The organism is Ottowia sp. (assembly GCF_035325765.1).
Lineage (GTDB): Bacteria > Pseudomonadota > Gammaproteobacteria > Burkholderiales > Burkholderiaceae_C > Ottowia.
This window is the reverse complement of sequence record NZ_DAOKZG010000020.1, coordinates 1-43,003: the sequence shown is the minus strand read 5'-3', so window position 1 is coordinate 43,003 and position 43,003 is coordinate 1. Positions and strand designations below refer to the sequence as shown.

Annotated in this window: 37 protein-coding genes; 24 read left to right on the top strand and 13 right to left on the bottom strand. The window is 69.9% G+C overall.

Translation table 11 applies throughout. The features are described from left to right. Positions 1-84 precede the first annotated feature (84 nt). Complete coding sequence (locus PKA16_RS08655) at positions 85-609, top strand: phosphoribosyltransferase (protein WP_324402329.1); 525 nt, start codon at positions 85-87, stop codon at positions 607-609. 52 nt (positions 610-661) lie between these two features. Here PKA16_RS08655 and PKA16_RS08650 read toward each other — a convergent pair whose 3' ends face one another. Beyond that, positions 662-1,423, bottom strand: a complete 762-nt coding sequence (locus PKA16_RS08650) for an IclR family transcriptional regulator (RefSeq protein ID WP_324402327.1) — start codon at positions 1,421-1,423, stop codon at positions 662-664. 131 nt (positions 1,424-1,554) lie between these two features. On the opposite strand from PKA16_RS08650, the gene PKA16_RS08645 reads away from it, so the two are divergent. From PKA16_RS08645 to PKA16_RS08630, 4 genes are read left to right on the top strand one after another with little or no spacing between them, the layout of a single operon-like run. After that, a complete protein-coding gene (locus PKA16_RS08645; RefSeq protein ID WP_324402325.1) occupies positions 1,555-3,306 on the top strand; it encodes a thiamine pyrophosphate-binding protein in 1,752 nt (583 codons plus the stop codon). Between the two features lie 49 nt (positions 3,307-3,355). Beyond that, a complete protein-coding gene (locus PKA16_RS08640; protein WP_324402322.1) occupies positions 3,356-4,273 on the top strand; it encodes a bile acid:sodium symporter family protein in 918 nt (305 codons plus the stop codon). Then, positions 4,270-5,232, top strand: a complete 963-nt coding sequence (locus PKA16_RS08635; protein ID WP_324402320.1) for an SDR family oxidoreductase — start codon at positions 4,270-4,272, stop codon at positions 5,230-5,232. The genes PKA16_RS08640 and PKA16_RS08635 overlap by 4 nt, the downstream gene beginning before the upstream one ends. Continuing rightward, entirely contained in the window at positions 5,219-6,034 is an 816-nt protein-coding gene (locus PKA16_RS08630) for an SDR family oxidoreductase (RefSeq protein WP_324402318.1), read from the top strand. Before PKA16_RS08635 ends, PKA16_RS08630 begins: the two co-directional genes overlap by 14 nt. Positions 6,035-6,689: 655 nt before the next feature. Here PKA16_RS08630 and PKA16_RS08625 read toward each other — a convergent pair. Beyond that, a complete protein-coding gene (locus PKA16_RS08625; protein ID WP_324402316.1) occupies positions 6,690-8,327 on the bottom strand; it encodes a thiamine pyrophosphate-binding protein in 1,638 nt (545 codons plus the stop codon). A gap of 129 nt (positions 8,328-8,456) precedes the next feature. Between PKA16_RS08625 and PKA16_RS08620 the strand changes: the two genes are divergently transcribed. The 3 genes from PKA16_RS08620 (at position 8,457) to PKA16_RS08610 (ending at position 11,174) form a co-directional block, all read left to right on the top strand. Next, positions 8,457-9,674 (top strand): PLP-dependent transferase, encoded by a 1,218-nt coding sequence (locus PKA16_RS08620; protein ID WP_324402314.1) that lies wholly within the window; start codon positions 8,457-8,459, stop codon positions 9,672-9,674. Positions 9,675-10,197: 523 nt separating this feature from the next. Then, positions 10,198-10,971 (top strand): DUF2189 domain-containing protein, encoded by a 774-nt coding sequence (locus PKA16_RS08615; protein WP_324402359.1) that lies wholly within the window; start codon positions 10,198-10,200, stop codon positions 10,969-10,971. 2 nt (positions 10,972-10,973) lie between these two features. Beyond that, positions 10,974-11,174 carry a hypothetical protein gene (locus PKA16_RS08610; RefSeq protein ID WP_324402312.1) on the top strand — a complete coding sequence of 67 codons (201 nt, stop codon included), beginning with the start codon at positions 10,974-10,976 and terminating at the stop codon, positions 11,172-11,174. On the opposite strand, the gene mnmH is transcribed toward PKA16_RS08610, so the two are convergent. Next, positions 11,175-12,230, bottom strand: coding sequence for a tRNA 2-selenouridine(34) synthase MnmH (gene mnmH / locus PKA16_RS08605; RefSeq protein ID WP_324402310.1), 1,056 nt, complete (start codon positions 12,228-12,230; stop codon positions 11,175-11,177). After that, on the bottom strand, positions 12,227-12,826 hold the full coding sequence (locus tag PKA16_RS08600; RefSeq protein WP_324402357.1) for an arylesterase: 600 nt from the start codon (positions 12,824-12,826) through the stop codon (positions 12,227-12,229). Before PKA16_RS08600 ends, mnmH begins: the two co-directional genes overlap by 4 nt. A 45-nt stretch (positions 12,827-12,871) precedes the next feature. Between PKA16_RS08600 and PKA16_RS08595 the strand changes: the two genes are divergently transcribed. Beyond that, the gene (locus tag PKA16_RS08595; protein WP_324402308.1) at positions 12,872-13,594 is read left to right on the top strand and encodes an ABC transporter ATP-binding protein; all 723 of its coding nucleotides are present in this window, start codon (positions 12,872-12,874) and stop codon (positions 13,592-13,594) included. Between the two features lie 106 nt (positions 13,595-13,700). On the opposite strand, the gene PKA16_RS08590 is transcribed toward PKA16_RS08595, so the two are convergent. Beyond that, positions 13,701-15,227: a phospholipase D-like domain-containing protein gene (locus tag PKA16_RS08590; RefSeq protein WP_324402306.1), complete on the bottom strand. Its 1,527-nt coding sequence runs from the start codon at positions 15,225-15,227 to the stop codon at positions 13,701-13,703. Positions 15,228-15,315: 88 nt separating this feature from the next. Between PKA16_RS08590 and rlmB the strand changes: the two genes are divergently transcribed. Both rlmB and PKA16_RS08580 read left to right on the top strand, forming a co-directional pair. Continuing rightward, on the top strand, positions 15,316-16,065 hold the full coding sequence (rlmB, locus tag PKA16_RS08585) for a 23S rRNA (guanosine(2251)-2'-O)-methyltransferase RlmB (protein ID WP_324402304.1): 750 nt from the start codon (positions 15,316-15,318) through the stop codon (positions 16,063-16,065). 17 nt (positions 16,066-16,082) lie between these two features. After that, positions 16,083-16,841: an NAD-dependent protein deacylase gene (locus PKA16_RS08580; protein WP_324402302.1), complete on the top strand. Its 759-nt coding sequence runs from the start codon at positions 16,083-16,085 to the stop codon at positions 16,839-16,841. A 372-nt stretch (positions 16,842-17,213) separates the two neighbouring features. On the opposite strand, the gene PKA16_RS08575 is transcribed toward PKA16_RS08580, so the two are convergent. The 5 genes from PKA16_RS08575 to PKA16_RS08555 all read right to left on the bottom strand — a co-directional run bounded on the left by PKA16_RS08575 (position 17,214) and on the right by PKA16_RS08555 (position 20,910). Next, on the bottom strand, positions 17,214-17,807 hold the full coding sequence (locus PKA16_RS08575; protein WP_324402301.1) for a chromate transporter: 594 nt from the start codon (positions 17,805-17,807) through the stop codon (positions 17,214-17,216). Beyond that, positions 17,804-18,484, bottom strand: a complete 681-nt coding sequence (locus PKA16_RS08570; RefSeq protein ID WP_324402299.1) for a chromate transporter — start codon at positions 18,482-18,484, stop codon at positions 17,804-17,806. The genes PKA16_RS08575 and PKA16_RS08570 overlap by 4 nt, the downstream gene beginning before the upstream one ends. 193 nt (positions 18,485-18,677) lie before the next feature. Then, positions 18,678-19,031: an arsenate reductase (glutaredoxin) gene (gene arsC / locus PKA16_RS08565; RefSeq protein ID WP_324402297.1), complete on the bottom strand. Its 354-nt coding sequence runs from the start codon at positions 19,029-19,031 to the stop codon at positions 18,678-18,680. A gap of 50 nt (positions 19,032-19,081) precedes the next feature. After that, positions 19,082-20,284 carry a DUF1343 domain-containing protein gene (locus PKA16_RS08560; RefSeq protein ID WP_324402295.1) on the bottom strand — a complete coding sequence of 401 codons (1,203 nt, stop codon included), beginning with the start codon at positions 20,282-20,284 and terminating at the stop codon, positions 19,082-19,084. Beyond that, positions 20,281-20,910 carry a DOMON-like domain-containing protein gene (locus tag PKA16_RS08555; RefSeq protein ID WP_324402293.1) on the bottom strand — a complete coding sequence of 210 codons (630 nt, stop codon included), beginning with the start codon at positions 20,908-20,910 and terminating at the stop codon, positions 20,281-20,283. Before PKA16_RS08555 ends, PKA16_RS08560 begins: the two co-directional genes overlap by 4 nt. A gap of 215 nt (positions 20,911-21,125) precedes the next feature. Between PKA16_RS08555 and PKA16_RS08550 the strand changes: the two genes are divergently transcribed. The 7 genes from PKA16_RS08550 (at position 21,126) to PKA16_RS08520 (ending at position 27,402) form a co-directional block, all read left to right on the top strand. Beyond that, positions 21,126-21,740, top strand: a complete 615-nt coding sequence (locus tag PKA16_RS08550) for a CHRD domain-containing protein (protein ID WP_324402292.1) — start codon at positions 21,126-21,128, stop codon at positions 21,738-21,740. Then, complete coding sequence (locus PKA16_RS08545) at positions 21,737-22,222, top strand: CHRD domain-containing protein (RefSeq protein WP_324402290.1); 486 nt, start codon at positions 21,737-21,739, stop codon at positions 22,220-22,222. The genes PKA16_RS08550 and PKA16_RS08545 overlap by 4 nt, the downstream gene beginning before the upstream one ends. 268 nt (positions 22,223-22,490) lie before the next feature. Continuing rightward, entirely contained in the window at positions 22,491-24,044 is a 1,554-nt protein-coding gene (locus tag PKA16_RS08540; protein ID WP_324402288.1) for a sodium-dependent transporter, read from the top strand. 89 nt (positions 24,045-24,133) lie between these two features. Continuing rightward, complete coding sequence (locus PKA16_RS08535; protein WP_324402286.1) at positions 24,134-24,244, top strand: methionine/alanine import family NSS transporter small subunit; 111 nt, start codon at positions 24,134-24,136, stop codon at positions 24,242-24,244. Between the two features lie 106 nt (positions 24,245-24,350). Continuing rightward, positions 24,351-25,028: a hypothetical protein gene (locus tag PKA16_RS08530; RefSeq protein WP_324402284.1), complete on the top strand. Its 678-nt coding sequence runs from the start codon at positions 24,351-24,353 to the stop codon at positions 25,026-25,028. A 79-nt stretch (positions 25,029-25,107) separates the two neighbouring features. Further along, entirely contained in the window at positions 25,108-26,790 is a 1,683-nt protein-coding gene (locus PKA16_RS08525; protein ID WP_324402282.1) for a formate--tetrahydrofolate ligase, read from the top strand. A gap of 222 nt (positions 26,791-27,012) precedes the next feature. Continuing rightward, positions 27,013-27,402 (top strand): hypothetical protein, encoded by a 390-nt coding sequence (locus PKA16_RS08520; RefSeq protein ID WP_324402280.1) that lies wholly within the window; start codon positions 27,013-27,015, stop codon positions 27,400-27,402. A 553-nt stretch (positions 27,403-27,955) separates the two neighbouring features. Here PKA16_RS08520 and rocF read toward each other — a convergent pair. From rocF to PKA16_RS08505, 3 genes are all read right to left on the bottom strand, one after another. Beyond that, positions 27,956-28,891, bottom strand: coding sequence for an arginase (gene rocF / locus PKA16_RS08515; protein ID WP_324402277.1), 936 nt, complete (start codon positions 28,889-28,891; stop codon positions 27,956-27,958). Between the two features lie 559 nt (positions 28,892-29,450). Continuing rightward, positions 29,451-30,488, bottom strand: a complete 1,038-nt coding sequence (locus PKA16_RS08510; protein WP_324402355.1) for an ornithine cyclodeaminase — start codon at positions 30,486-30,488, stop codon at positions 29,451-29,453. A 268-nt stretch (positions 30,489-30,756) separates the two neighbouring features. Next, the gene (locus PKA16_RS08505) at positions 30,757-31,671 is read right to left on the bottom strand and encodes a lysoplasmalogenase (protein WP_324402276.1); all 915 of its coding nucleotides are present in this window, start codon (positions 31,669-31,671) and stop codon (positions 30,757-30,759) included. A gap of 338 nt (positions 31,672-32,009) precedes the next feature. Between PKA16_RS08505 and PKA16_RS08500 the strand changes: the two genes are divergently transcribed. The 6 genes from PKA16_RS08500 to PKA16_RS08475 all read left to right on the top strand — a co-directional run bounded on the left by PKA16_RS08500 (position 32,010) and on the right by PKA16_RS08475 (position 42,874). After that, entirely contained in the window at positions 32,010-32,414 is a 405-nt protein-coding gene (locus PKA16_RS08500) for an Hsp20/alpha crystallin family protein (RefSeq protein ID WP_324402274.1), read from the top strand. Continuing rightward, complete coding sequence (lon, locus tag PKA16_RS08495; protein ID WP_324402272.1) at positions 32,411-34,843, top strand: endopeptidase La; 2,433 nt, start codon at positions 32,411-32,413, stop codon at positions 34,841-34,843. Before PKA16_RS08500 ends, lon begins: the two co-directional genes overlap by 4 nt. A 120-nt stretch (positions 34,844-34,963) precedes the next feature. After that, a complete protein-coding gene (locus PKA16_RS08490; protein ID WP_324402270.1) occupies positions 34,964-38,281 on the top strand; it encodes a site-specific DNA-methyltransferase in 3,318 nt (1,105 codons plus the stop codon). 140 nt (positions 38,282-38,421) lie between these two features. Beyond that, a complete protein-coding gene (locus tag PKA16_RS08485; protein ID WP_324402353.1) occupies positions 38,422-39,501 on the top strand; it encodes an AAA family ATPase in 1,080 nt (359 codons plus the stop codon). Next, entirely contained in the window at positions 39,498-40,025 is a 528-nt protein-coding gene (locus tag PKA16_RS08480; protein ID WP_324402268.1) for a hypothetical protein, read from the top strand. Before PKA16_RS08485 ends, PKA16_RS08480 begins: the two co-directional genes overlap by 4 nt. Further along, a complete protein-coding gene (locus PKA16_RS08475; RefSeq protein ID WP_324402266.1) occupies positions 40,022-42,874 on the top strand; it encodes a DEAD/DEAH box helicase family protein in 2,853 nt (950 codons plus the stop codon). The genes PKA16_RS08480 and PKA16_RS08475 overlap by 4 nt, the downstream gene beginning before the upstream one ends. Positions 42,875-43,003 lie beyond the last annotated feature (129 nt).

Sequence of the window (43,003 nt, the reverse complement as noted above, 5' to 3'; positions counted from 1 at the left end):
GGGGGGGGGGGGGGGGGGGGGGGGGGGGGGGGGGGGGGGCTTGTTCGGCGTTGCCTTCGGCTATTGGGTCAGGAGTGACGACGCATGTTGACGGAAGACGGCAAGCATCTGTACGTAAGCTACGACGAATACCACAACCTGATCGAGAAGCTCGCGATCAAGGTGCATCAGTCGGGCTGGAAATTCGACACCATCCTGTGCCTTGCGCGCGGCGGCATGCGCCCGGGCGACGTGCTGAGCCGCATCTTCAACGTGCCGCTGGCGATCATGTCGACCAGCTCATACCGCGCCGAGGAGGGCAAGGTGCAGGGGCACCTGGATATCGCGCACTACATCACCACGCCGCAGGGCCAGATCGCCGGCAAGGTGCTGCTGGTCGACGATCTGGCCGATACCGGCGTCACCCTGCACGCCGTGGTCGAGCGCCTGCGCAGCAACTACGAGCCGATCACCGAACTGCGGACCGCCGTCATCTGGACCAAGGGCAGCTCGAGCTTCGTGGCCGATTATTCGGTTGAGCATCTGCCGACCAACCCCTGGATCCACCAGCCGTTCGAGGGCTACGACGCGATGCCGCCGGAGAAGCTGCTGGCCAAGTGGAAGGTCTAGCCGGTCTGGCGGACCCGGGCGCAGTGCGCCCGGCAACCGGTGGCACCCGACGTCACGCCCACGCGAAGGTCCGCGCCAGTTGCGTGGCGGCGTCGCGCAGTGCTGGCACCTGATCCAGCGCCTGCTCCAGGCTCATGCGCGACTGCGGCGCATGGACGGCCAGGGCTGCCGGCACCCGGTGCGTCTCGTCTTCCACGGGGACAGCCACGCACACGGTGCCGGACAGGTACTCCTGATTGTCGGTGCTCAGCCGGGCGCGACGGATCCGGCCCAGCTCCTCGGCCAGCGCCTGTGGATCGGTCAGCGTCGTGCCCGTGAAGCGCTCCAGCGGCAGCGCCGCGAGGATGCGCCTGCGCTCGCGCGCCGGCATCAGCGCCAGCAGCAGCTTGCCGCTGGCGCAGGCGTGCGCCGGCACGTGCGAGCCGCTGCTGAAGTTCAGGCGCAACGGCCACTGGGCCTCCACCCGGTCCAGGTAGACCACCTCGGCCCCGTCCAGCGTGGTCAGGTTGCAGGTTTCCCCCACCTGCCGCACCAGGCTTTTCAGGATGGCGTGGCGCGCGCCGTTCCAGGTGCTGCCGGCCAGCACGCGCAGGCTCAACGACGACAGGCGCGGCCCCGGCGTGTAGTGCTTGCCCGCGGGCTCGCGCGCGAGCAGTCCGGCCTCGACCAGCAGCGCCAGAATCCGGTGTGCCGTCGGCTTGGCCAGGGCCGTGGCCGCCATGATCTCGATCAGCGTCAATGGGGCGTTGGCCGCGGCCACGGTTTCCAGCACCGCGATGGCACGCAGGGTGGCTGAAGTGCGTTCGCTCGACACCAGGCAGATCTGCCGAAAAATGGAACCAGAAGTTCCATCATTGCGCAAAAGTGCTTCGCATGCAATGATGTTTTCGCGAAATGTGCGATGGGGGCCACCCGTGCGCACGCAACCGGAACAAGGAAGAATGCATGGCGGAAATCAGCGGCGGCGAGGTGCTCGCACGCATGTTGCAGTGCGAGGGTGTGGAAAAGGTCTTCGGCATCATCGACGGCACTTACTTCGGCTTCTACGAGGCGCTGCACCGCCTGGGCATCGAGATCGTCACGCCGCGCCATGAAACCAGCGCCGCGCACATGGCCGGCACCTACGCGCGCCTGACGGGCCGACTGGGCGTGTGCATGGCCAGCAACGGCCCGGGCGTGGCCAACCTGCTGCCCGGCCTGGTCGTCGAGCAGGCCGAGGGCAACCGCGTGCTGGCCATCACCAGCGCGCGCCGCCCTTCCATCATGTATCCCGACCGCGGCGGCGCCTACCAGTGCTTCGACCAGTGCGGCGTCATCGGCAGGATCGCCAAGTGGAGCGCGGCGGCCTCCAGCTTCGAGCGCGTGCCCGAGCTGATGCGCAAGGCGCTGCGCAAGAGCTGGGCCGGCCGCCCCGGCGTGGTGCATCTGGACGTGCCGGAAACCATCATGAACGGCAAGGTGAAGGCCCAGGTCGCGTACTGGGATCCACCGCAGTACCGTGCCAGCGCGCCGCTGGAGCCCGCGGCGCGCGAGGTGCAGGAGGCGGCCGACTGGCTGGCGGCGGCGCAGGCGCCAATGATCCACGCCGGCAGCGGCGTGGTGCATGCCGGGGCCTTCGAGGCGCTGGCGCGCGTGGCCGAGTTGCTGCAGGCGCCGGTCACCACCAGCTGGGCGGCGCGCGGCGCGCTGTCCGAGGATTCGCCGCTGGCGATCCCGATGCCGCACGTCAAGCTCAACCACCAGGTGCGCTGCGAGGCCGACGTGGCGCTGATCCTGGGCTCGCGCGTGGGCGAGACCGACTGGTGGGGCAAGCCGCCGTACTGGCGCGACCCAAGGCAGCAGAAGACCATCCAGGTCGACCTGGACGCCGACACCATCGGCCTGAACAAGCCGGCCGACCTGGGCATCCAGGCGGATGTGGGGCGCTTCCTGCAGCTGCTGGCCGAGGCGCTTTCCGAACGCCAGTCGCGCATGCCGCTGGGCCAGCGGCGCACGCGCAATGCCGGCTATGCCCAGGCCGTCGAGCGCGAGCGCGCCGACTGGGCCAGGGCCTACGCCGACACCGGCAGCCCGGTGCATCCGGCGCACATCGGCGCCGCCTGCGACGCGCTGTTCCCGCGCGGCAGCGTGCTGGTGGCCGACGGCGGCAACGCCACCATCTGGGCCATGTTCCACCACCGCGCCGTGGTGCCGGGCCGCATCATCTCCACTTTCAAGTTCGGCATGCTCGGCGCCGGCATGGCGCAGGCCGTGGGTGCGGCCATGGCGCTGCCCGGCCAGCCGGTGTGCTGCATCATCGGCGACGGCGCCTTCGGCTTTCACCCGCAGGAGGTCGAGACCGCCGTGCGCAACCACGCCCAGGTGATCTACATCGTGCTGGTCGACCGCCAGTGGGGCATGGTCAAGATGAACCAGCAGTTCATGCTGCGCCCGCTCAAGACCCTGCTGTTCAAGCAGCTCGGGCCCGAGGAGACCATCAAGGCCGATCTGGGCGAGATCGAATTCGACCGCCTCGGCATGGCCATGGGCGCCCACGGCGAGCGCGTCTCTCATCCCGACGAGCTGCGCCCGGCGCTCGAGCGCGCGCTGGCCAGCGGGCGTTGCGCCGTGGTGCATGTGGACGTGGACCCGGTCAAGCACATGTGGGCGCCGGGGCTGATCCACTTCAAGAAGATGCACGAGGAGCCCAGGGGCTGAGCGCCGTGCCGCGTGCACGCACCCCGCGAACCCGGACGGGAGTCACGCCATGAGCGAAATGGACCTGGTCCGCCTGAACTTCAACCCGCAGTCGCTGTGGGCGCTCAACGTCATCATCGGGCTGGTGATGTTCGGCGTGGCGCTGGATCTCAGGCCCGCCGACTTCCGGATGCTTGTGCGCGCGCCCAAGGCGGTGCTGATCGGCATGCTGGGCCAGTTCGTGCTGCTGCCCGCCTTCAGCTTCCTGCTCGTGCTGGCGATCCGGCCGGCGCCCAGCATTGCGCTCGGCATGCTGCTGGTGGCGGCCTGCCCGGGCGGCAACATCTCCAACTTCCTGACCCACTACGCGCGCGGCAACACCGCGCTGTCGGTCACCATGACGGCGTTTTCCACCGCCGCCGCGGTGGTCATGACGCCGCTGAACCTGGCGCTGTGGGGGCACCTGAATCCTGCCACGGCACCGATCCTCAAGGCCGTCGCGCTCGATCCGCTCGACCTGCTGCTGGCCGTGCTGCTGCTGCTGGGCCTGCCGATGGCCGCCGGCATGTGGGTCGGTCAGCGCTGGCCGGCGTTCGTGGCGCGCGCGCACCGGCCGGTCAAGCGCGCCTCGCTCGTCATCTTCGGCCTGTTCGTCCTGGGGGCGCTGGCGGCCAACTGGCAGTATTTCCTGCGCTACGTCGGCTACGTGGTGTTCGTGGTCTTCCTGCACAACGGGCTGGCGCTGCTGACCGGCTACTGGGCGGCGCGCATCGCCGGCCTGCCCGAGGTCGACCGGCGCGCGGTCTCGATCGAGGTCGGCATCCAGAACTCGGCCCTGGGCCTGATCCTGGTGTTCAACTTCTTCGACGGCCTGGGCGGCATGGCCATCGTCACGGCGTGGTGGGGCGTCTGGCACATCGTCTCGGGCCTGACGGTCGCCACCTGGTGGTCGCGCCGGCCGCCAGCGCCCGTGGCCGCCGCGACATGAACGCGCCGCGCGTGCTGGTCACCGGCGCCGGCGGCTACCTGGGCCGCCAGCTGGTGGCGGCGCTGGCGGCCGGGCGCATTCCGGTGGGCGCGGTGGTCGCCACCGACGTGCGCGCGCTGCCGGCGGCCGAGCAGCTTGCGGGCGTGCAGCATGCGGTGGCCGACGTGCGCGACGCCGATCTGGCCGCGCTGCTGCAGCGCGAGCGCATCGACGTGGTGGTGCACCTGGCGGCCATCGTCACCCCGGGCCCGGACAGCCGGCGCGAGCTGGAATACGCCGTCGACGTGCTGGGCACGCAGAACGTGCTCGAGGCCTGTCGCGCCGCCGGCGTGCGTCGCATCGTCGTCAGCTCCAGCGGCGCCGCCTATGGCTACCACGCCGACAACCCGGCCTGGATCAGCGAGGAGCAGCCGCTGCGCGGCAACGAGGCCTTCGCCTATGCCTGGCACAAGCGCCTGGTGGAGGAGATGCTGACGCGCTGGCGCGTCGAGCAGCCGCAACTCGAGCAGGTGATCCTGCGCATCGGCACCATCCTGGGCGAGCGCGTGGACAACCAGATCACGGCGCTGTTCGAGAAGCGGCGACTGCTCGCCATCCGCGGCAGCGACAGCCCCTTTGTCTTCATCTGGGACCAGGATGTGGTGGCCTGCCTGCTGCGCGCCATCGACGCCGGACCGCCCGGCATCTACAACCTCGCCGGCGATGGGGCGCTGACGCTGCGCGAGATCGCCGCGCGCCTGGGCAAGCGTCGCCTGGTGCTGCCCGCCGGGCTGCTGCGCACGGCGCTGGCCCTGCTCAAGCCCCTGGGCCTGACGCGTTACGGCCCCGAGCAGCTCGACTTCCTGCGCCATCGCCCGGTGCTGGCGAACGCGCGCCTGAAGCAGGTGTTCGGCTACACGCCCAGGCTCAGTTCGGCCGAGGTGTTCGAGCTCTGGATGCGCGCCCATGGCCACGCCTGACTTCGCCGGGCGCAGCGTACTGGTCACCGGCGCCGGTGGCGGCCTCGGTCGCGCGCTGGCGCTGGCCTTTGCCGGCGCGGGCGCGCGCGTGGCGGCGCTCGATCTCGACGCGCCGGCACTGGCCGGCACGTCAGCCCTGCTGGCGGCGCGCGGTGGCGCCCATTGGACGCAGGCCTGCGATGTCACCGACGAAGCCGCGGTGACGCGCGCCGTGGCCGCGGCGCGTGCCACCCTCGGGCCGCTCGACGTGCTGGTCAACAACGCCGGCATCACGCACCGCAGCGCTTTTGCCGCCACCCGCACCGAGGTGCTGCGCCGCGTCATGGCCGTCAACTACTTTGGCGCGCTGCACTGCACGCACGCCGCGCTGCCCGACCTGCTGGCGCGCCGCGGCGTGGTGGTCACCATCTCCAGCGTGGCGGGCTTCGCGCCGCTGGTGGCGCGCACTGGCTACGCCGCCAGCAAGCACGCGCTGCACGGCTTCATGGACAGTCTGCGCGGCGAACTGGCGCCCGCCGGCGTGCGCGTGCTGCTGGTGTGCCCCTCCTTCATCGCCACCGGCATCGGGGCGCATGCCCTGGGCGCCGATGGCGCGCCGGCGCGCCACCCGCAGGCCATCGTCGGCACGCGCTCCAGCCCCGACGCAATCGCCGCCCGCATCCTGCGCGCCGCCGCGCGCGGCCAGCGCCTGCTGCTGCCCGACCGCGTCTCGCGCCTGGCGTGGTGGACCGTGCGCCTGGCGCCGCGCTTCTACGAGCGCCAGATGTTGCGGCGCCTGGGCGATGAGCTGAGGGATGACTGATTCCAATTCGCGTCGGAAACAGCAGCAATGATCCACTGCCATGTGGTGATGCTGCGGATGCGCGATGGCTCGAGCTTGAAGTCGTGCAGGCTGGCGGCGAGGTGATCTTCGACAGCATCCAGCGAGTCGAAGACGCGGTTGTGAAAGTGCTTCTGGCGCAATTCGTCCCGCAGGTGCTCGACCGAGTCGAGCCCGGGCGAGCACGGCGGCAGGCACACAGTCGCATGTAGACGGGTGCGTCGGCCAGCGCCGGATGCAGCACCTGCGCGATCTGCGACTGCGTCTGCCGGTCGGCGCCTGCCGCGAGGCGAGGGTGAGTGCCGCGGCTCCACAGGCGTCTGTGCGCGTCTGGGCAGCGCGAGCGGGTGTGCGGCCTCTGGCCGCCCGCGCCCTGCAAGGGCGAGGAGGCCGCGCGCCGGGGGGTGTGCGCCACGATGCGCAACACCGGATGGCGCGGCGAGGGCGGGGCTGGCGGGTGCATGGCGCGCTCACCCGGCCGGTGAGCGTGACCGAAGCGGCCACGCCGAATGTCCATGCGGCTTTCGAGAAGCCCATGAGCCGCCAGCCACTGGATACAGGTTCAGCGACAGGGCTGCCCCGCGCCGTGCCGGCATGAACCGGTGTCGTTCGCCATGTCCTTGGAGGCGAAGCGACATCAATAGGAGCGCGGCACCGTGTCGGGGTCGAGCTTGACGTCGACCAGGATCGGCCGGTCGCGCGAGCGCGCGGCGATGGCCTGGCAGGCATGCTCGAGGTCGTCCGGGCTGCGCACCGTCAGACCCTGGCCGCCGAGCGCTTCGGCCATCGGCGCGAAGTCCGGCCAGCCGATGAGCGACAGCGAGGGGTCCAGGTCGCGACCGGTGAACTGGATGTGCTCGGCGCCGTAGCCGCCGTCGTTGCACACCACCAGCACCAGGTCCAGTCGCTCGCGCACGGCCGTGTTGAACTCGGTCAGGTCGCCCAGCATGAAGCTGCCATCGCCCGTCACGACGACGGTCGGCAGCGTGGGTTCGGCGCGCGCGGCGCCGATGCCGTGCGCCAGCGCCATGCCGATGGCGCCGTACATGTGGCCCTGCACGAACAGGCGCGGTTCGCTGACATGGAAGGCGTGCCAGGCGTGGCCCATGTGGCGACCGACGCCGGTGACCAGCACCAGCGGCTCGCCGAGGGTGGCAGCGATGGCGCGCAGGGCGCCGTGGATCTCGACCGCGCCCGGGTCGCGCGCCGGCGCTGCGGGTGGCGGCGCGGCCAGCGTGGCGAGCGCTGCCTGCACCGCGTCTTCGGCGGCGAAGCCCGAGGCGGCGATCTCGGCTTCGTCCAGCCAGTGCAGCATGCGCCGCGCCGCCGAGCCACAGTCGCCGAGCACCGCCGCGTCGGTGCTCATGTGCTTGCCGAGCTCGTCGGGGTCGTCATTCACCAGCACCGTGCGCTTGCCCTGCAGCAGCGCGCCGTTGCCGGTGGTGATGAAGTTCAGGCTGGCACCGAAGGCGACGATGCAGTCGCTGGCCGCCACCACCTGCATGGCGGGCTCGAGGGTGGAGATGCCGAACACGTCGAGGTTGAGCGGGTCGCCGCGGAACAGATCCTTGGCGCGCAACGTGGTCATCACCGGTGCGTCGATGCGGCGCGCCAGGCGCAGCACGTCGCCCTGCGCGCCGCTCATGGCCACGCCATGGCCAGCCAGCACGATCGGCCGCTTGGCGGTGGCGACGATGCCGATCGCGGCTTCGAGGTCGGCGCTGTCGGTCACTTCGCTGGCGCGTCGGTGCAGGACCAGGCGCGCCGGTCGATAGTCGCCCACGTCCTGCCACTGCAGGTCATAGGGCGGCAGGTTGAAGACGATGGGACGCCGCTCGGCGTCGGCGCGCCGGAACGCATAGACCAGGTCGGCACACACGCTGTCCAGGCTGCTGGCCTGCTCGAAGCCGGCACCTGCGGCGATGGCGAACTCGCGCTGCGGCACCTTCTGCAGGTAGAACTTGGGCTTGGAGGTCGCGTCGCCCGTGACCAGCACCATCGGCAGGCGCGACTTGGCGCCTTCGACGAGCGCGGTCAGGGTGTTGGTGAAGCCGGGCCCGCAGGTCACGGTGGCCACGCCGATCCCGCCCGACACCGAGGCATGGCCCAGTGCCATCAGCACGGCACCGGCCTCGTGCGCCGCGCCGACGTAGCGGCCGCCGCACTTGCGGATGAAGTCGTCGACCAGGAACAGGTTGGCGTCGCCGATCAGGCCGAACAGCGTCTCGACGCCCACGTCTTTCAGGGTGCGGGCAACCGCTTCATTGATTTTCATGGGGGGGTGCAGTCTGGGTGGATGGAGAGCTCGGGGCTGGCATTCGCCTGTTCCCTCACGCGATTCTCATCGTATTCCATCGGCCAAGCCGATGCGGCGCGCCGGCCGGCTCTGCTCTACCATCGCCGCATGACCGATTGCACCACACAGCTGATCCATCATCCCTACCAGCCGCCAGCGGGCTTCGAGGCGCCACAGCCGGGCATCCACAAGGCTTCCACGGTGTTCTTTCCCAACGTCGCGGCGCTGCGCGCGCGCGACTGGAAGCACAGGAGCGGCTATACCTACGGCCTGCACGGCACGCCGACCACCTTCCTGCTGGAGGAGCGCATTGCGGCGCTGGAAGGGGGTCTGCAGTGCGTGCTGCTGCCCAGCGGCCTGGCGGCGCTGGCCAACGTGTCGCTGGCCCTGCTCCGAAGCGGCGACGAGGTGCTGCTGCCGGACAACAGCTATGGCCCGAACAAGGCGCTGGCCGAGGGCGAACTGGCGGGCTGGGGCATCACGCACCAGTACTACGACCCGATGGACGTGGCCGACCTGGCGGCGCGCATCAGCGAACGCACGCGGCTGGTGTGGCTGGAGGCGGCCGGGTCGCTGACGCTGGAGTTTCCGGACCTGGTGGCCCAGGTGCGTGCCTGTCGGGCACGCGGCGTCGTCTGCGCGCTCGACAACACCTGGGGCGCCGGCCTGGCCTTCAATCCGTTCGACCTGGACGGCCAGGGCCTGGCCGTCGACATCTCGGCCCATGCGCTCACCAAGTACCCGAGCGGCGGCGGCGACGTGCTGATGGGCAGCGTCACCACGCGCGACGAGGCCCTGCATCTCAAGCTCAAGCTCTCGCACATGCGCATCGGCTTTGGCGTCGGCGCCAACGACGTCGAGACCCTGCTGCGCGCGCTGCCCAGCCTGGCGCTGCGCTACGCGGCGCAGGACCGCGCGGCGCGCGCGCTGGCGCGCTGGCTGGCGACGCAGCCACAGATCGCGCAGGTGCTGCATCCGGCGCTGGCGGGCGCGCCCGGCCACGAATACTGGCGTCAGGTGTGTGCCGCCGCCGAGGCGCGTGGCGCTGGCGCCGCGGCCGGACTGTTCAGCGTCATCGTGCACGAGCGCCACGCGCAGGCGCAGGTCGATGCCTTCTGCGATGCGCTGCGCCTGTTTCGCATCGGCTACAGCTGGGGCGGGCCGATCAGCCTGGTCGTGCCCTACGAACTGGCCAGCGCGCGCAGCCGCGGCTGGCCGCCCCACGTCGCGCGCGGCACCCTGGTGCGCTTCTCGACCGGGCTGGAGGCGGTGGCCGATCTGCAGGCGGATCTGGCGCAGGCGCTCGCCGCGGCCTTGCCGGCCTGAGCCGAGATACCCCCTGTCTCGCCTCGCCGGGCCTACGGCCAGGGGGGACACCCCGGCCACGGGTGCCGCGGATGGCCTGCTGCGCGACCGTTGCAGGTGTGTCGTTCCACGCGTCGGGGATGGTGCGCGCGGCGGTGCGCAATGGAAGGGGGATCCGACTGGCCCGAGCTCATATTCGAAGTGGTCGAAATGGCGTCGCTCCGCTTCCATGACCGTGAAAATCATTGCGTCATGTCGGCATCGGCTGGCTGCAGCTTTCCTCTTTCCGAACGCACAGTGGCATGAGATGTCGGCGTGCGGGCTGGCGTCGGGGTTGCGTTGGTGCGGGGCGGCGGACGGATGCACTTCGGGCAATACCCATTGCGCATTCATGGTTTTGCCGCTACCGTCACGGCGACAAGCCAGCCGGCCGGCCGGCGGCCTCTCGCCTCGCAGCATGACCGAACACGACCCTGTCTCTTCCACCACGACGGCTGGCTACCAGCCCTATGTGCCGCCGCCGCCCACCGGACCGCAGGCGCTGATGCAGCCGCTCGGCCTGCTCGACCCGCTGCGCTGGCTGCGGGCGGGTTGGCGCGACTTTCGCGCGGCGCCCGGCATCGGCCTGTTTTATGGCACCTGCTTCTGGTTCATGGCCCTGGTGCTGGCGTGGGTGTTTCGCAGCCGGCCCGAGTACGTGATGTCGATCGCGTCCGGTTGCCTGCTGGTGGGGCCGTTCCTGGCGATGGGGCTGTACGAGGTCAGCCTGCGACGTGAACGCGACGAGGTGCCGGCCCTGGGCGATTCGCTCACCTGCTGGGAGCCGCATCTGCGCAGCATGGCGCTGCTGGTGCTGGTGCTGATCGTGCTGGAGCTGCTGTGGGGGCGCGCTTCGCTGGTGGTGTTCGCGGTGTTCTTCAATACCGGCATGCCATCGACCACGGGGGTGCTGCAGGCCATCTTCAACCCGGACAACCTGGAGTTCGTTGCGGTCTACCTGTTGGTGGGCGGTGGGTTTGCACTGCTGGTGTTCGCGACTGCCGTGGTGTCGATCCCGATGATCCTCGATCGCGACACCGATGCCATCTCGGCCGCCATCACGAGCTTGCGCGTCGTGGCCACCCAGCCGCTGGTGGTGTTATGGTGGGGGGCGTTGATCGTGCTGCTGACCGGCCTGGCCTTGCTGCCCTGGGGCGCGGGACTGCTGGTCGTCGGCCCGGTGCTCGGCCATGCCAGCTGGCACGCGTATCGCGGCGCGGTGCGCTGGCATGATCCGCCAGCCGCAGCGGCGGCAGCAACCCCCCTTGAGGAGCAGTGAATTTGGCAACCCCCAACTACGGTTATGAAAAGCGCCAGCGTGAGCTGGCCAAGAAGCGCAAGAAGGAAGACAAGGCGCGCGCCAAGGCGGCGCGCAAGACGGGTCTGCCGGTCGAAGGCGAGGATGAGGGCACGCCCGGCATCGAGGACGGAAGCGGCGCTCCGGCGGACGGCGCAGCCCAGGGCAGCGACGGCCAGGACTGATCAGGCGCCCAGGATTTCCATCGCCGCGTGCGCCAGCGACGCGGCCGAGCGGTCGGCCAGCGCCACCGGCCGGGCCTGTGCGAAGCGCGCGAAGTTGCGTCGCGTCGAACTGGCGTAGCCGGGGTCGTAGTGCTGCTCGAGCAGGGCGCGCACCACGGGCTCGATGCGGCCGGCGCGCACGCTGGCCTTCCAGTCCTCGACCAGTGCGCGGCCGCGCAGCGCGGCCAGGGTGTCCAGGCGCTGGCAGAAGAACTCCGGATCGCGGACGAAGAACGGATAGTCCTCCAGCAGCAGCGCCACGCGCTCGTCGTCCGACAACTCGACGCGCAGGCAGTCGCTCGCGCGCATGGCGGTGATCAGCGGCTCCGGCACGGTCAGGTTGCCGACCTTTTTGCTCTCGGCCTCGACGTACACGGGGCGAGCCGCGTCGAACCGGCGCAGCGCGTCCCACACGCACGTCTCGAAGTGCTTCTGCGTCGGCTGCGGCTGGCCCGGGATGAGGCCCAGCACCGAGGCGCGGTGGCTGGCCAGGGCCTCCAGATCGAGTACCTGGGCACCCACCTGCTCCAGCGCGTGCAGCAGGCGCGTCTTGCCCGAGCCGGTGGGGCCGCAGACGACGCGAAACTGCAGGCGCGCGGCGTGCACGGGCAGGTCGGCCAGGATGGCGGCGCGAAAGGCCTTGTAGCCGCCCTCGATCAGGGTCACGCGAAAGCCGATCTGCCCCAGCACGAGCGCCAGCGCGCCGCTGCGCTGGCCGCCGCGCCAGCAGTAGATCAGCGGGCGCCAGCCGCGCGTGGCCTCCTGCAGTTCGCGTTCGATATGTGCCGCGATGTTGCGCGCGACCAGTGCGGCGCCAAGCTTGCGGGCCTCGAACGGACTGGCCCGATGGTAGAGCGTGCCGACCCGCGCGCGCTGCTCGTCGTCCAGGCTCGGCCAGTTGACGGCGCCCGGCAGGTGGTCAAGCGCGAACTCGCTTTCGCTGCGCGCGTCGATGATGGCGTCGAAGTCGGCGAGCCGCTGCAGCGCCTGGCTGGCGGCGATGCGCTCCACGCTCATGGCAGCAGGACACGCAGGGCCGGCCAGACGTTGTCCAGGATGATCGGCTGTGCTGCCGCCGTCGGGTGGATGCGGTCGGTCTGGAACAGCTCGGCGGCATCGGGCACGTCGGCCACGCCCTTGAGCAGGAAGGGCACGAGGGCGGCGTTTTCGTCCCGCGCGACCGTGCCGAACAGCGCCTCGAAGCGCCGCCCGTAGTCGGCGCCGTAGTTGGGCGGCACCTGCATGCCGGCCAGCAGCACCTTGGCGCCGGCCTGGCGCGCCGCGCCCGCCATCGCCGTCAGGTTGGCGGCCGTCATCTCCAGCGACAGGCCGCGCAGCGCGTCGTTGCCGCCCAGTTCGATCACCACCACGGCCGGCTGGTGCGCGCGCAGCAGGGCTGGCAGGCGCGCGCGCCCGCCCGCCGTGGTGTCGCCCGAGACGCTGGCGTTGACCACCGTGGCCGCGACCTTGTCGGCCGCCAGCTTCTGCTGCAGCAGCGCGACCCAGCCCGTGCCGCGGGGAATGCCGTATTCGGCGCTCATCGAATCGCCCACCACCAGCACCAGCGGCGGCTCGGCCGCCCGCGCCGCTGCCGCCAGCGGCAGGCCGGCCAGCGCGAAGCGGATACAGTCTCGTCGGTTCAAAACGGAAGTCCTTGCATGAAAGATCGTTCGCCTGGCGCGTCGCCGCCAGACGCCCAGCCCACGTCCATCGTGGCCGTGGAGCACGTGTTCAAGTCAGTCACCGACTCCAGCGGCACGCTGGATATTCTGCGTGATATCGACTTCGCACTCGCCGAGCGGGAGACGGTGGCCATCGTCGGCGCCTCGGGCTCGGGCAAGAGCACGCTGCTGGCCATCATCGCCGGCCTGGACACGCCCACGCGCGGCACGGTGCGGCTGGCCGGTACCGACCTGTTCGCGGTCGACGAGGACGCACGCGCCGCCCTGCGCGCGCGCAGCATCGGCTTCGTGTTCCAGAGCTTCCAGTTGCTCGGCAATCTGACGGCACTGGAAAACGTGATGCTGCCGCTGGAACTGGCGGGGCGACGCGATGCGCGCCAGACGGCGAGCGCCATGCTGGCGCGCGTCGGCCTGCAGGAGCGCCTGCGCCATTACCCGCGCGTGCTCTCGGGTGGCGAGCAGCAGCGCGTGGCACTGGCGCGCGCCTTCGTCATGCAGCCGGCGCTGCTGCTGGCGGACGAGCCCACCGGCAGCCTGGACCACGCCACCGGCGCCCAGGTGATGGACCTGATGTTCGACCTCAACCGCGAGCAGGGCACGACCCTGGTGCTGGTGACGCACGATCCCGCGATCGCCGCGCGGTGCGGCCGGCGCCTGACGCTGGAAGGCGGACGCATCGTGCACGACAGTGGCGCTTGAGGAGTCCGGTGTGCGGGCTTGCGCGCCCGGCGTGAACGCCGAGCATCTTGCGCGCTGGCGTGCAGCACCCGGTACTCAACGCGGGATGCCCGGTGCCCGAAGCGGATCAAAGCTGGAACGCCACGGTCGCGATCAGCCCCTCCAGGATGTCGCGCGCCAGGCCGGGGGGCGCCGCGCTGGCGGGCTGGCCGCGGGCCGCCTGCTGGCCGATCCAGCGCGTCAGCCACTCGATCTCGGCGTGGCCGTAGAAGGCGGCCATGGCCTCGTAGTTGATGAACAGGCTGCGTCCGTCGAGGTTGGCCGAGCCGCACAGGGCGAGCACGTCGTCCATCACCACGGCCTTGGCGTGCAGCATGCCGGGCACGAGGCGCACGTCCACGCCGTTGCTGGCCAGCAGGCGCACCGAACGCCCGCGCGCCCAGTCCGCGAGCCGATGGTTGGAGCGCGCGGGCAGCACCAGGGTGACGCGCACGCCGCGCTTGGCCGCCAGCAGCAGCGCTTCGGTCAATCCCTCGTCGGGCACGAAGTACGGCGTCACCAGCATCAGGCACTGCTCGGCATGGAAGGCCGCCGACACCAGCAGCGCGTGCAGGATGTCCTCGTGGAAGTCGGGTCCGCTGGGTACCCACTGTGCGAGCGATATCGCGCGCGCGATCGAGAAATCCTCGTCCGGGGCCAGCGGGGACGCGGGCTGCGCTGCGGCCACGTCCTGCTCGGTCTGGGCGGCGGTACTGCGCAGGGCCTGGCGGTCTCCCTCGCCCAGGGCGCGGTTGCGCAGCAGCAGATCGTAGCGGCGCGCGCGTTCGGCGTAGCTGGTGCGCGGATGGCGGACGCGGCCGGCGGCCAGGCGCCAGTCGCCCTCGAACAGGGCCATGGCCTGGGTCGCCAGCGCGCCGTGGGCGGTGAAGCTCAGGTCCACCCAGGCCGGCTGGCCTCCCTGGCCGATGAAGTATTCGTCCGCCAGGTTGCGTCCGCCGGCCCACAGCCGCAGGCCGTCGGCCACCACCAGCTTGCGATGGTTGCGCAGGTTGGCGCGCCCGCGCCCCGGGCGCTGCAGGGCCGGCATGAAGCGTTGCACCTCCACGCCGGCGGCCTGCAGCACGGCATCGTGGCTGCGGCCGCCGCGCACGCTGCCGACCCCGTCCACCAGGAGGCGCACGCGCACGCCGGCGCGGGCGCGTTCGGCCAGGCGCCCGGCCAGTTCGGTGCCGGTCTGGTCGTTGGACAGCACGTACGTGCAGATGTCCAGGGTGTGGTGTGCCGAGGCGAGCAGGTCGCGCAGTTCCTGCAGCGCATGCGGGCCGTCGGCGTGCAGGCGGACCGCGGCCTGGGGTCGCGCCTCGGCGGTGCCGAGCGCGGCCAGCAGCCGGGTCGACCAGGCCGGTGCCAGCGCCGACCAGGGACCAGCCGGCACGGGCTGGCTGCGCGTGGCCGGGCGCACGATCTTGCGTGTCCCGAACACCAGGTAGATGGGCAGGCCCAGATAGGGAAAGGCTGCGATGCCGAGCACCCAGGCGATGGCCGCGTAAGGATGGCGGCGCTGCTGGCGCGCCCGCGTGGCCAGCACGTAGATCAGCAGCCCCGCCGCCACCAGCGTGGTGTGCAGCGGAATGGCCGTGGTCAGCTTGAACATCGGGTGGGGCAGAGGGCGTGCTGGCGCGTGGATAGGCATTCGATTATGCGGGTCCGGGCCGCTGCGGCAGCGCGCCGATAATGCCCGCATGTCTGCTGTCAAGGTCCTGTACGGCTTCCACGCCGTGGGCGTGCGCCTGAAGATCGCGCCGGCTTCGGTGCTCGAGGCCTATGTCGACCCGACCCGGCGCGATGCGCGCATGAAGCAGTTCCTGGCGCGCGCTCAGGAGGCCGGCGTGCGCCTGATCGAGGCCGACGGCGCGCGCCTGGCCCGCCTGTGCGGCAGCACCGGCCATCAGGGCGTGGTGGCGCGCGTGCAGGAGCTGCCGCAAGCGCGCTCGCTGGACGACCTGCTGGACGCACTGGCCGAGCCGCCGCTGCTGCTGGTGCTCGACGGCGTGACGGACCCACACAACCTGGGCGCCTGCCTGCGCGTGGCCGACGGCGCGGGCGCGCACGCCGTGCTCGCGCCCAAGGACCACGCAGCCGGCATCAGCGCCACCGTCGCCAAGGTCGCCAGCGGCGCCGCCGAGACTGTGCCGTACTTCATGGTCACGAACCTGGCGCGCACGCTGAACGAGCTGAAGGAGCGCGGCATCTGGATCGTCGGCACCGCCGGCGAGGCCGAGCAGAGCATCTACCAGATCGACCTCAAAGGCCCGACGGCCCTGGTGCTGGGCGCCGAGGGCCCGGGCTTGCGGCAGCTGACGCGCAAGACCTGCGACCTGCTGGCGCGCATCCCCATGCAGGGTGCGGTGGACAGCCTGAACGTGAGCGTGGCCAGTGGCGTCTGCCTCTACGAGGCGCAACGCCAGCGCCCGGCGGTGACGGGTGGCTGAGGGTGGCGCGGGACCCGGTGCTTCCCGAGGATGCCCTGGGCCAGGTGCGCGGCTGGATCGCGGCCGCGGCACGCATCGTCGTGCTGACCGGCGCCGGCATCAGCGCCGAATCGGGCGTGCCCACCTTTCGTGACGCGCAGACCGGGCTGTGGGCGCACTTCCGGCCCGAGGACCTGGCGACCGAGGATGCCTTCCGGCGCGATCCGCAGCGTGTCTGGGACTGGTATGCCGAGCGCCGCGAAGCCCTGCGCACGGTACGCCCGAACGCTGGGCACGCGGCGCTCGCGCGCTTTGCCGCGCGCCACCCGGGGCGGCTCACGGTGGTGACGCAGAACGTCGATGGCCTGCACCAGGCGGCCGGCAGTCCGGACGTGCTGGCGCTGCACGGCAATCTGTCTGAAGACCGCTGGCTCGACCCGTGCCCGCTGGCCGGCCGCGGTGCGCCCGGCTGTGGCGCCGCGCTGGCCGAACCCGGCCGTCCGCCGCGCTGCGTGCAGTGCGGCAACCCGCTGCGGCCGGCCGTGGTGTGGTTTGGCGAAATGCTGCCCGAGCGTGCGCTGGCGCGCGCCGAGCAGGCCGCAGCGGCGTGCGAGCTGATGCTGGTCGTCGGCACCTCGGGCCAGGTCTGGCCGGCCGCCGGGCTGGTGCACGCGGCGCGCGCGGCGGGGGCTCGGGTGGTGGTCGTCAACCCCGCGCCGACCGAGCTGGACGACGTGGCGCACGTGGTGCTTTCCGGCACATCGGTTCAGCTCTTGCCGCGCTTGCTGGAGACCTGAGCGGCGCTGTCCGCTCCCGGGCCTGTCGTTCCCGATGGACGCGGGTGAATGACGAGCCGTGGGTTCGGTTTTCGTGTCCCGCAGGCGCGGCATCAGGGCGCCGCACGGTGATCCTGTGGTTCGTCGTCGCCGTTCAGCCTGGAAACGGCAGTTGGACGCGTCCGCCAGCGCCGCACTCGGCGTGGCAGGCTAGGCGCGAGGACGCGGCAGGCTCGTGCCTGCAAGGACGATCAACGACGCATGGCGCGGCGAGCGTGGTGCTGGCGGGCGTGTAGCGCGCTTACTCACGGGGTGAACGGGAGAGAAGCCACCAACGTCCATGGCCATGCGGGTTTGGAGAAGGTTGCAAGCGGTCAACTGCCGTTTCTCGGTTCAGACCAACCCCAGCGCTCCCAGGCCGGCCCCGGCTCCGATCAGCCACAGCAGATGGATGCGCGTGCGCCAGACCAGCACGGTGACGAGGGCGATCAGGCCCCAAAGGCGCCAGTCGCGTGCCGGTTCATCGTAGAGCGCCGCCAGCAGCCAGCCGGTAGCGAGCACCAGGCCGACCACCAGCGGCGCCATGCCGACCTTGAAGGCGCGCACGGCCAGCCACTGGCGGCGACGGTGCGCCCAGCGCGTGGCGAAGTAGGTGAGCACGCCCGAGGGCAGCAGGAAGGCGAGCTGCGCCAGCGTGAACGCAGCCAGCGCCAGCAGCTGGGCCGACCAGCCCGCCGCCGCGCCGCCGCCCGCGTTCAGGCCGACATGCCAGCCGATCAGGCCGACGAAGAGGGCATTCGGTCCGGGGGTGGCCTGGGCGATCGCGATCGAGGTGTTGAACTGCGCGTCGCTCAACCAGCGGTTGGAGTCGACCAGCACGCGGTGCAGGTCGGGCGCGACCGTGATGGCGCCGCCGACCGCCAGCAGCGACACCGCGGCGAAATGCCCGACCAGGGCGAGCCAGTCGGCCAGGCTGAGCGGATTCATGGCGTGCCCGGCCCGCTGCGCGGCGTCGACGCGCCGGGCTGGGGCTGCTCCAGGCGCGCGCCATCAAGCGCGGCCTGCGCCGCCGCGCGCACGGCCGCGCGGCGCAGGCAGACGGCGGCCCACAGGCAGGCGCTCGTGCCCAGCACTGCCAGCACCAGCACCAGGGGCAGGTGCAGCACGGCCGTGGCCACCAGCGTCGCGCCCACCAGCAGCGCGCAGGCCAGCGTGCCCATGGCGTTGAAGCGCAGCGCGGCCAGCAGCTTCAGGCCAGTGCCCAGGATCATGCCGGCCGCCACGGCACCGATGCCACGCAGTCCCTGCTGGATCACCGGCGCGTCGACCTGGGTGCTGTAGCCGATCACGATCACCAGGGTCAGCAGTGCCGGCACCAGCAGCATGCCGGCGAGCGCCGCCAGCACGCCGCCGACGCCGAAGTGGCGCGCGCCCAGCATGATCGCCAGGTTGACGGTGTTCGGTCCGGGCAGGATCTGCGCCACCGCCCAGTCTTCGACGAACTGGCGGTCGGTGAGCCAGCGCTTCTTCTCGACCAGTTCGCGCTGCACCACGGCCAGCACGCCGCCAAAGCCCTGCAACGCGAGCCACGCGAACGACCAGAACAGGTCGGCGCGCGAACGCGGCGCGTTGTCGGCGCGTTCGGCTTCAGCGGAGGTGGGCATGGGGGCGCGGGTCATGCCGCTTCACGTTCACCGCGATGACCGATAACAGATGACGAACGACGGCGGCTTCGGCGGTCCATGACCAATGGTCGGCATGGACGCGGGGCATTGGTGGCACTCATTCATCATCGGCTGCCGCGCAGCAACGGCGTCATCCGTCATGCGTCATCGAGTGGATTGAACCCGGAGCCGATCAGTCCAGTACTTCCAGCACCTTCTCGACCGGCCGGCCGATGCGCGCGCCCCTGCCCGTGACGACGATGGGCCGCTCGATCAGCACCGGGGTGGCATGCATGGCACGCGCCAGGGCGTCATCGCCGAGCTTCGGATCGTCCAGGCCTTGCTCCAGATATTCGGGCTGCTTGGTGCGCAACAGGGCGCGCACGGGCTGCCCCGTGGCGCGCGCGATCGACTTGATCTCGGCCACGCTGGGCGGAGTCTTCAGGTATTCGACCACGATCGGCTCGAGGCCGCGCTCGCGCAGGAGCTCCAGCGCCTTGCGCGAGGTGCTGCAGCGCGGGTTGTGGTAGATCGTGACGGTGCCCATCGGGATGCCTCCGGATCGGTTGCTGGGTGCGACGCGCGCGGCGCGCGAGTTTATTGGTATATCAGGAACGGCGCGCGCGCGTCGGCCCACGCCTGTTCGTCCGCGCGCGCCAGGGCCTCCAGTTCGGCCGGCGTGGCGGCTGGATCGTCCACCCACTCGCGCAGCAGCGGGCCGCCGTTGATGACGTCGATCGCCAGCCGCGCTTCGTATTCGTAGGGGAAGTCGCGCCAGAGCGGGTAGTCCGGTGCCTGCAGACGCAGCGCCTTGAAGGCCAGCGCCAGCAGGCGCCAGGGGCGGAAGGCGACGTGGTCGTAGTGCGTCGCGTCCTCGGTGTGGATCTGCACGCCGCCGCACAGTTGCCCGACGTGCTTGTGGAAGGTGGGTTCGAACCAGCACGCGCGCAGTGCGCAGCCGGCCAGCCAGTCGGGCGCGAGGCGCCGCATGTCGGCCAGCAGGCGGGCCGTGTCCAGGCCCGGCGCGCCAAGCAGCTCCAGCGGGCGCGTCGTGCCGCGGCCTTCGGACAGGGTCGTGCCCTCCAGCATCACGGTGCCGGCGTAGGCGCGCGCCATCCACAGGTTGGGCGCATTCGGGCTGGGGTTGATCCAGGTGCGCTCCAGCGGCCAGCCGTGGCCGGGGGCGGCGTCCGGCTGCCAGCCTTCCAGGGCGATGACGCGGTATTCCAGGTCCAGCCCGAAGTGGGCGATGAACCAATGGCCCAGCTCGCCCAGCGTCAGCCCGTGGCGCATCGGCAGCGGGCCGGCGCCGACGAAGCTCTCCCAGCCGGGGCGCAGCGCCAGGCCTTCCACCGGCCGACCGACCGGATTCGGGCGGTCCAGCACCCACACCGCCTTGCCGTGCGCGGCGGCGGCCTCGAGCACGTAACGCAGCGTGGTGATGAAGGTGTAGATGCGGCAGCCCAGGTCCTGCAGGTCGACCAGCAGCACGTCGAAGCTGGCGAGCATGGCCTCGGTCGGGCGGCGCACCGTGCCGTAGAGGCTGAATACCGGGATGCCCAGCCGCGCGTCGGTGTCGTCGCTCGTCTCGACCATGTTGTCCTGCTTGTCGCCGCGCAGGCCATGCTGCGGTCCGAACGCGGCCGTGAGCCGCAGGTCGGGCAGGCCGGCGAGAGCGTCCAGCGCGTGCGTCAAGTCGCGCGTGACCGAGGCCGGGTGGGCCAGCAGGGCGACGCGCCGGCCCTTCAGCGGCGCGCGCAGCGTCGGGTCGTCGAGGAAGCGTTCGAGGCCGAGTCTCATGGGGTCGTGGCGAGCGCCGGCAGGCCAGCGGTCCAGCCTGCGCGTTGGTGGAAATCGGGCCGGGCGGCGGGGTGCGCCAGGGCCCAGTAGCTTAGCTGGCCGCCGACCTGCTCGATCACCGCGCTCAGGCCGAGCCGATCCGGCGTGCGCGGCAGGCAGGACAGCAGCGCGCGCGGCAGCCAGGCCTCCAGCGCGAGCACGTGCGGGCCACGCGTCCAGCGCAGGCGGGGGGGAGGCACGTGCTGCGTGCCGGCGCGCTCGCGTGGCGCCCGGAACGCGTAGGCCGCCCAGTCGCCCGAGGGGCTGAAGTTGAACTCCAGGTAGGCCGTGTCGCCGGTGCTGCCGACGAAGGCCTCCAGGCAGGTGTGGCGCCAGAGCCCGTCGGCGGCACCGGGCGCGGGGCTGGTCGGCGGCAGGCGCAGCCCGGCCAGTTCGGCCTGCAGCACGTAGCACAGCATCCAGCCGCCACCCGCCGGCGCGGCAGCGACCTGGGCTTGCAGGCGGTGCACTGCCGCGCAGGGCGTGTCCGGATGGGCGACGAGCCGGTGCATGCGCGCGTCGGGTGTGTCCGCCGCATCGGCTGGCGCGGCGCGGCCGGAAGGCGGCAGGGCGGACGGGGGAAACACGGAAGACTTGTGCTGCGGCGCGGGCACGGGAAAAATTCCAGCATAGCAGCCGCGCGCCGTCGCGACGCGGCCGTCGCGATGCGGCAGAGTTGGCGCTTGCGGCCGCGCGCCGCGCACCGCCCGCGGATGCCGCCCCGGCTGCTGCCTACAATCACCCGGCGAAGGCCGGCCCGCGCCGCAGGGGCCGCGCCGCATGATTTGGAAGGAGGCTTTGCATGTCGTCGCTGGTCTGGTTGCGCAAGCATCCCGCATGGTTCGTGCTGGCCGTGGCCTGCCTGGTCACGGCCTGTTCGTCGGTTGATCTCGGTCCCCAGTACAGTCCACCGCCGATTCGCGTGCCCGAACCCTTGCCCGCCGAGCCGGTTCCGGCGCCGGTCAGCACGCCGGTGGTGCAGCCGCAACCCGTGCCGCCGCTGCAACCGGTGCCCCAGGTGCTCCCGCCGGTTGACGCCTCACAGCCCGACAGCAATCTGGTGACCCTGTCCACGCGGCTGGACGGCGCCAGCGCCATACCCCCCGCGCGCAGCGGCGCCACCGGCCAGATCGATGCGCTGTACGACAGCGCGACGCGGAGCCTGCGCTGGAAGGCGAGCTGGTCTGGCTTGTCCGGCGCCATTGTCGGCGTGCAATTCCATGGGCCAGCCTCGGCTGGACAGGTGGCGGCGCCGGTCATGATCTGGCCGGGCCCGTTCGGACCGCGCTACGAGGGCCGCGCCACCTTGACGCTGCAACAAGCCGCTGACCTGCTGGCCGGGCGCTGGTACGTCAATGTCGAGACGCCGGTATATCCGCAGGGTGAGCTGCGCGGCCAGATGCAGGTGGTGCGATGAGTGCGACGCGCAGCCGGGTTGCCGCGGTCCTGCTGGGCACCCTGCTGCTGGCGGGTTGCGCCGCACCGCCGGGGTTTTCGCCTTCGTCCGCGCCGCAGCCGCCCGCCCGCATGCCGGAACTGGCGGCCTTCAGCGCCGATCTGAGGGGGCGCGACGCGGTGCCCGCGAGTCCCAGCGCTGGTCAGGGCCAGCTGGTGGCGGTGCTCAACCGCAACACCGGGCTGCTGCGCTGGAAACTCAGCTTCAGTGGCTTGAGCGGCCCGGTGCAGGGCGCCGCCTTCCACAGCCCGGGCATGAGCGGCGAACTGGCTCCGGTGGTGCTGCGCATGGGGCGCACCGTGCTCAGTCCGTCGGAAGGGCGGGCCGTGCTGACGCCGCGCCAGCGTGCCGACCTGCTGGCTGGCCAGTGGTACGTCAACCTGCCCACGGCGCGCTACCCCGACGGCGAACTGCGCGGGCAACTGGTCGAGCAGCGGCGCTGAGGCAGCGCGACCGAATCCTCGAGCCCGCCTTGCCCACCGGAATCCACCCGCTCGGCGTTGCAGGTACTTGCCGCGGCCTGGGCGGCGGCTGTGCCTTGCGCCTTCACCGGACAGGTTCCGACGGCCGTCTCGGCCACGCCGGGTACACGCGCGGCTGCTGAGCGCGGCGCCAGACCCTGGTGCGGCTTGCGCGCGCAAGGGTTATGTTTGACGGACCTTGCGCGGTACCCCCACAATGGGCTGTCGGGGCCAGTCAGGAGCAGCGGTCATGAGTGCCAACGCGGCGCAGGCGCCTTCCGGCGCACGCGAGACCTTTTCCAGCCGATCGGCGTTCCTTTTCGCTGCCATCGGCTCGGCCGTCGGCCTGGGCAACATCTGGCGCTTCCCCTATGTCGCCTACACCAACGGTGGCGGGGCCTTCATCATTCCCTACCTGGTGGCGCTGCTGACGGCCGGCATTCCGCTGCTGTTCCTGTTCTACGCGATCGGCCACCGCTACCGCTGCGCGCCGCCGCTGGCGTTTCGCCGCCTGCACGGCGGCTCGGAGCTGATCGGCTGGTGGCAGGTGCTGATCTGCTTCGTCATCTGCACCTACTACGCGGCGGTGATCGCCTGGGCCATGGCCTATGTCGGGTTCTCGCTCACCCAGGCCTGGGGCAGCGATCCGGGGGCGTTCTTCATCGGCAGCTTCACCCGCACCAGCAAGGACGTCACCGTCGGCTTCGATTTCGTGCCGGGCGTGCTGGGGCCGATGGCGGTGGCCTGGGTCATCACCATCGCGGTGCTGGCGCTGGGCGTGCAAAAGGGCATCGCGCGCCTGTCCATGGTGTTCATGCCGCTGCTGGTGGTCGCCTTTGCGCTGCTGGTGGTGCAGGCGCTGATGCTGCCGGGTGCCGGCAAGGGGCTGGATGCGCTGTTCACGCCGCACTGGGCCAAGCTGGCCGACGGCTCGATCTGGATGGCCGCCTACGGGCAAATCTTCTTCTCGCTGTCGATCGGCTTCGGCATCATGATCACCTATTCCTCCTACCTGAAGCACAAGTCCGACCTGACCAGCACCGCGCTGGTGGTCGGCTTCAGCAACAGCGCCTTCGAGGTGCTGGCCGGCATCGGCGTGTTCGCCGCGCTCGGCTTCATGGCCACGCAGGCCGGCAAGCCGGTGAGCGAGGTGGCGACGTCGGGCGTGGGGCTGGCCTTCATCGGCTTTCCCGCCATCATCTCCGAGGCGCCATTCGGCACCGTGCTGGGCGTGCTGTTCTTCGCGTCGCTGGTGTTTGCCGGCTTCACCTCGATGGTCAGCATCGTCGAGGTCGTGATCGCCGCCATCACCGACAAGCTCGGCCTGAATCGCGTGTCGGCCACCCTGCTCACGGGCATTCCGTGCGCCGTGATCTCGCTCGCCCTGTTCGCCACCACCACCGGGCTGAACCTGCTGGACGTGGTGGATGCCTTCGTCAACAGCTTCGGCATCGTCGCCGTGTCGCTGGTCATCGTGATCTGGCTCGGCGTGGGGATTGGCTCGCTCCCCATGCTGCGCGACCACCTGAATTCGGTGTCGTCGTTCAAGGTCGGGCGCAAGTGGCAATTGCTGGTCGGTGGCGTGACGCCCGTGATCCTGGGCCATACCCTGATCGAATCGGTCAGCGATCGGCTGCTCAACGGCTACGGCGGCATGCCCGACTGGTTCGTCGGCGTGTTCGGCTGGGGCATGGCGATCGGGCTGGTGGTGCTGGCCTGGCTGCTGGCCCGGATCCCGTGGCGGCCCGGTTCCGTGGGCGACCGCGCGGCGGCGGACGCGGCGCAGCGGCGGGCTGCACCATGATCAGCAGGGCACCCGGCACCACGACGCGCCGCCTCTCCCCGGCGGGCACGCCGCCGGCGCCGGGCCACGGGCACAAGGAGTAGCAGACCATGGAAACCTCAGCGATCGTCATGATGATCGTGGCCATGATCACGATCTGGGGCGGCCTGGTCGCGGCAATCGTGCACCTGGTGCGGCACCCCGAGGAGCCCGACGAATAGGCGGCGCCGGCAGCGAGGCGGCGCGGCCGGCGGTGGTCGGTCCCGCACTGCGGAGATGCGGCGTGGTGGCTATCATGCAGCCCGGCATGACCGGGAGGAGGACTTCATGCAGCAGTCTGTTCTGGATCCGGCGCGGACGGGCGCGCGCCGCACCGTGGCGTGTGCGGCAGGGTTGTTCGGCCTGGCGCTGCTGCCGGCGATGGCCGCGGCGCAGGGCCCGCTGGGGATCTACGCCGGGACGATCGACGTCACCTACAGTGAAAGCAATCGCCTGCGTCGGACGACGCTGAGCGGCGTGGTTCGGATCAAGCTGCCGCTCACCGGTTCGGACGCCAGCTTCGACCGCGCCGACACCGAGGACGCACCCGCCCAGGCCAGCATCAAGCTCATGCAGATGGAGATTTTCGAGACCGCCGGATCGCCCGATTCGGCGGGGCGCATCTACACCGACACCTGCACGCTGAAGGCGCCGATCGAGGTGCCGCTGGAGATGCTGGGCGGCCTGGGCGTGGACAAGAAAAAGAAGACCTACATCATGCACATCCTGCTTGGCAGCAAGGACGATGTCACGCTCGATTGCGTGGAGTCGGTCACCGGCCCGCACAAGCGCAAGGAGGCCGTGCAACTGCTCGTCGGCACCCACGAGGTCGGCACCTTGTTCGCCGGGCTGCCGTTCACCGACGCGGCGCACCTCGCCGCCACGCATTCCATGGTGCCGGGGCCGGGCATGACCTCGAATAACGTCAAGAGCGAGCAGAAGTGGGATCTGCGACTCGAGCGCTGAGTCTGCCCGTCGCGAAGCCGGCCCGCCGACGGGGGCGGGGGTCGAAAGCCGTCCGCGGCCAGCGCCGCACCGCCTGCCCATGACCCAGCACGACCTCGACATCGCGCGCGGCGTCATGCCGCGCCGCATCAGCGAACTGGCGCGCGCGCAGCTCGGCCTCGACCCGGACGCGCTGGTGCCCCACGGCCACGACAAGGCCAAGCTGCCGCTGCCCCTGCTCGAATCGCTCGCGGATCGCCCGGATGGCCGGCTGGTCCTGATGTCGGCCACCAGCCCGACGCCGGCGGGCGAGGGCAAGACCACGGTCGCCATCGGCCTGGCCGATGGGCTGCGCCGGCTTGGGCATCGGCCGGTGCTGGCGCTGCGCGAGCCGTCCATGGGCCCGGTGTTCGGCATGAAGGGCGGCGCCACTGGCGGCGGCCAGGCCCAGCTGCTGCCGATGGAAGACATCAACCTGCACTTCACCGGCGACTTCCATGCGGTGGCGCAGGCGCACAACCTGCTCGCGGCGCTGCTCGACAATCACGTCCAGCACGGCAATGCGCTGGACATCGACGTGCGCCGCATCCACTGGCGCCGCGTGCTCGACATGAACGACCGCGCGCTGCGTCAGCTTGTCACCGGCCTGGGTGGGCCGGCCAATGGCCAGCCGCGCGAGAGCGGCTTCGACATCACGGCGGCCTCGGAGGTCATGGCGATCCTGGGCCTGGCCGACTCGCTGGCTGACCTGAAGGCGCGCCTGGGTCGCATCGTCGTCGCCGAGACGCGCGACCGGCGTCCCGTCACCGCCGCCGACCTGAAGGCCCACGGCGCCATGGCGGTGCTGCTCAGGGACGCCCTGGGACCCAACCTGGTGCAGACGCTGGAGCACACGCCGGCGCTGCTGCACGGCGGACCGTTCGGCAACATCGCGCACGGCTGCAGTTCGGTCCTCGCCACGCGCGCCGCGCTCAAGCTGGGTGACTGGGCCATCACGGAAGCCGGCTTTGGCGCCGACCTGGGCGCCGAGAAATTCGTCGACATCAAGTGCCGCACGGCTGGCTTGCAGCCCAGCGTCGCCGTGCTCGTGACCACCGTGCGCGCGCTCAAGATGCATGGGGGCGTCCCGAAGGAAGAGCTGGCGCGCGAGGACCTGGACGCGCTGCGGCGTGGCCTGGTGAACCTCGAGCGCCACCTGCACATCCTTCGGGAGGTGCTGGGCCTGCCCTGCGTGGTCGCGGCCAACCACTTTGCCGCCGACACCGATGCCGAGCACTGGCTGTTGCGCGAGCGCGTGCAGGCGCTCGGTACCCCGTTGGCCGTCTCGCGCCACTGGGCCGAGGGCGGTGCCGGCGCGCTCGGGCTGGCGCGCGCCGTGATCGCGGCGTGCGAGGGCCGGACGCCCAGCGCGCCGCGCTTCGTCTACGACGCGAGTGATGGCCTGTGGGACAAGTTGCAGCGCATCGCCACCACGGTCTATGGCGCCGCCGGGGTCAGCGCCAGCGCGGCCGCGCGCGCGCGCATCGACCAGCTGCAGGCGGCGGGCTGGGGTCACCTGGCGGTGTGCGTGGCCAAGACGCCCTACAGCTTCTCCGTCGATCCCACGCTGCTGGGTGCGCCCAGCGGCCACGTCCTGCACGTGCGCGAGGCACGCCTGGCGGCCGGCGCCGGCTTCGTCGTGATGGTGTGCGGCGACGTCAATGCGATGCCCGGCCTGCCGGCGCATCCGGCGGCCGAGGGAATCGACCTGGACGCGCTCGGCCAGATCGTCGGCCTGTCCTGAAGGGCCGTCCCGCGGCCCGCCGCCCGGGCAGCAAGGCACCATGCGTGCCGCCCGCGGCGCGGCCGATCGCTCGACCCGGTGCAGGCCACGCACCGTCCGCGATCGCGCCCACGCCGAGACATGTCGGCGCGCCCGTGGACGCCGTTGCCGCCGGCGCAGGCGAAGAGTAAAATTTTTTCGGGTATCTGGCGTTCTTGCTGTGCGTATTGAACGGGGGTCGAGATGAAATCGGCAATACCCTTCCTGTTGTGCAGTGCGGTCCTGCTGGCGGCGTTTCCGGCGCATGCCCAGAAGTGGAACTACCAGACCTATCGCCAGTCAGATGGCCGCCCGAGCACACCCGGCTACATCACGCTGGAAGAGAAGGATGGCGAAGCGATGTTCCAGCTGATTGCGTCCCCAATGCTGGATCCCTGCCTGAATCACGCACTCAAGGCGGACGTCACGCGCACGGACGCGTTGATGACGATCGTGCAGAGGTTCGATCTGCAGGGCTGCATCCCCATGCGCGTCAACGTCAAGCTGGATGGCAGCGGGGGCTACGTCGAGTTCAAGCAGGGCGACAGCTGGCGCAAGAGCCGGTACGATCGCGGCCTGACACTCGTCAAATAAGCGCGCGGGCAAGCCGGCACGGCGCCGCGCGGCTGCCCTGCGCCAGCGGGCGATCCAGTCTACGCGCGACAGGTGCCGCCGAAGCCCGGTGCCAGGGTTCTGCATCGCCTGCTTCGGCCGCTGCAGCGGAACAGGGCCCGCCGCCGGTGCGGCCCTGCCAGGGCACAGCATGTCACGCCGGCATCCGGCGTGGCCAGGGTGCCGGCCATCGGCTCCATCGAGGGATATCGCCAGAGCAGCCTGGATCACGATCGGCATGTTCCGGCTCCGAATTGCCGGCGGATCCGCCATGGCGCGCGTTCGGGTCCGGCCCGGAGGGCTGCACCGCCCGTGTCCGGCACCGGTCTGCCGTCTTTCCAGGTTCGGCCATCGAACCGCGCGCGCAGGGTTCCCAATCGCATGCCTGGGGCGCTGACCGCCGATCGTCGCCGGCGCGTTTGCGATGCGCAAGATGGCGCGCTGACCCGAAGCCAGGCGCGGTCGCCTGACGCAAGCCCGGGTTGACAGCACGGCCCGGTCTTCCTGCTGGCGCAGCTTGCGGCGCCCGGTGCGCTCAGGCAGGGGCCGGCGTGCGCACCAGCGTGCTCTTGCCGAACGCGCTTTCGAGCAGGTCGACCACCAGCTCGGCGGTCTGGTTGCGCATGTCGCGCGCCGGGTTGAGCTCGACCAGATCCAGCGAGCCGAGGCGCCCGGTGTCGGCGATCATCTCCATGCACAGCTGTGCCTCGCGGTAGCTCGGGCCACCACGCACGGGCGTGCCGGTGCCGGGCGCGATGTCAGGATCGAGGAAGTCGACGTCGAAACTCAGGTGCAGATGCGCCTGGCTGCCCGCGAGGCCGCGCAGCGCGCGCTGCATGACCTCGCGCATGCCCAGCTCATCGATGGCGCGCATGTCGTAGACCTCGACGCCGAGCGCGTGCAGGAGCCGCTTCTCGCGCGCATCGACGCTGCGCAGGCCGATCTGGCACAGCGCGTCGGGCGCCAGAGCCGGCACGTCGGTGCCCGCGAGTGCCGTCAGGGCCGCCGGCCCCAGGCCGCACAGGCTGGCCACCGGCATGCCGTGCAGGTTGCCACTGGGCGAGATGTCCGGCGTGTTGCAATCGGCGTGGGCGTCCAGCCACAGCACGCGCAGCGGCCGGTCCTGCTGCCGACAGTGCGCGATCACGGCGCCGATCGAGCCGATCGCCAGGCTGTGGTCGCCGCCCAGCATCAGCGGCAGCTCGCCGGCCGCCAGGGCCTGCGCCACGGCCGCGTGCGTGGCGGCGATCCAGGTGCTGGCCGGCTGCAGGTGGCGCAGCCCATCCGCCGGCGGCTCTTGGGGATTGGGCGGGCCGGCCAGGTTGCCCAGGTCCTGCACGTGGCAGCCGAGCTGCTGCAGCGCCGGCCCGAGCTGGGCCACGCGCAGGGCATCCGGGCCCATCGCGGCGCCGATGCGGCTGGCGCCGATGTCGGTGGGCACGCCGATCAGGCGCAGCGGCGGGTGGTTCATGGCGGGTCGGAACGAGTGTTCGGGCGCGGCAGTGAGGGCCGGCAGCGACGCTCGCCGGATCCGCAGGGCGATGGTGGCGGGATGGGCGCAGGGGGCGGCAAGACTGCCCCGATTGGCCAACTCGATGTTTCTCGCCAAGTGTAGTGCTTCGCCCTGTCCGCTGCTCCCCCGCGCTTCGCACGACCCGCGACGCATGGGTCGATCCTGCTTCGCCGGGTCCCGTGCGCTCCTCGAGGACGAGGGCGCAATATCGGGCAGCGAGTGGCGCCGCGGGGGTGTTTCGCTTCAACCTGGAAACGGCAGTTGGCCGCGTCCGCCAGTGCCGCACTCGGCATGGCAGGCGAGGCGAGAGGACGCGGCAGGCTCGTGCCTGCGAGGACGATGAACGCCGCATGGCGCGGCGAGCGTGGTGCTGGCGGGCGAGTAGCGTGCTCATCCATGTGTGGTGAACGGGAGAGAAGCCACCAACGTCCATGGCCATGCGGGTTTGGAGAAGGTTGCAAGCGGTCAACTGCCGGATTTGGGTTCAATGCCCGGCAGCCTGAAGCACCATGTCGAGCTACCGGGCTTCGCGGATCAGCCGGTACAGGTCCTTCGGGTCGGCCAGCGCCGGCACCAGGTCCAGGGGCTCCAGCATGCCGGCCTCGCGCGCCAGCGCGCGCAGGTGGCGCAGCGCCGAGTAGTCCTCCAGCGCAAAGCCGACCGAATCGAACACCGTGATCTGGGTGTCGGACGTGCGCCCCGGGGCGGCGCCGGTCAGCACCTGCCAGAGTTCCGTGACCGGCGTGTCCGGCGGCAGTTGCTGCAACTCGCCTTCGATGCGCGTCTGCGGCTCGTATTCGACGAAGATCCGGGCGCGTTGCAGCAGTTCGGGTGCGAGCTCGGTCTTGCCGGGGCTGTCGCCGCCGATGGCGTTGATGTGCAGGCCGGGGCGCACGTCGGCGGCGTCGATCACCGCCGCGCGACGCCGCGCGGCGGTGGCCGTGGTCACGATGTCGACGCCCTGCAGTGCCTCCGCGCTGCTGCTGCAGCGTACGATGTCCAGCGGCACGCCGGCATGCGCCAGGTTGTCTGCCAGCTTGCGCATGGCGCCCGCATCGGGGTCGAACACGCGCAGGCGCTCGATACCCAGCACGACGGCAAACGCCAGCGCCTGGAACTCGGCCTGCGAGCCCGCGCCGATCAGCGCCATGCTGCGGCTGCCGGCACGCGCCAGATGGCGCGCCGCCAGCGCCGAGGTCGCGGCAGTGCGCAGCGCGGTGGCCAGGGTCAGGTCGGCCAGCAGCACCGGCATGCCCGTGGCCATCTCGGCCAGCAGGCCAAACGCCATCACCGTCGGCAGGCCCAGGGCGGTGTTGGCCGGGTGGCCGTTGACGTACTTGAAGGCATAGTCCCGCGCGTCCGACACCGGCATCAGTTCGATCACGCCCCGTGCCGAATGGCGCGCCAGGCGAATCGATTTCTCGAACGCCGGCCAGCGCGCGAAATCGGCTTCCAGCGCGGCGCACAGGCCGCGCAGCACGACGTCGGTGCCGGTGCGCGCGATCAACCGTGCCGCCTGGCTGGCGCTGAGGAACTCGGTGCGGATCTGCGGCATCGTGGTCGGGTCTCCGAGCAAGGGCACCCTGCGCGGCGCGTCGAGGTGCCAGGGCGTGCCCAGGCGCAGGCGATCGCGCGCGCGGCCCGGACCAAGGCACATGGATCATCAGCCCACTCTGCCATGTTGCGCCTCGGGGCGCAAACCGCTGCGCGCCGCGCCCGCGCGGGAGCGCATGCGTGCCGTGGCGTTGCCGCGCGACGGCGCGCTCGCGGCGATCGTTGGTCTGGCGGGGTCCGGGCGATCGAAACGATGCGCCGTGCCACCATCAGCCGAGGTCATCCGGGTTGGTGCCGAGCATCCCGTGCACGATCAGCGCCTGGGCGGCGTAGTAGGTCCACAGCACCCACAGCGCGGCCCAGGGCAGGGGCATGACAAAGCGGTTGAGGGCCAGCAGCGCGTCGCTGACCATGAAGCAGCAGGCGCCCAGGGCCACCTGCAGCGCGGCCGCGTCGCGCAACGCTCGCTGGCGTGCCCAGGCCTGGCCCGTCATCAGGGCGATCACCAGCACATAGGCGGCCACCGGCAGCCGCAGCGCTGCCGGCAGGCCGCCCCACCCCAGGACCGCGTACATCGCCGCGCCCGCCGCCAGGGCGAGCAGGACCGCCGGGCGGTGGCCGAACCACGGCACGCCGCGCCCGAACAGCGCGATGTAGAACAGGTGCGCCAGCAGGAAGCTCGCCAGGCCGGGAATGAACTGCCCGTGCAGCATCAGGAACACGTCGCCGGCCAGCGAGGTCAGCAGCGCAGCGGCCAGCAGCAGGAAGGCCGGCCGGCGCCGCGACCCGGTGCCAGCACGCACCGCTCCCGCAGCGACCGCCGCCAGCGCGAAGACCATCGCCGCCGGCTTGGCCAGCAGATGCCATTCACGCAGGCCCAGCGCGCTGGTGGCCGCGGCCAGGGCACCGGCCTGGAGCATGAGCAGCTCCCACGCGCCGATGCGGCCCCGGTGCGCCGCCAGCAGTGCCCACAGGCAGGCCAGCAGCGTGGCCAACCAGACCGCATGGGTGGCGGCCCACGGCGCGCCGCGCGCCGCCAGGAGGAGCGCCACCGCGGCGCCGGAAAGCAGCAGCACCTGGCCGATGCTGAACCAGCGGGGGATGGCGGTCGCCGCCGCGTCCACGCGGCGCGGCGAGGGACTCGGGGTGGTCGAGGGCTTCGGGTGGTGTTCTGGCGCAGGCATCCATTCCTTTCGGGCCAGGCGTGCGGACCGCATGTCGTGCCATGGCGCCGCGTGGACCCGGGTCGCGCCGTGCTTCTGGCCGCGCCCGATTCTGGCCGATCCCGGGCCGGCCGGGCAGCGCCCGCAGGCCCCGGGCCTGCCCGTGGCGCTGGAGCGCGGCTCGACACCTTGAAGTTGCGCGAATTGCCTCGAAGTCAGGATCAGGCCTGGCCAGGCGCCCGGAATCGCCGGGGTGAACCGGGCCGCATCCGAGATCCAGTCCGAACGCCGGGGTGGCTTTTGCACCCGGCAGCACTTCCGAAGCAAAATGATTGCATGCCCTTTTCGCGGAACGCGCCATGAAACGCCACGATGATTCCCCCGACTGGATGTGGTCCAACGCCCTGGCCGCGCTGGATCGCATGGAGCGCCTGCACCGCCATCCGTTCCAACCGCGGCAGACGCCGTCCCTGGGCTGGGAGCCGCCGGCGGACGTGCTCGAGACCGCGCACGAACTGCTCATCTACGTGGCCCTGCCGGGGGTCGACGCACGCGACGTGCGCGCGGTCATCGACCAGGGCGCGCTGGTGGTGAGCGGCCACCGCATCCTGCCGAAAGCGCTGCGCACCGCCGTCATCCACCGCCTGGAGCTGCCGCAGGGCCGCTTCGAGCGCCGCATTCCTCTGCCGCCCGGCCGCTATTCCGCGGCCGATGTGGCGAGCGATCGCGGCTGCCTGGTGATTCGCCTGGAGAAGACGCCATGAGCGAGCCTGACAAGAATACGTCCGACGACAGCGGCATCATCCTGGTCGACGCCAGCGGTCACGCGTTTCCGCGCGAAACCGCGGCGCCGGCCGGCGCGCATGACAAACCGGCCTTGCCGCCCGATGTGCTGCCCATCGTGCCCATGCGCGACACGGTGCTGTTTCCCGGCACGGTGTTTCCGATCACCATCGGCCGTGAAGGCTCGACCCTGGCGGCGCAGCAGGCGCTGCGCGAGGAGCGCCCGATCGGCATCCTGATGCAGCACGATGCCGCCGACGAAGAGGCGACCCCGCAGAACCTGCATGCCGTGGGCACCGTGGCCAACATCCTGCGCTACGTCAACCTGCCCGACGGCAGCCACCATCTGGTGATCCAGGGATTGCAGCGCTTTCGCGTGCTGGAGTACGTGCAGGAGAAGCCCTTCCTGGCCGCGCGCGTCGAGCTCATCGCCGAGCCCGCCGAAGAAGGCTCCGAACTGGCGGCGCGCCTGCTGCACCTGCAGCAGCAGGCCATGGAGGCGCTGCAACTGCTGCCGCAGACGCCGCAGCCGCTGGTCGCCGCCGTGCAGGCCGCCACCGCGGCCGGTGCGCTCGCCGACCTGATCGCCGCGTATTCCGACTTCGAGCCGGCGCAGAAGCAGGAAGTGGTCGAGACCATCGACGTGCTGGCGCGCGCCGACAAGGTGTCGGCACTGCTGGCCGGGCGCATCGAGGTGCTCAAGCTCACGCAGGAAATCGGCCAGCGCACCAAGGCCACGCTGGACGAGAACCAGCGCAAGGCCATCCTGCGCGAGCAGATGGCCTCGATCCAGAAGGCGCTGGGCGAGGACGACGGCAAGTCGGAGGAAGTCGCCGACCTGAAGCAGAAGATCGCCGACGCCGGCATGCCCGACGAGGTGCGCGAAGCGGCCGAGAAGGAACTGCGCCGCTACGAGCGCATGCCCGACGGCGCCATGGAAGCCGGCATGGTGCGCACCTACCTCGACTGGTTGATCGACCTGCCCTGGGCCGAACCCGCGCCGCGCGAGATCGACATCGCGGCGGCGCGCCGGGTGCTGGACGAGGACCACTTCGGCCTCGACAAGATCAAGCAGCGCATCGTCGAGTTCCTGGCGGTGCGCAAGCTGGCGCCGCACGGCAAGGCGCCGATCCTGTGCTTCGTCGGTCCGCCCGGCGTCGGCAAGACCTCGCTGGGCCAGTCGATCGCGCGCGCCATGGACCGGCCCTTTGCCCACGTCAGCCTGGGCGGCGTGCACGACGAGGCCGAGATCCGCGGCCACCGGCGCACCTACATCGGCTCCATGCCGGGCAACATCATCCAGGCCATCCGCAAGGCCAAGGCACGCGACTGCGTGATGATGCTCGACGAGATCGACAAGATGGGCCGCGGCGTCCAGGGCGACCCCTCGGCCGCCATGCTCGAGGTGCTGGATCCGGCACAGAACAACGTGTTTCGCGACAACTACCTGGGCGTGCCGTTCGACCTCAGCCGGGTGGTCTTCATCACCACCGCCAACACGCTCGAGACCATTCCCGGCCCGCTGCGCGACCGCATGGAGATCGTGCAGCTGTCCAGCTACACCGAGAACGAGAAGTTCCAGATCGCGCGCCGCTACCTGGTGCCGCGCGAGCTCGAGGCCAACGGCGTCAGCGCCGCGCAGGTGACGCTGGGCGACGACGTCATCCACGCCATCATCCGCGACTACACGCGCGAGGCCGGCGTGCGCAACCTGCAGCGCGAGATCGGCCGCGTGCTGCGCCACGCCGCGGTGCAGATCGCCGACGGCTCGGCAACGCAGCTCACGATCCAGGCCGACCAGCTGGAGAAGATCCTCGGCCCCAGACGCTTCGAGAACGAAGTCGCCATGCGCACCAGCACCCCCGGCGTTGCCACCGGCATGGCCTGGACCCCGGTGGGCGGCGACATCCTGTTCATCGAGGCCACCAGCTATCCCGGCAAGGGCGGCCTGATCCTGACTGGCCAGCTCGGCGACGTGATGAAGGAAAGCGCCCAGGCCGCGTTCTCGGTCGTCAAGCACCGCGCGCACGAGCTCGGCATCGACGAGGCGCAGCTGGCGAAGATCGACATCCACGTCCACGTGCCCGAAGGCGCCACGCCCAAGGACGGCCCTAGCGCCGGCGTTGCCATGTTCACCGCGCTGGTCTCTCTGCTGACGGGCCGCAACGTGCGCAGCGACACCGCCATGACCGGCGAAATCAGCCTGCGCGGCCTGGTGCTGCCGATCGGCGGCGTGAAGGAAAAGGTCATCGCCGCCGACGCCGCCGGCATCACCCGCGTCATGCTGCCCAAACGCAACCAGCGCGACTTCGAGGAAATCCCCGAGGAGGTGCGCCAGCGGCTGGAGTTCATCTGGCTGGAGCGCGTGGACGAGGCGATCGCGGCGGCGCTGGAGCCGGGGCCGGCATAAGGCCAGCGGTGCGAACCGGCGGCCAAGTGCCAAGCCCTGACCGCTAGGCTGGCGCGTATTTCGCGCCTGGTCGGCCCTGCTATAAACCCCTGATATCCAGACCTGAGGGGGACGGGGCGTATGTCCGACCAACGTCAGCAACAGTTCCAGGCGCTGTTGCTCGATCTGCTGCCCGCAGACCACAGCACCATCGGCAACGGCGCGCTGCTGGCGCAGTTTCTGGCCGCTGCGCCCGGTGCCAGCCGGGACGACTTCCAGCACGCGCGCGAGGCGCTGGTCGCCGCCGGCCTGGCCGTCAAGGGCAAGGGCCGTGGCGGCTCTACCGCGCGCGCCACCGGCAGCCGGCGGCCCGACTTCGCGCTCGACGCGCCCGCGCCAGCAGCTACTCCAGCACCGGCACCAGTGCCGCGCAAGACCGCCGCGCGCAAGACTGCCGCCCCCGCCGCCGACGGCGCCCAGGTGCTGGCCTACCGCCACGCCGACCGGCGCAAGAACAACCCCGAAGTCGGCCTGGTCAACGCCGACACCGACCCCGACCAGCCCAAAACCCGCTGGGCCTACGACCCGCACCTGGACCCGGCGCTGCAATTCGACAGCGCGCGTGCCCAGGCCGAAACGCTGATCGCCGACGCCCTGGCCAGCGACGACCCCGCCGCCATGCGCCACGCCCTGCAAAGCCTGCAGCGCATGGGCGCGCCCTGGCTGCAATGGGCTGGCAAGGCCGAGCGCACCAGCTTCGAGGTGGACACCGTCAGCCTGCACGTGCACGAACGCATCGACGCGCTCAGCATCCTGGCCAGCGTGGCCAAGCGCCAGAACACTTCTGAAAAAGGAGCTGCCAACGCAATCGGGGCGGGCGCTGCAGGCCAAAAACGCTCAAAACCCGCGTTCCAGCCCGGCCTGTTCGAAGCGCCGTTCGAGAGCGTGCCGCTGCGCGACGCGGTGGACTTCTACAAGCACGAGCGCGGCTGGGCCAATCGCCTGGTGGCCGGCGACAGCCTGCTGGTGATGAACAGCCTGATCCACAAGGAAGGCATGGCCGGGCAGGTGCAGATGATCTACATCGACCCGCCCTACGGCATCAAGTACGGCAGCAACTTCCAACCCTTCGTGGGCAAGCGCGACGTCAAGGACCGCGCCGACGCCGACCTGACGCAAGAGCCCGAAATGATCAAGGCGTTTCGGGACACCTGGGAGCTGGGCATCCACTCCTACCTCACCTATCTGCGCGACCGGTTGCTGCTGGCGCGCGAGCTGCTCAGCGAGACGGGCAGCGTGTTTGTGCAGATTTCGGATGAGAACCTGCACCATGTGCGGGAGATTATGGATGAGGTGTTTGGCTGTGCCAACTTTGTCGGGATCGTTTCGTTCAGGAAGACGACCGGGCAGTCCGGTGATTTTTTGCCTGATACTAATGATTATCTGGTTTGGTACGGTAAAGATGCGAAGCGAACGACTTATCACGTTCTGCATCAGGAGAGAGCCGGGTTCAACTGGGTCAATTACGACTACGTTGCCGACTCGCGCGGAGTTCATCGAAAGATGACGCGGCAGGAGCGGGTGGAACCGGAGCGCTACGTTCCTTCTGACTCCAAGATCTACCGTCGTTCACCATTGACTTCTGCGTCCAGCAGCGAGGCAACCTTGCAGCCCGTGGAGTTTCGTGGGCAAACGTTCCAGCCAGGAAAAGGGGGATGGAAAACGAATTTGTCGGGGTTCGACCGTTTAGCGAAATCTCAACGTTTGGAAAGCTATGGCGTAACTTTGTCATTCAGGCGTTACGTCGGAGACTTCCCGTATTTTCCATACTCAAACGCGTGGACTGATACAGCAAGTGGCGGTTACGGCGCAGATAAGGTTTACGTGGTGCAGACGAACGAGAAAGTGATCGAACGCTGCATGCTCATGACCACCGACCCCGGCGACTTGGTGCTGGATCCCACCTGCGGATCGGGCACCACGGCCTACGTCGCCGAGAAATGGGGCCGGCGCTGGATTACCTGCGACACCTCGCGCGTGGCCATCACGCTGGCCAAGCAGCGGCTGATGACGGCCAGCTTCGACTACTTTGCCCTGCGCTACCCGCACGAGGGGCTCAAGGGCGGCTTCATCTACAAGACCGTGCCGCACGTCACGCTGAAAGGCATTGCCAACAATGCCGAGATCGACGCGATTTACGAGCGCCTGCACCCGGCCATCGCCGCCGCGTTGGCCGATCTGAATGCCGCCCTCAAGGTGCACGCCCCCGCCGCGCCCTACGCGGTGACCGAGGGCGCGCGCAAGGGCCAGAAGCTGGTGCTGGGCTTGCAAGGGCAGGATTTGCAGGAATGGGAAGTGCCGTCTGACGCGCCCGCCGACTGGAGCGCCGCGCTGCACGCACCACTGGCCGCCTTTCACGCCGCGCGTCAGAAGATGCAGGCCGAGATGGACCGCAGCATTGCCGCCAACGCTGACACCGAAACGCTGTACGACCAACCCGAGTGCGACCGGACCCGGCTGCGCGTGAGCGGTCCGTTCACGGTGGAGGCCGTGCCCTCGCCCACCGTGCTATCGATCGAGGAGTTGCCAGCGCAAGCCAGTCAAACGCCAGAGGCCGATGCCAGCATTGCCCGCAGCGGCCATACCAGCCGCCAGGCGGCGTGGCGCGACGAGCTTCTGAAAACCGGCATCCGCGGCAAGGGCGGGCAGATGCTGCGCTTTGCCGAGCTGGAGGTGCTGCCCGGCACGCTGTACCTGCACGCCAGCGGCCAGCTCGACAGCGGCGAGCGCGTGGTGGTGAGCTTTGGTCCGGAGCACGGCGCGCTGGAGCAGCGCCAGGTGGAGCGCGCGCTGGACGAGATGGAGACGCTTCGCCCAAGCCCGAAGTTCATCGTTTTCTGTGCCTTTGCCTTCGACCCCGAGGCGGCCAAGGATATTGACAACGTTCGATGGGCCGGCGTGACTCTGCTGAAGGCGCAAATGAACACTGACCTGCTGACCGAAGACCTGAAGAAGGCGCGCGCCAGCAACCAGAGCTTCTGGCTGATGGGCCAGCCCGACGTGGAATTGCGCCCGGCACAGGACAGCAAGGGCGATGACGGCCTGTGGCAAGTGGAGGTGCACGGCTTCGACTATTTCGACACCGTGCACGGCACGCTGGTCTCGGGCGGCAAGGGCAAGATTGCCGCCTGGCAGCTCGACACCGACTACGACGGGCGCAGCCTGTTTCCGCACCAGGTGTTCTTCCCGATGGCGGGCGCCGGCGAGGGCTGGATGAAGTTGAAGAAGGACATTCGCGCCGAGCTGGACGAAGACGCGCTGGCGCAGTTTGCCGGCACGGTGTCGCTGCCCTTTGCCGCAGGCGAAAACCGAACCGTGGCGGTGAAGATCGTCGATGACCGGGGCATCGAGTCGCTGAAGGTGATGCGGCTGCCCACAGCCTCGCAAGGAGAAGCATGATGGCCAAGCGCAAGCTGCATCGGCTGCAAATGGAGCAGGTGGGGCCGATCCACTCGGCCGACGTGACGTTTGGCGACCTGACGGTAATCGTCGGGCCGCAGGCCACGGGCAAGAGCATCTTCTTGCAGACGCTCAAGTTGGTGCTGGACCGCGATGCGATCCACGACGTCTTTCGCCACCACAACGTGGTGTTTGGCGGCGACGCAGGCGCCTTTCTGGGCGGCTATTTCGGCAAGGGCATGGCCGCCGCCTGGAAGGACGGGCACTCTGAGCTGCGCTGGGATGGCAAAAGCCTCACACTGCCTGGTCTGGCCAAGTCCAGCACGGCCAAGGATCGCAGCGAGAAACTGTTCTTCATCCCGGCGCAGCGGGTGATGAGCCTGGCCAGCGGCGTGACACAGAACTTCGGCCAGTTCAACTACGGCGACCCCTACACGCTGCGCTATTTCAGCGACGCGGTGCACGACCTGCTGCAAAACGAGTTCGGCGCCAAGGGCGAGTTGTTTCCGCAAGCCAACCGCCTGAATGCCACGCTGCGCGAGCCCATTACCGAGCACCTGTATGGCAAGGCCCATCTGGCGGTGGATGACAAGGATTTCACCAAGCGGCTGGTGCTGAACGTGCCTGGGCACGCCGAAGGCTTGCCCTTCACGGCCTGGTCGGCAGGCCAGCGCGAATTCACGCCGCTGCTGCTGGGCCTGTACTGGCTGTGCCCGGCGGGCGGCATATCGCGGCGCGACGCCATCGAATGGGTGGTGGTGGAAGAGCCGGAAATGGGCCTGCATCCACAGGCCATAGAAGCTGTGTTGCTGCTGGTGCTGGAGCTGATGCGCCGGGGTTACCGGGTGGTTCTGTCCACGCATTCGCCGGTGGTCCTGGACCTGGTCTGGGCGCTGCAGGAGTTCAGGCAGTTGGGCGGCACCGAGGCCGATGTGCGCAAGCTGTTGCGCCTGAAGGCCACGTCTTACGCCAAGGAGCTGGGCGCGGCGGTACTCGACAAGGATCTGCGCGTGTACTTCTTCAACCGCGACAACGAGGTCAAGGACATCTCGAAACTGAGCCCCAGCGCCGAGGAAGCCGCCGAAGCCGAATGGGGCGGGCTGGTGGGTTTCGCCAGCCGCACCGGCGACGTGGTGGCCGAGGTGGTGAACCGAGCCGAGTCGCGGCCGCGCCGCACGCGTCGCTCAAAACCTGCCGCCGAAGCAACGAGGGCGCAATGAGCCGCGCGCGTCCACGCGGTCAACCTGCAACGGCAGGCATTTTCTCGGCATTTGAGCAGGCCGCTGGCGCGGCTGCGCTGCAATGCAAACGGGGCAAGCAGGCCGTGGCCAACCGCTGTCAGGATCAGGTGCAGGCGAAGTCGGCCAGCATGCAGTTCACCGCCAGTGTGGATATGGACGCGGCGTTTGCTCAGGCGGAGCCCAATGCCCACCGCTGGGACTACGGCCTGGGCCTGCGGCTACGCGGGGGCGCGGAATTTGCCGTGTGGGTGGAACCGCATCCGGCGGCCAGCACTCGCGAAGTCAAGGTGGTGCTGGTCAAGCTGGACTGGCTGCAGGCCAAATTGCGGCAACCCGAGTTTTCGGCGTTGCAAGACCTGACCGAGGTTTGCGCACATCAGGGTTGGCCGCGTTTTCATTGGCTGGCAACCGGCCGTGTCACCCTGCACCCCGGCAGCCGCGAAGCGCGCATGTTGGCGCAGCGCGGCATGAAGCTGCCCACGAGCCGAGTGGTGATCGGATGAGTGCCCCTGTTTCTCTCATCATCAATTCGGCCTTCAGTGAGCCGCAGCAGCATTGGGTGGAAAACCCCGACCGCACGCTGCGCCTTGAACCCACGCGCCGCCCGGCGGGCTACGAGATCATCGACACGCGCGAGAATACGCGCCGCATGGTGTTGCTGCCGCTGGTGGACCTGATCCGCGAGCGCGTGCGCCAGTGGCGCCAGGACGGCTGGCCCGGGACGACTGCGGTGACACGGGGACTGCTGGAGCATTGGTGGGACGAGGACAAGGTATCGCGCAGGCAGTGGCCGTTCTACTTCTGTCAGCTGGAGGCGGTGGAAACGCTGATCTGGCACCTGGAAGCGCTGCCCGAGTACCGCCAGGGCATCCACATCGAGGGCGACGGCGGGCCGTTCGAGCGCCTGTGCAACAAGATGGCCACGGGCAGTGGCAAGACCACGGTGATGGCCATGATCATCACCTGGCAGGTGCTCAACGCGCTGACCTACCCAAAGTCGCCGCGCCGGTATTCGAGCGCCATCTTCGTGGTAGCGCCGGGGCTGACGGTGAAGGCGCGGTTGCAGGTCCTGCTGCCGGGGCACGAGAGCAACTACTACGACCAGTTCGAACTGTGCCCGTCCGAGGCCCTGCGGCAAAAGCTCAACCGCGCCGAGGTGCTGATCGAGAACTGGCACACGCTGATGCCGTTGAAGGAGCCCCAGCGCTCAGTGGTTAAAAAAGGCGCCGAGAGCGACGAGGCGTTTACCCGCCGCGTGCTTGGGCGATTGGCAGGCTGCAAGAACCTGGTCGTGATCAATGACGAGGCGCACCACGCCTATCGCAAGCCGGCCGATATCAAAGTGAGCAAGGCCGAGGCCGAGGCGCTGGGGCTGGATCTGGAGGAGGCCACGCGCTGGATCGAGGGGCTGGATCGTCTGCACAAGACGCGCCGCATTGCGCGTTGCTACGACCTGTCGGCCACGCCGTTCGCGCCCACGGGCCGCAGCAACACCGAGGCGGGGCTGTTTGCCTGGGTGGTGTCGGATTTTGGCCTGAACGACGCTATCGAAGCCGGGCTGGTGAAGACGCCGCGCGTGGTGGTGCGCGACGACGCCCTGCCCGATGCGCAGACGCTACGCTCCAAGCTCTATCACCTCTATCGCGAGGCCGAGGTGGCGCAGGACCTGAACCGCAAGGCCGAGCCGCAGGAGCCGTTGCCGGCGCTGGTGCAGCAGGCCTACACCTTGTTGGGCGCCGACTGGCGTGCCACGGCGGCCGACTGGGCGGCGCAGGGTCACCATTCGCCGCCCGTGATGCTGACGGTGTGTAACCGCACCGAGACGGCAGCGCGGGTGGAGCACTACTTCAACCAGGGCCACGCCCAATGGAGCGAGCTGCATGCGCCCGCACGCACGCTGCGCGTGGATTCAAAGGTGCTGGAAAGGGCCGAAGTGGGCGAAGCGGCGGCCAGCGACAAGGACTACGACGCGCGGCTGCGGGCCATCGTGCAGTCGGCGCCGATCGACGCACAGCAGCGCCAGCGCTGGCTGACGCCGGGCGTGAAGAAGGAAGAGCTGCTGCGCGAACTGGTGGATACCGTGGGCAAGCCCGGCCGCATCGGCCAGGGGCTGCAGAACGTTGTGTCGGTGGCCATGCTGTCGGAGGGCTGGGACGCCAAGACGGTGACGCACATCATGGGGCTGCGCGCCTTCACCAGCCAGTTGCTGTGCGAGCAGGTGATCGGGCGTGGCCTGCGACGGGTGGCGTATGACATCGACCCGGCGACCGGCCTGTACGAGCCGGAATACGTGAACGTGTTCGGCGTTCCGCTGTCGGTGGCCATTCAACCCGGTGATGGCGGCACGCCGCCGCCACCGCCCAAGCCCAGCGTGCAGATCCGGTCGCTGCCCGAGCGCAATGCACTGGAAATTCGCTGGCCGAACATCCTGCGCATCGACCAGGTGGTGCGCCCCGAGCTGGCGGTGCAATGGAGCCAGCTCGCGCCGCTGACCATTGACCCGGCGCAGGTGGCACTGAGCGCCGACATCGCGCCGGCGCTCGGCGGAGCTGCGGACTGGAGCCAGATCGTCACCATCGATCTGGAGCGCTTGCCGGATGAATTTCGCCAGCAGCGGCTGGTCTTCAAGGCGGCGCAAAAGGCCTTTGAGCAGTTGCAGCACCAGTTCAAGGGGCAGCGTGAATACCTGCTGCTGCAACTGGTGCGGCTGGTGGAGGCTTTTCTCGCGTCGGAGAAGATCGTCATCCCGTCGCTGTTCCACCAGGACCCATTGCGTCGGCGCATCCTGCTGTCGCTGTACATGGACGCCATCGTGGCGCACCTGATGCAGCACGTGATCGAGCAGAGCACGCTGCGGCTGGAGGCGGTGTTCGACACCGAGCGCCCGATGGGCAGCACGCGCGACATGCGCACCTGGTACACCACGCGCGTGGCCGAACCGACGCTGCGCAGCCAGATCAGCCACATCGTGGTGGACAGCGGCTGGGAGAAGTTCGCGGCCAACGTGTGCGAAACCCATCCCGACGTGGCAGCCTGGGCCAAGAACGACCACCTGGGTTTTCAGGTGCTGTACCTGTGGAATGGCAGCAAGCGCAAGTACATCCCGGATTTCTTGATCCGCCTGAAGTCAGGCAAGACGCTGGTGCTGGAGATCAAGGGCGAGGATTCGGCACAAGACCAGGCTAAGCGGCGCGCACTGAACCAGTGGGTGCAGGCAGTCAACGCACATGGCGGCTTTGGGGCCTGGGCGTGGGATGTGGTGGTGGGCAGCGCAGCCGGTCTGCAGGATACGATTGCACGCCATGTGTCCGATGCATCCGATGCAGATACGGAAATGGCCCCGAAGGCGTGAAATCCTTGGTCAACGCGATTGGCATCCGCCCGCAGAAGGCTGTTCTGGGTCGTTATTTCATTCCTCTTCTTTCACCCGGTACTGCCCCGCCAGCTGCTGCTGCACCTGCGGCGGCACCACCTCGTAGTG

Bases quoted from the DNA above. Each gene is read 5' to 3' on its own strand.
- PKA16_RS08655 (WP_324402329.1), top strand. From the start codon at position 85: ATGTTGACGGAAGACGGCAAGCATCTGTACGTAAGCTACGACGAATAC.
- PKA16_RS08645 (WP_324402325.1), top strand. From the start codon at position 1,555: ATGGCGGAAATCAGCGGCGGCGAGGTGCTCGCACGCATGTTGCAGTGC.
- PKA16_RS08640 (WP_324402322.1), top strand. From the start codon at position 3,356: ATGAGCGAAATGGACCTGGTCCGCCTGAACTTCAACCCGCAGTCGCTG.
- PKA16_RS08635 (WP_324402320.1), top strand. From the start codon at position 4,270: ATGAACGCGCCGCGCGTGCTGGTCACCGGCGCCGGCGGCTACCTGGGC.
- PKA16_RS08630 (WP_324402318.1), top strand. From the start codon at position 5,219: ATGGCCACGCCTGACTTCGCCGGGCGCAGCGTACTGGTCACCGGCGCC.
- PKA16_RS08625 (WP_324402316.1), bottom strand. From the start codon at position 8,327: ATGAAAATCAATGAAGCGGTTGCCCGCACCCTGAAAGACGTGGGCGTC.
- PKA16_RS08620 (WP_324402314.1), top strand. From the start codon at position 8,457: ATGACCGATTGCACCACACAGCTGATCCATCATCCCTACCAGCCGCCA.
- PKA16_RS08615 (WP_324402359.1), top strand. From the start codon at position 10,198: ATGCAGCCGCTCGGCCTGCTCGACCCGCTGCGCTGGCTGCGGGCGGGT.
- mnmH (WP_324402310.1), bottom strand. From the start codon at position 12,230: ATGAGCGTGGAGCGCATCGCCGCCAGCCAGGCGCTGCAGCGGCTCGCC.
- PKA16_RS08595 (WP_324402308.1), top strand. From the start codon at position 12,872: ATGAAAGATCGTTCGCCTGGCGCGTCGCCGCCAGACGCCCAGCCCACG.
- PKA16_RS08590 (WP_324402306.1), bottom strand. From the start codon at position 15,227: ATGTTCAAGCTGACCACGGCCATTCCGCTGCACACCACGCTGGTGGCG.
- rlmB (WP_324402304.1), top strand. From the start codon at position 15,316: ATGTCTGCTGTCAAGGTCCTGTACGGCTTCCACGCCGTGGGCGTGCGC.
- PKA16_RS08575 (WP_324402301.1), bottom strand. From the start codon at position 17,807: ATGAATCCGCTCAGCCTGGCCGACTGGCTCGCCCTGGTCGGGCATTTC.
- PKA16_RS08570 (WP_324402299.1), bottom strand. From the start codon at position 18,484: ATGCCCACCTCCGCTGAAGCCGAACGCGCCGACAACGCGCCGCGTTCG.
- arsC (WP_324402297.1), bottom strand. From the start codon at position 19,031: ATGGGCACCGTCACGATCTACCACAACCCGCGCTGCAGCACCTCGCGC.
- PKA16_RS08560 (WP_324402295.1), bottom strand. From the start codon at position 20,284: ATGAGACTCGGCCTCGAACGCTTCCTCGACGACCCGACGCTGCGCGCG.
- PKA16_RS08550 (WP_324402292.1), top strand. From the start codon at position 21,126: ATGTCGTCGCTGGTCTGGTTGCGCAAGCATCCCGCATGGTTCGTGCTG.
- PKA16_RS08545 (WP_324402290.1), top strand. From the start codon at position 21,737: ATGAGTGCGACGCGCAGCCGGGTTGCCGCGGTCCTGCTGGGCACCCTG.
- PKA16_RS08540 (WP_324402288.1), top strand. From the start codon at position 22,491: ATGAGTGCCAACGCGGCGCAGGCGCCTTCCGGCGCACGCGAGACCTTT.
- PKA16_RS08535 (WP_324402286.1), top strand. From the start codon at position 24,134: ATGGAAACCTCAGCGATCGTCATGATGATCGTGGCCATGATCACGATC.
- PKA16_RS08530 (WP_324402284.1), top strand. From the start codon at position 24,351: ATGCAGCAGTCTGTTCTGGATCCGGCGCGGACGGGCGCGCGCCGCACC.
- PKA16_RS08525 (WP_324402282.1), top strand. From the start codon at position 25,108: ATGACCCAGCACGACCTCGACATCGCGCGCGGCGTCATGCCGCGCCGC.
- PKA16_RS08520 (WP_324402280.1), top strand. From the start codon at position 27,013: ATGAAATCGGCAATACCCTTCCTGTTGTGCAGTGCGGTCCTGCTGGCG.
- rocF (WP_324402277.1), bottom strand. From the start codon at position 28,891: ATGAACCACCCGCCGCTGCGCCTGATCGGCGTGCCCACCGACATCGGC.
- PKA16_RS08510 (WP_324402355.1), bottom strand. From the start codon at position 30,488: ATGCCGCAGATCCGCACCGAGTTCCTCAGCGCCAGCCAGGCGGCACGG.
- PKA16_RS08505 (WP_324402276.1), bottom strand. From the start codon at position 31,671: ATGCCTGCGCCAGAACACCACCCGAAGCCCTCGACCACCCCGAGTCCC.
- PKA16_RS08500 (WP_324402274.1), top strand. From the start codon at position 32,010: ATGAAACGCCACGATGATTCCCCCGACTGGATGTGGTCCAACGCCCTG.
- lon (WP_324402272.1), top strand. From the start codon at position 32,411: ATGAGCGAGCCTGACAAGAATACGTCCGACGACAGCGGCATCATCCTG.
- PKA16_RS08490 (WP_324402270.1), top strand. From the start codon at position 34,964: ATGTCCGACCAACGTCAGCAACAGTTCCAGGCGCTGTTGCTCGATCTG.
- PKA16_RS08480 (WP_324402268.1), top strand. From the start codon at position 39,498: ATGAGCCGCGCGCGTCCACGCGGTCAACCTGCAACGGCAGGCATTTTC.
- PKA16_RS08475 (WP_324402266.1), top strand. From the start codon at position 40,022: ATGAGTGCCCCTGTTTCTCTCATCATCAATTCGGCCTTCAGTGAGCCG.